The sequence below is a fragment of the Lacihabitans soyangensis genome, from assembly GCF_024343775.1.
GTDB classification, from domain to species: Bacteria; Bacteroidota; Bacteroidia; order Cytophagales; family Spirosomataceae; genus Leadbetterella; species Leadbetterella soyangensis.
Genome location: NZ_RJUF01000194.1, coordinates 173,015 through 230,685, shown reverse-complemented (window position 1 = coordinate 230,685; position 57,671 = coordinate 173,015). Strand labels below are relative to the sequence as shown.

Here is a 57,671-nt window from a genome sequence, read left to right as displayed (position 1 = left end):
TTTTTAGACACCAAAACGATAAATGCGGGTAGGTTTTGGTTTTCGGAACCCAGTCCGTAAGACAACCACGAGCCGATGGACGGTCGGCCAGGCAGTTGGTGGCCCGTTTGGAAAAACGTAATGGCCGGGTCGTGGTTGATTTGCTCGGTATACAGCGACTTGATGATGCAGAGTTCGTCCACCACTTGGGCGGTGTAGGGCAGCAATTCTGACACCCAAGTTTTGTTTTTGCCGTGTTGGTTAAACTTGTAAGCCGAAGGCACCACAGGCAAAACGGCCTGATTGGCACTCATGCCAGTGAGGCGTTGGCCTTTGCGAATGCTGTCAGGCAGGTCTTGGCCAAACATGTTGCTTAGTTTTGGTTTGTAGTCGAAAGTTTCAAACTGCGACGGGCCACCGGCCATGAAAAGGTAAACCACTCGTTTGGCTTTTGGGGCTATGCTGGGCAGTGCGGCAAGGAGGTTTTGCTCGATGCTTTTGGCGTCGGAACTGTGTGCGAGCAAATTGCCCAAAGCAAATGCTCCGAGGCCCGAGGCGGTTTTCAGGAGGAAATTCCGCCTATCGAGTTTTTGCGATATATTTTCTAGGTCTTTCATTTTTGTCGTTTTCTTAATGAACACGGATAACACTAATGGGACACGGATTTTACTGATTTTAATATAATTGTATGTTGTAATAATTTATCCGTGTTCATCAGTTTAATCCGTGCGGCAGCCGATGCTGTCATCTGTGTTCCAAAAAATATTACCGCTTCGTTAAGGCTGCGTCCGAATTTAGGATGGTGGAGGCCACTACTGCGTTGGCGGCTAGGGCTGGGGCTTCTAGGTTGGGATTGGTTTTTGACAATCCGGCTGAAAGCCAGCCTTTGGCTTTTTCGGGTTCGGCCTTGAATTTTTGATATTCTTTATCTCTCAGATCCACCAAAAGCTTTGTTTCTGCTTCTGAGGACTGTTTTCCAGTGAGTTTTTGATATGTTTTTTCTATACTTTGTTTAATATCTGTATCCGAGCACATTTGTTCTCCCAGTTTTTTAGCGGCTTCCAAAAATGTCGGGTCGTTGAGTGTAACCAAAGCTTGCAAAGGCGTATTGGTGCTTTGACGACGTACTATGCAAGAGCTTCTTTGTGAGGCATCAAATGTGCCCAAAGTAGGGTTAGGGACAGTGCGTTTGACCACAATATAAAGGCTTCGGCGGTAGATTTCATCTGATGAATCTGGTTTATAAGTGGCTCCGTTGATATCCCAAAGGCCTTCTGGCTGATAAGGTTTTATACTTTTTCCTCCGATTTTTTCATTTAGCAAGCCACTGACTAGCAAGGCATTGTCTCTTATCATTTCCGCCGTTAAACGTTTGGCTGGGCCACGGGCTAAAAATCTGTTTTCTGGGTCTATTTCTCGTAGGTTTTTGTCTGTACGTGAGTCTTGTCTGTAAGTGGCCGACATCACGATGAATTTATTGATTTGTTTTAAGTCCCAGTTGTTTTCTTGGAAATTAATGGCCAACCAATCTAAAAGCTCGGGATGTGTGGGCATTTCGCCTTGGTTTCCGAAATCTTCAGCGGTTTTTACGAGGCCCGTTCCGAAGAAATTCTGCCATAGTCTATTTACCGCCACCCGAGCTGTGAGGGGATGATTTTCATCAGTAAGCCATTGGGCTAGACCTAGTCGATTTTTTGGGTATTTATTAGAAAAAGCCAAAATGCTTTCTGGAGTATTTGGGAAAACTTCTGCTCCCGGGGCATCGTATTGACCTCTTTGGAGTAAAAAGGTTCGTTTGGGTTTAGGCATTTCCTGCATCACCATGAGTTCAGGAATGTGTTCCATGGAATCTGCAAGGACGGTTCGGGATTTTGTTAGGTATTTTTGAGCTACTAAGCTGTTTGAATCTACCGCCGAAATGTAAAATTGTTTTAGGTTCTCCTTTTCATTGCTGCTTAGATGCTCTATTTCTTTTTGTGAAAAAGTAGACCAAGAGGTTTTTTTGGCTAAGATATTGATTTCGAAAGGCGTAAGTACCCTGTTGTATACGACCACATCATCTACCTTTCCGCCTTTGAATCCTAGCCCACGCCACCAGCCTCCTATTTGGAGGGCTGGCTCGTTTTTGGAGAAAAATACAATGTCTTTATATAGTTGGTCAATAACGGTTTCCATTTCGAGTGGCTTTCCATCTAAATAAACCTGCAAACCTGCAGCGGTAGACGAGCCGTCATAGGTCATGGTGATTTGTTGCCATTTGTCTCTTGGCACATCAGAAACGCTCAGTTTGGTGATGGCATTGGATGGGGCTGTATGAGCCAAAGTGGCTTCGAGTCGATTGTTTTTTAGGTAAAGATGGAAGCCTTTGAAATTGTAAAGTCGCTCAGCATTGCTTTTATGGAAAATTACGCCATCTTTCATGTCTTTGGGTATTTTGAGCCAAAGCCCAACTGTAAACGCCTCTGATTTGCGGAATACACCTACGTCTTTGAGGTCGGCGTACACATCTCCATCGAGGGTGAGATAAGTATTGTTAACGGATTTTTCAAAAGTAGGCTGGTCTTTTGTACCTGCATCACGACGCATAATACCTTTTTGGGTAGGATTTATGCTGTTTTTTAGCGAATCCTCAAAAGTGAAATGGCCTTGCAGATTGGTTTTAGGAATTGAATAATCCGAAAGCTTTTTGTAGGCATTGGTTTTTAGCCAGTTGTCGAAATTTGCCTGTGCTTTTTGTTTCTCTAAAGCAAGTTTTTCTTCATTTTCAGAGACAGTATTCTTTAAAAATGTGATTATTTTTTCCTTCTCTTCATCGGGCAAAAGTAGGGTAGGAGTGGCGGGGTCATCATTCCAAGAAATTTGTCCAGCTTCTCTTACATTATTAAAAAAACTGTACAATTCGTAATAATTTTTCTGAGAAACGGGATCGTATTTGTGGTCGTGGCAGCGGGCACATCCTACCGAAATGCCCAAGAAAGCATCGCCGAAGGTGTTGGTGCGGTCCATCACGTATTCGGTTTGGAATTCTTCCTCCACTATACCGCCTTCGAGATTTTGCTGGTGGTTGCGGTTAAATGCCGTAGCGATGATCATATCTTTGCTTGGATTGGGCATCAAATCGCCGGCGAGTTGTTGCTCGATAAAATTTTTGTATGGCATGTTCTGGTTAAAAGCCTTGATGACCCAATCACGGTAAGGAGACATATCTCTTAGCCGATCTACCGTATAGCCGTGCGAGTCTGCAAAACGTGCTAAATCTAACCAGTCGGTAGCCATTTTTTCGCCATAATGTGGAGAGCTGAGAAGTCTATCCACTTGTTTTTCGTAGGCTTTGGGGCTATTGTCAGCTAAAAAAGACTCGATTTCGGCCAAAGTGGGAGGCAAGCCAGTAAGATCAAGCGAAACCCTACGCAGTATAATTTCTTTATCGGCTTCTTTGTTTTGTTTGAGATTTTGGGTTTTGAGTTTGGCTAAAATGAAATTATCTATGGGATTGAATACCAATTGGCTGGGATCTACCGCAGGTATTGGCTTTTTGGATGGTTTTACAAAAGCCCAATGTGGCTGATAGACAGCTCCGTTTTCTATCCATTTGATGATGGTTGCTTTTTCTATGGCCGATAGCGTTAAATGAGATTTTGGTGAGGGCATCATATAGCTCGGATCTTGAGAAATGATTCGGTGGAATACCTCACTTTTATTTAGGTTTTTGGGCGAAATGGCTACTTTTCCTGGACTTTCAGGGAGTTGAGCATAAGCATTTGCGGCAATATCTAGCCGTAATCCTGCTTTTTGTTTGGCTTTGTCTGGCCCATGACAGGCAAAGCATTTATCTGATAATATGGGTTTTACGTGGATGTTGTAGTCGATTTCTGAGGGTAGGTTATTGAGGGCATCGGTTATTTCTTTGGGCAATTTTGCATTTGTTTGGGCATAGAGATGTCCAAGGGAAAATGTAGTAAAAAGGAGAAAAAGTTTTAATTTCATTTAGAAGTTAATTTCTAATATATTTCGGTTAATCAATAGCGATAATTTCCAATCTTTCGTGCCCTTGCCGGGCGGGCTTACTTTTTTTTTGAAAAAAAAGTAACAAAAAAAACACTTTTTGAACAATGATCCTCTGTGAAATTTTGGATTTAACCTTTTCCCAATTAATAAATTTAGTCAGTCCAAAATTTCACAACGGACTGTTCAAAAAATATAATGAACCAATAGTATTTATTAACTTAACAGTGACATACTTAATGGGAGTTTTTTAAATTATAGGGCATCTCAATACAAGTCGATTTTGTTCTTGATTAATATTAAGTTATAATTTAAAAGTTATTAATTACTTCAAAGAATCGGGTTTTGAGAATTTGAAATTGCCGGATTCTATTTTAGTGTTTGGCAGTTTCTTTTTTAATTGCTCAATGCCTGATTCTGAGATTTTAGTTTTCCATAAATATAATACTTTCAGGTTTTTAATGCTCGAAAGAGCTTCAATACTTTTATCGGATATTTCGGTATCATAAAGGTTGAGTTGTTTTAAGTTTTTCAAATTTACAAGTTCTTTTATGCCATTGTCTGTAATCGTGGTTTGGTCAAGGTTTAGTCTTTCTAGATTTTCGAAGGTTTTAATTTGGCTTAAATCTTTATCAGACAAGGCTTTATTATTAATTTTTAAGGAAAAAATATTTTCTCTAATCGTTTGTAAATCAGTTATTTGATTTGTTTTTATATCTTTGATGTTTACAAAATTTACAGCTAGTTTTTTGCCCTCAAATCCTTCAGAATTTATGACGATTTTTTCATTTTTGAGTTTTTCTAATGTTTGCTGGTCAGGTTTATTGAGATTCGGTTCTAAAATATCCAGTTCAAGGTTTTCTGGTAGAATATTTTGTGATGAAACTTCGTTCAATGGAGTTATCACTTGTGGAATGATAGTTTCCGCTTCTATTTCTCCTGTAAATGATGCTCCCTTTTTTATCCAATAATGTATAACGGAAAGCTCGCCAGAAGTCAACTGAGATTTGCCTTTGGGAGGCATGTGTTTGTCGTCATCCAAAGGTAAAAGTAGGTTGGCGTATAGTGCACTTTTACTAGGATTTCCAGCATGCAAAACTTCTCCATTTTTACCTCCTTTTCGTATAAATGTTTCAGAATCAAGTCGTAAACTCCCTTTTTTTTTTCTGGAAGAATGACAACTGTAGCATTTTTTTTCGAGAATTGGAGCTACTTTCTCGTTGTATAAAAACGTCTGCTTTACAGTTTTCTGTCCAGAGTTTGTGGTGTCGATTTTGGTTTGTTTTTGTAAAGTTTTTGAAGGTTCTGGGATTTCCTCTTCTTTACCAAAAAGATAACCTTCTCCATGGGTAATAGTTCCTCCAAAATGACCTGCGATAGTCAATGTCGCTGCCATTATGGTTGACAGAATCATTCTTTGGTTTTTATAAAAATAGGCGGTAAAACCGAAAACGGTCGAGGCAATCGCAGTCCATTGGTGCTTTTGTACGATTTCGGCCTCATATTCGCCACTTTGAGCCAAAAACCAACCTGTAATACAAGAAAGCAAAGCACCTATCGAGCCCAAAAGTAGAGTGAGAGAAATAGCCTCGGTCAATTCTGCTTTTTGCAATTTTTGATAAATTATCAATAAGAAAGCAAATAGCAAAATACCGATCGGCAAATGCACCAAAAGCGGATGAAACTGACCGACGACTTGCGAATAGTTCATTATTCTTTCAGCTTGCTAATCAACCAATTGGTCACCTTTTCTTGTTGCTCGGGGTAAGTCCAGTGGCCAGTTTCGAGGGCTAAAAAAAGTTCTTTCGGTGCTTTTATTACATTGTAAGAGGCATACATAGAGGTAGGAGGGCAGGTTTCGTCGTTATAACCCCATGAGTATATTCCGGGTTGACTGAGTCTGCGGGCAAAGTTTACAACATCGTAATAACCAACGGTTTCTATTTTCTCTTTTTTGTTATTAAATGCAAAACCATTCTTATCGAAGTAGTGAGGCCAACCACCTGCTCTTCCGTTTAGATAACCTGTAACATCAGAAATGGCGGGATAAAATGCACCTAACCATTTCACTCTAGCGTCTAGTGCGGCGGTTACGATGGATAATGCTCCTCCTTGGCTGCCTCCTGTAACGGCTAAGTTTTTGCCATCAAATTGTGGTAAGCTTACTAAAAAGTCGTTGGCTCTTACACAACCCAAATACACTCTTTTATAGAAAAAACGATTTTTGTCGTCTAGGTTATAATTCGGGTAGCCATTCAAGATTCCCCTTCCAAGGTCGGCGTACACTTGCGGATCTAGGTTTACGGGTATACCATGAATACCGATTTGCAAGGTGATAATTCCTTTTTCGGCGTTAGAAATGTCACCAGAGTACGGCCTTACACCAGCTCCCGGAACTTGTAATAATGCCGGATATTTGCCTTTTTTTTTGGGAACGCAAAGAATACCGTAAAGTCTTGTGCCAATTGCAAAGTTTTGAATATTTACATGATAGACATTTACTTTTTCGGTGCAACGCTCGGGTAGGAGCGTCATTTTAGCGTCAAGCGGAATTTTTGATAATTCGTTTTTTGCCTCGTTCCAAAAGGCATCAAAGTCTGTAGGGTTGTCTACAGTTGGCTGAATGTCAGTAGGATTAAATCCGGCCGTTGCCAGATTTCGGTACTCTTTCCCGTCGATTTCTGCAAGGGCCGTGCAGCGAAGGAAGCCCGCTGTTGACATGGTACCAGCCTCAAAAGTTTGGCTGCCTGTTGCTAAGATCAAGGTTTCTTTTTTAGTAGGCTCCATTTTTTCTGGGCCGATTTCATAACGGACTTTGGCATTTTTGACAAGGTTGCCATTTTGCAAAACCGAAACCGTGAACTTTGCTTTTTCACCCACTTTATAGGTCCAGTCGGTATGGTCAGGAGCAACTATAACTTTTATGATTTTTTCGGTAGGCTGGGCTACTCCGAAAAAGTAGGCATTGAAAATGAAAAAAAAAGAGAGAAAGATTTTCTTATGCATTTTGTTTTTTATGGTTGAATACTACGATTTAGAGATTTTTTTTGAAAATCACAAGTTATTACTGTTTATAAATTTCAGCAAAACTTAATGTTCTGAAGTCTAATATTCTAATATTCAAGACCTAAAAATGAAAAAGTCGCCGAATAATCATAAAATAATTTGGTTTTTGTGAGGTGTTTATTTGTTTTTTTTGTTCTTTTGGGACACTTAAATTAAACAGGAAAATAAACTACCGTATCAAATCAATGATTTGTAAGGCTCTGCCTATGAAATCTTTATGCATTTGGTGCACTATAATCACAGATTTTATGAAATCCATTTTTACCCTTACCATACTTTTTTCATCCTTCATTTTCTCGGCCTGCGAGGAGGCTGACCTTTCGCCCGAAAAGCAGATTTTGGGAGATTGGAAACTAATTTCCTCAGAGGCATTGCTTCACCTCAAAGACAAAGAGCCCGAAGAAACGAAGTCGGAATTGGCCACCAAAAACTTGGTGATGACTTTTGAGAAAGATGGCACTTACGAAATAAAAGTAGATGACCGAAATGCAGACGTAAACATGGTAGATTTGGATGCTTTTTATCTCAACAACAAAGGTACTTATGAGCTAAAAAACGGTATTTTGGAGTTTAAGTCATCAGAATTTGCAGAGGATATCACAGCCATAAAATATAGGGTGGCTTTTAATAATACCGACGCATTTGAAATGGAAGTAGATAGAGAACTTTACTTGGAAATGATCAGAAAACTAGTGGTAGCTCAATGGGCATATTTTCAAACACTTGGTAAAACTCAAGATGAAGTGATGGCGGAATTATCTGTAGACTTGGTAGAGTTTAAAAGTAGATCTAAGTATTTGAGGGTGAAGTAGTCTATGTTTAGTTTATTATACAAGTTGCTTATTTTGAATTAGTTAAATTAAGTTAAATATTTAATCTCTGTTTTTTACTTAAAGAAGGATTTTACAATTTTGGTGAAATTAAACACCTCGAATTTTGAATTCTTTTCTTCTCAAATTGCATATTCTTTTTTATTTCAGCCGAAATATTTGGTTATTTACCTTATTGGTTTCCCTGTTGTTTTGGAGTTTTATTAGTTTTGATACCCATGTGATTTTTAGATTCTATTTCCCCGCTATTTTGTTCTCAAAATTGGCCATAAATGGCTTCATTTTTCTTCTATTCAATCTACAAAAGGGCAAAAACTTCTTCCTTCTTTATAATAATCTGGGTTTGGATAAGTTGACCTTGTGGATTTTCACTATTGCAGTTGATGTGCTTCTTTTTCCTTTCTCTGTAGTTTTTTATAATATTTTCAAATGAAATTAGAAGTAGATAGCGTAAACTTGAGGTTTGGTGAACATATAGTTTTAAGCGACATTTATGCCGCTTTTGAAGTCGGGCAATTGTCTAGCCTTTTAGGTAGAAATGGCTCTGGATAGTCTTGTCTTTTTAAGATTATCATTGGCTCTATTGGCTCACAATATGCCTCTGTTCGAGTGGATAAAAAATATTATCCTTCCTTGTTTAAAAGCAAGCTTTTGAAGTATCTGCCACAAACCTATATCTTCCCTGAAAGCATGAAATTGAAGAAGGCCATTAAGTTCTTTGAGGCTAATTCTACGAATACGATGAGTCACCTTGAAAGTCTTAATATTGGTCTTGAAACTAAGTTTGGGGATCTTTCTGGTGGGCAGAGAAGATTGGCCGAAATTTATATTTATTTGAACTCGCCCAGCCCGTATATTATTTTAGATGAGCCATTTACCTATTTGACACCTATTCAGATTGAGGAATTGAAAAAGTCTTTGGCGGTTTACAAAAGCAAAAAAGGAATTATAATTTCAGACCACCAATATCGACATGTGATTGATGTTTCCGATAAGATTTATCTCTTAAAGTCTGGGAAAACGCACCTATTAAAATCTGAGGATGTAATACAGCAATTGCGTGATTTTATGTATATTTTATAGTGTTAGATGATTATCTCGTCCGTATTTATACCCGCAATTTTCATAGCTATTTGAGATATTTCCACAATAAACTCAATTTCCTCGTTTTCGAAATATTCAGTATCCCAATTGTCATAGTATTTCTGTGTTTCGGCTTGTAAATCAACGCCTTCTTTTTTAACATGAATGATCAGGAAATTTGTGAAATCTTGAATTTCAAGTCTCATTTGCTCCACTACATCATCGCCAGGCCACGACAAATCTCGGTCTTCCCATTCGTCTAGAATAAGCCAATCTTTGGTCTTGAAGTCCTCTAGGTGTGCTATTCTTTCTTCAGTAGTCAGGTTCATCTTTGCTCATATTTACCTACAAAGATAATGCAAATTGAGGTAAAAAAATGGGAACAAAAAAAGCCGAAGTGTTTGGCTTCGGCTTTCTGTGATGTATTCAAATATTATTGAGCAGGAGTCTCTATTTTCGGTGCTTTCTTTACCACTTCTGGTTTAACAGCTTTTACTACTGCGGGCTTGGTAGCAGGCTTGGCGGCCGGTTTTGCTACAGTTTTTGTAGTCGGTTTCGGAGCTACTTTAGCTGGAGTTTTCTTTAGTATTTCCACCTTTGGAGCTACAGTTGCGGTTTTAGCTGCCACTTCTTTTTTAGGAGCTACGGCTTTCTTGTCTGCTTTTTTAGCAGCTTTTTTCGAAGGTTTCTTTTCAGCTTTTTTAGCTGTTTTTTTGGCCTCTTTTTCCGCTTTTTTAGCGTCTTTTTCGGCTTTCTTTTTGGCTTTCTTTCTGTCTTCGATAATCATCTCAGCCAATTTTTCGGCAGACTTTTTAGTAGCTTTCTCTATTTTTTTGTTAGAGTCGCCTTTAACTATTGCATTTATTGCTTCTTCAATTTGTTTTTTGAGAGCTTGTTTTTCTGCTTTCATATTTTTTTCTGTTATGTACTGTTATAATTCGCAATATTATGAAAAACTATTGTTAAGTCAATATTAAGTTTTTTGAGCGGGAAATTTGGGAGATTTCAAATGGCAAGAGATGTTGCTTTTTTATTTGGGAAGAATAAAACTGCCGGCCTCGTATAGCGGCGACTAAGCTGTTGAATTTGACATTTAAGAATAGTTTAGAGTGCACCTTTAGGTAAACTCTGAACTGTCGAAATTATCCCTCTATTTATATTCGAAGCCAATTCGGGCCTAAAAAGCCTGTTTGAGAGCGTATTTAATATTTTAACAACTACCTTTGTTAGGAGGACGTTTATAAATTATTTCATTATTTCTTTCTATATATTCTCCGGCAATTATGGGATATGCATATTTGGGTGCGAAGGAGACAAAACGGCTCTTGATAATTATTTTGTCTTTTACTTTCAGTTTATGCAATTGTTCAAATTCACTGGACTTTTCTGGCCCAAAACTAAGAATATAATCTTCATTATCAATCTTGACCATCATTCCGAAGCCTAATCTAGAACCTGGCGGAAGAGAAAGAGAGCTTATTACGGCCTCCATACCAGTAAAATTCTTGGTCGGCTTGCTTATTTTGGCCACGGCTGCGTATACTTTTTTACCTGCTGGTGAAGCCTCCCACTTTTTAAAAATTATACCACCAGGGGTAGCCTCCCATTTTTTTCTGGCGGCCTTCTTTTCCTCGGCAGATAAAGTAGCACTGCTTGTAGGCTCTGAGATTGACTTTTTTGAAGGCTCAATTCTATTCTCGCGATTTGCAAAAACTAGCCCAGCTACCACTGTAAGTACTAAAATTGGGATGAAAATAAGCTTTTTCATGATTTTTGAATAATTAAATAATAGGCTAGTTTTCTCTTTTTTTAATTTTCTTCTTTAGAATTGCTTCAACGAACTTCATTGCAAGGTCCTTGAGGCATTTTCTTGCTCAAAAGTATTCTATGACTTTGAGAATGTAGTAAATCAAATGTAAAAAAATGTAAATGATAGGTAAGTGTTGGATTTGGATTTGGGGCTTTAACTTGTTTAAAATACCGTGATAAGGTTTTTACATTTCTTGAAGTTGTGAGATTCGGGAAAGTTAGAAAAGAATAAATACTACTCTAGGTCTAGTTAATTTTTTTCGTGAATTACCTCAAGAATAAAAAACGCCTCACTGATGTAGAAGTATTTTTTTTCATTCTTGGTCATGATATTTATTTCTAATTGAGAATAATGATCTTCTTTATTGCCAACAACAATGCTTTTCCCTTTTACGATCTTCCAGTATGCATTATTTGAAATTTCTAGATCTTTCATAAATTTTGAATAACGATTATTAAATCTAAGTGTAAACTGCCCATTTTTTTCTAAGTTAAAAATGGATTCAGCAAAACTAAGTCTCATTTGTTCAAGGTCTTTTTTTTGTTCATTATTGAATTTTGGAAGCACCTCGGGTATTATTTGGCAATCCACTACCCTCCATTTTCCAATAACAGCCTCATTTTTAAGTTCTTGAGAATATAGTTGAGTGGAAAAAACTAGCAGACAAATGAATGTTGAAAATGATTTCATAAAAATATTGATTTGATCGGTTATAATGTGTGATTAGTTTAATCCTGAAAATTAATAATTTGCTATTTCGCTTTAAGTGTTTTTTTTAATGTTATTAGTTTTCTGTGGGTTAAATCAGCCATTAGTCTATTTGAAAGTTATATTCTTTGGATATTAGAAAAAATCAAAAAAATATTTCTAGTAGAAGTAATACAAAGGTTAATCCTAGTATAGTTAAGTGTACCATTAATTCTCCCTTGTTTCTATTCTTATTATAATTTAGAGACATATTTGCTTTGTTAAATACTGACCTAATTATTCCTACAATATATGTAATGATAATGACAAGAAAGCTTACGGGAGGTGCGTGTCCATAGCTCCAGCCAGTTAGTTGATGTACTAAGTATGTCAATACAGCTCCTAAAAGATATATTAAAAATCCTATTAACAAGCCAATCTTAAAATCTGATAACTTATATTCCATTTTTGAAATTAATATATTTTTCCTTGCTCTCAAGGGCTGAGCTATTTTTGCTCGACTTCATTTTAAATTAATTTTATCAAAAATAATGCCTACAAAAAAAGCCCTCAGAAATCTGAAGGCTTTGTGGTCCCAAAGGGAATCGAACCGGGCTGGCGTTCCAGCGGGTTGCCGCACCATTGGATCTATTGTTTTTGAATACAAACTCCACAAAAAAAGCCCTCAGAAATCTGAAGGCTTTGTGGTCCCAAAGGGAATCGAATCGGGATGCCGCACCACCATATCTAATGTTTAGTAAACATATATTCACAAAAAAAGCCCTCAAGATTGAGAGCTTTGTGATCCCGCCAAGAATCGAACTTGGATCTATTGTTTAGGAAACAACTATTCTATCCGTTGAACTACGGGACCGTAATTGGAGTGCAAATTTCGATAAATTTAGGAGAAATAAAAAGCATTCCCCTATAAAAACAAAGAACCCAGCAGAACTGGGGTCTTTGGGGCAAATAATGCAATTGGGTATGAAGTTTACCCTTGTTCAAAGTCTTGGCTTCTACTTTATCCTACGGAAAATGATGAAAAATGAATAAATCTTCATTCAAAGATTTTCATATATTCTATTTCCTCCCAATAATCATGGCTTTAAATTGTCCAGTACCAGTGCAGGTTGAAATTTCCGTACCAATATTTGTTACTCTTATTTGAGCTCCTGTTGTTGTGATCGTCTCAATTGTATAAACAATATGGCCAGGGTTTGTAATATTTATTGATTGACCAAAAGCTATACTAGGCGTTGCAACAAATGTTGAAAAGCCAATTCCTACACAACAAATGGTTTGCCCAGGGTTCAGATTCCAAGTTAAATTAGCAGGTGTGGCAAATTCATCAATTACAAGCTGGTTGGCATCATTGCTTCGTACAATTCCCTTGCCATTATTTGTTGTAATATTCCCATCTACAGCTAAGTTGCCATTGGCATTGAGCGTGCCTGTTACATTTACTGTGCTTGAAAAATTTGCTGTAGAATTTGCCTGAAAAGTTCCATTAATTTCAGTAAAACCATTGGAATACAAGCCATTTGAATATAAATCTCCATTTACTGATAGCTTGTAGGATGGACCAGTGTATCCAATTCCCACATTGCCAGTTGATGTAATTGTTATTCTTTCTAAATTATTAGTCCCTATTCCAATTGATGCATTTTCATAATTCCAAAAGAATGCTTTGGCAGATGCACTATTAATACCTACTAAAAGTCCATCGGTAGGAGTAATACCAGAGAAGTTATTATGAAAATACATGTTAGCATTGGTAGGATGAAAAAAATCAAAAGGAGAAACTGGTGCATTTGTACCTATCCCTACATTGCCGAGCGAATAAGATATGGATGTTCCATTCACATTCCATTGGTTGCCAAAAAGAGCATTTTGCCAGGCGGTACCATCGTAATAACGGAAATTATGGCCAGTTGTGTTATAATAGAGCAATCCTTCAGTAGGAGAGGCTAAGTCTGAACCAACACGAGGCAAAAGTACGCCTTTGGTACTGCTCCGAATATCTAAAATAGAAGTAGAATAAGGTATGTCGGTGCCACTAATATTAGAAATCACGCTACCACTTGGTGAATCGATAACTTTGGCGTTTTGAGCAAAAATAGAACTACTAAACGATAGTATAAAAATGTAAAGGAGAATTTGTTTCATGGCGTTAAAATTAAAGTTTGCCAAAGCTTTAATTTTTTTTTGAAATTATATAAAAACAGAAAGGAATAAAGCGAAAGGTTTTATTTAATGGCTTATTTTTGAGTATGTTGTGTCGAATTGTTGTTTGGTTTTTTATTAAGGGTAAATCAAATAAATGTATAATTTAGGTTGAGATGTACATCTGGAAATTTCTTTTCGTTGAATTATGGATACATAAATCTTGTAAATTAACAGAAAATCAAAAAGGTTTAACTGAAACCAAAATTTCAACTTTTCTGCAAAACAGAAATCCCTCAAAACTCTTTAATGCTTAGTTAGGTCAGCATTCTTTTGCGTTCATTTGAAAAAGAAATCAATATTACTCAGATTAATTCTTGACGAAACCGAGTTAGAGCAATTTGAAGAACTTTATAGTGGTAAGGGACAATGATTGAGGAATATGTAAAAAACATTCCCGAAGTCACAGCCATATAGCTGCTAAATTTGGAAATTTAGAAATGGGCAAAAAATGGACTCAAACGGAAAATACCGAACAAACAATTAGAGAAGAAGTTAAAGTGCAAGAAGGCTGATTTTTGGAAGTTTATTGGTTTAGAGGAAGAATTTCGAAGGTGCAAAGAACTTTGCCTTTTTCGGAAGAATAAATTGAATCCCCCCTATAAAAACAAAGAACCCCAGCAGAACTGGGGTCTTTGCGGCATTTACCAATATGAATCAAGTTTGAAACTTGTATTCAAAGTCTTTATATCTTCTGTGGTAGCGGACACTGAGCGGAGCCGAAGTGTCGTTCTATGTATGCTTTATCGAAGTGTCACTTCGAGACCTTCGGTCGCAATTTCATTCAGATTATATTCTGAATTTCATTGTGTTCAGTGACCAATTGTCAGTAACCAGTATTTAACCAGTAACCAATATCCTAATCTGAATCAATAATCTGCGTTTTGAGGATCGAAGTTTGTCCAACCTGCTGTCCAGTCAGTAGTGCTAAATGCACCTACATAAGTGTTGGCTTCAAATCCTGCTGGAAGTGTTACTCCTGAGTTCAACAAAATTGAAGCTGAAATAGGCAACAAAGCTGGTTTTCCTGTCAATGAGTTGTAACCTGTTGGTAAGCCCAAAGCTGAAGTTTCCAAAGCAAATTGGTTCTTTCTTGCGGCGTCGTTTAATTTAGCTGCATCTCCCAAAATCAAACCTTTAGTACCCATACCAGCAAATATCAAACCTCTAAAGTCGTTTTTGCCATCTACGAAGTTTTTCTGAGTAGCAGCATCGCCAAGCTCAAGTCCGCCTCTTGGAAAAGCACCCGCTACCAGTGAGTTGTAGATAGAGATTGCAGAGTTTCTTCTGATTCTGTAGCCTGAACGAAACTTAGCGTCTGGCGTTCCATCGCCCATTATAACCGATACGTTAGCAAACATAGCGGAAGTTTGAGGTGTTGCGGCTGAGCCAGAAGCGTCGTTGTCAGACTCAAAGCCGTTAGAGTCTGAGCAAGAACATTGGTCAGCAACTTTTGGATCTCTGAAAATCAAACCATATTGAACTTTACCAGCATATCCCCAGTCTGTATCAAAGTCGTCATCCAAGTTTTTGTAAGATATCAAGTGCTTGGCGTTTACGTTTCCTCCAAACCACTCAAAACCGTCGTCTCCGTTCATAGAAACTTGTACGTAGTCAATCACAGTGCCGCTACCAACACCACCAAGGGTAAGTCCGTTGATTTCTTTGTCGGTTTCGAAGGCAATACCACCAAACTCAAGTCTTACATATTTCAATATTCCTGAGTTATCAGCTTCTACATCACCACCGAAAGTTGAGATGTTTTCACCTTCAATAGTGGCTGGAGTTTTGTTAACTTTTCCTTTTCCAAGTATAATTAATCCACCCCAGTCTCCGTAGTTTCTTGATCCTTTCGCCTGATTTGAAGTAAATACAATTGGCTTACTAGCAGTTCCTTCTGCAATGATTTTGCCACCTGGTTTTATGATCAAAGTAGCTTTAGTTGCTTTGTCGCCTTTGATAATTGTACCTGGATCGATGGTCAAAGTAGCACCTGATTCTACATAAACAAAGCCCTCAAGGATGTATTTGTTTTTGGCATTCCAAACAGTGTTGGCAGTCATCGAGCCTTTTACTGTAATGTTTTCTCCAACTGGAATCACGGTTGTGTCGTCGGTGTCGTCAGTTCTTTCGCATGAGCTTATTGCAAGCCCCAATACCATTGCTGAGAGTAATAAAGTTTTAAAATTCACCTTCATGATTTTCTTTGGTTTTGAAAAAATATAAAATAATTAAAGTTTATAATTTAAAGTCAAGAAGTAATTAGAACCTCTTTTGTACTGTTGGAAAATGCCGTCTGTTTCTGTTATTTTATTATCTCTATTGGTATCTTGAATAAGTCTAAACGCTTGGTTCAAAAGGTCTTGTACGCCTGCTTTGATTTCTATGTTTTTGAAAGATTTCGAAAGGTTCAGGTCGATAACGTTTCTAGGCATTTCGAATACATTAGAACTCAACACATTGTCGCCGATAACATAGATTCTTTGTCCAATCACGTTATACATTATGTTGGCTTGTACGCCACTTTTAGGCTCGCTATAGAATAATCCGGCGTTGATCAAATATGGAGACTGTCCTTGTAAGTATCTATTTACGTCAGATAGTCCACCAACTGTTACGTTTGAATAAATCAATGAGGTATTGAATACTCCCATCAAGTTTTTGGTGATGTTTTTGCGTACTTCTAATTCAACACCTTGAGAATAAGCAGATTCTGAGTTTGCTACTGTAAAGGCCACTGTACTACCATTATAGAATACTGCTGCTTCAATTGGGTTTTTGAATTTTTTGTAAAATGCACCAATCGTAATCAGCTCACCTGAGCTTGGATAGAATTCATAACGAATATCGAAGTTTTGGATAGTAGCAATTTTGATATCTTTGTTTCCTCTACGAGCCACGTCAAACACGAAGTCATAGTAAGTAAATGGTGCCAATTCTCTAAATTCAGGACGGTTTACAGTGGTTCCATATCCAAATCTCAAGACGTTTTTATCATTAAAATTATAAGTAGCATTTACCGAAGGTAAGAAACTGAAAATCGGGTTGTTTACATCTACTTTTGCACCACCGCCACGCTCACGGCTTTGTAGCATTTGTTTGTTGTACTCTTCTCTGATGCCAAATGTTGCGTTAAACTTCTTGTTAAAAGGTAGATAAATACTTGCAAAACCAGCAGTTAATAAGTTTTGAGCAGTATACCTGTCGTCAAAATTAGTTCCTTCTGAGTAATATACTCTTGATGATCTCAGGTTCTCATTACTAAAGAAGTTGTTTGGTTCTAGCGAAAGAAGCTCATTGGTTACACGGTTAGGGTTCACCACGCCAAACCATCTGGCTTTGAAATATCTGTCTTTGTATTCGCTATAAATTCCAGTTTTAAGCATTTTATTCATAGCCTCGTTGTCGCTTTTCTTGCCCAAAACCACATCGTAATTTACTGAACCAGTGATAACATACTCATCCATGTTTGAGTAAAAACGAGCGGCTTGTTGTAAGGTAGGAGATTCAAACTGTTGAAGGTCCATTTTGTATCCACCTGTAGAGCCAATTTCTCTTGACGACGTAAATCTTCTGAAATCTGGCTCTTTTCTAATGGTATAACCCAAGGCACCTATCCATTTCAATTTAGCCTTTTCTGAAAGTTCGTGCGTTCCATTCAATTGACTAGAGAAAATACTTTTTTGCTCATATCTGAACGACTGATTGAAGATTTCTAGATTATTCTCTAAAAGATTTCCATTACGGGTAACGGTCTCTTTAGAAGCCATTTGGTTGAATAGATTCCTGAATTCTATCTTATTTTTTGGATTAAGAATCAATGCCCAGTTGGTCATAGCACCTAACCTTACGTTGTTGGCATACGATTGGTCAAAGAACTCACTCGCTTTAGATTCGTCAAACAAAAATCTGTTCTGAACTACACTTTGGTTGGTGTTTGTGTTCGAATAGTTGATGTACGAAATGTTAGTCAATTCTTTGTTTCCAAAGAAAAATCTTCTACTGAAATTGATATTTGCTCTGAAGTCAGGATTGATGGTTTTTGTAGTGGCACTATAATATGGATTCAAGTCTCTAAAGTTTTGAATCATTTGCTCATTCGACGCAAAGTTTATAACGTTTTTGGTGCTTGGAAATCCGCTAGGGAGACTTCTGTAAGCTGCACCGAATCCAAGGGCGTCAAGATTGCTTCCTGTATAATCTGTAGTGGTTTGTCCAGTTGCATTTGAGCGATATCCTACTGTGAAACCAGCAGAAATGTTGTTGCCGTCTGGAACAGTTTTGGTGTAAATTTTTATAGCTCCACCCGCAATATCTCCTGGCAATTCTGCCGATGGAGATTTATAAACCATCATTCTGTCGATAGCAGCACTTGGAATTAAGTCAAATGAGAAAGATTTTACATCAACCTCCGTAGATGGCGTGATGATGTCGTTCAAAAGAACTGTATTGTATCTTTCGTTCAATCCTCTGATTACTATGAATCTATCGTCAAAAATAGAAACACCAGGTACACGTCTTACCACTTGTGAAGCGTCTCTGTCTTGTGTTTTAACGATTTGCTGAGAAGAAACACCCACCGCAATGTTTTGAATTTGCTTGATTTCTGATATTACTGAAACCTCTGTCCCTGTCATTCTTTGGGCTTTTATCACAACGCCTTCCAGCATTTTGCTGTCGTCTTCCAAAACCGCATTTATCAATGTCGTTTTGTCTGATTCAATTCTTACGTTGTCAATTTCTCTAGGTGCAAAACCGATGCTGGTGATGACGATTTTGTAGTTTCCTGCGGCCAATTTCGAGAAAATGAAGTTTCCTTCAATGTCTGTCATGGCTGCGAAGGTGGTGTTGGCGATTTTTACAGTAGCTCCTATAGCTCCTTCGTTGGTAGTTTTCTCTTTTACATTTCCTTTAAGTATGCCTGATTGTGCAAAAAGTGTGGCAGAAACAAATAGTAATAATGTAGTAATTTTAAACTTGCTCATTGGTATTTTAAATTTCTAATTGCTTGGTAATATTGATTACGGCACAAAAGTAGAATCCCAATGTTAAGAGAATATTACGCCAATATTAAGTTTGGATTTTGTTGGTTTTTTCTCACCGCTAGGTCGCAAAGACGATATGAATTTGGATTGTTATTTGGGTTTTTGAAATAAATTGGATATTCTAACCAGGTATTTTTTACTTCAAAATCATTCCCTACTCAACCAATTCTCCTTTGCGACTTCCGGCCTTATTGGTTGATAATTATCAAGAAATACTCCTACACGTCTTGCGGTTTTGGCGGTTGAATATGTTTTTTCAAGAAAATAATGTATTTTTCGCTACCCTCTAAACCTTAAAAACCATGACGAAGAATTTATTATTACTTTTCTTCATTTTATCAGCTCTAAATTCTCAGGCTCAAAAGCACTTTCAAACCATTTATGGGCAAGTTTTAGATAAGCAAACCAAAACTCCGTTACCTGGTGCTACAATAATAGTCGAAAACTCAAAACCTCAACTAGTGGCTTCCTCCGACGAAAACGGAAATTTTGTTTTAAACCAAGTGCCTATTGGCCGTCAAATATTGGTAGTGACTTATATTGGATATTTACCCCAAAAGTCTGACGCTATAATACTTACTTCAGCTAAAAGTATGAATGTTAAGATAGAATTGACCTCAGGAAGTATCAACGCAGAGGAGGTGGTAATCAGTGCCAATAAAAATGCATTCGAACCGCTTAACGAGCTTTCTGTGGTGAGTACTCGGTCATTCACGGCAGAAGAAACTGAGCGTATGCCAGCTGGTGTAAATGACCCTGGGCGAGTGGCACTTTCGTATCCAGGTGTGCAGCGTGGGCCAGATGATACTGAAAACCAGATAGTTGTTCGTGGAAATTCACCAATTGGTATTTTGTGGAGGTTGGAAGGTGTAGATATGCCCAATCCCAACCATTTTGCAGTGGTAGGCTCGTCGGGTGGGGGAGTTTCTATTTTTTCGGCTCAGCTTTTGGCCAAGTCTGATTTTTCGACGGGTGGATTTGCAGCAGAATATGGTAATGCCCTTTCTGGTGCTTTTGATGTGCAGTTTCGGCATGGAAATATGCAAAAACGGGAACATAGAGCCAAAATCGGTATTCTAGGCTTAGATTTCGCCACTGAGGGACCAATTAGAAACGGCAGTTCTTCTTATTTGGTAAATTACCGTTATTCTACTTTGGGACTTTTGGGCAAAATGGGTTTTTATTTGGTCGGAGAGCGTGTGACCAACGATTTTCAGGATTTATCATTTAATCTGGTTTTTAAGAAGAAAAAATCTGTTTCAACCATTTTCGGAATTGGCGGCTTGAGTGAAGAGAATTACTTTCCCGTGGAAAATGCTCAAGATAGGAACCCAAATCGTGCGAGCGAATGGGAAGACAGAGTGAAACCGTCCAACATGGGGGCTTTGGGTTATACTTATACCTATATGCCTGATAGCAAGACTTATGTGAAAGCCGTGGTGGCCTTAGTTGGTAGCGACCAAATCCGCAACAGCGATACGCTAGATCTTCAAAATGTGCGATTTAGATATAATTCAGAACGATATCTTGATAAACGTTTGGTCGCCTCGGTGGCTTATTCGAAGAGAATTTCGGAGAAGTTTTGGGTAAAAACGGGCGTAATTGCCAATCAGATTTTTTATGATTTTTTCAAAGAAACCAAAGCTCGACTCAACCAGCAAGACATCAATCAAAGACAAGTAAATGTGTCTGTAAAAGGTGATGGAAGCAGTCAAATGCTGCAACAATATGTACAGACTACCTACAAGATTTCTCCGAAACTATCGCTGAATGCAGGTATGCATTTTCTTGAATTTCTGACTAACAAAACTGGTTCAGTGGAGCCAAGGATTTCGATGTTGTATGCACCGAATTCATCTAGTAAACTTAGTTTTGCTTATGGTCGTCATGGTCGAATATTACCAATGATGACCTATTTTTTCACCGATTCTACCGGTAAAAATATCAACTTGAACTTAAAACCTATCAAATCCGATCATTTCATTGCGGCATTTCACCATTACACCCAAAACCGCATGCGGTTGAGTATGGAGGCGTATTACCAAAGTATGTTTAATGTGCCTATAAGTGCAGATGTTACTTCCAACTATTGGTTGCTCAATTACAGTGCTGATTTTCCGGAATTTCAGGTGAAAAGCCAAGGTCTCGGAAGAAATAAAGGCATAGATTTGGCCATAGAAAAGCAGTTTTCTAACTCTTACTTTTTCCTGGCTACTTTTTCGGTTTTGGACTCAAAATTCAAGGCCAATGATGGACTTTGGCACAACAGTCGATTCAATACCCGCTTTTCGTCAAGCTATACTTTCGGGAAAGAATTTCCTTTCAAAAACGGTAATATCCTACAAATTGGCGGCCGGTATTTGTTTAGTGGAGGTTTCAGATACACGCCTTTTGATCCCGTAAAGTCTAAAGAAAAGGGTTTTTACGTGGCAGACCAAGCGAGAGAAAACGAAGGCCAAGTGGCACCTTTTCAAAGACTCGACACCAGAATTGCTTACAGGTTTAATGGCAAAAAAACGTCTGGAAACATCAGTTTGGATTTTCAAAACGCCACCAACAGACTGAACGCCACCAATGTGGCCTATGATTCAGTCAAAAATACGACCTACTTGGAGTACCGTGGAAGTGGATTTATACCAGTGCTGACTTTTCAGTTTGATTTTTAATCTTTTTGGTTTGGAACACGGATTGGATGGATTTGACACGGATTATATTAGTTTAAAGTAATTTTTAAAAAATCCGTCCGTGTCGCCGGTGATGTCTAATTTGTTAAATCTGTGTTCTATAATACGGGGAGCAAAACGTCAAAATTAAAAAATCCGTGTCAAATTCGTGAAATCCGTGTTCCATTAAGTAAATTTCGATATTCAATCACCTTAAAAAATGAATATATTAGAAACAATTGTCTCCGAATTGAGGGGATTCCTTGGTATCAATGAGGCCTTAAAAATCATCCAATCAGGCGACTACAGTGCTTTTCTTACATTTGATGGCATCAAGTCGGCCATTTATCCGCTTATTCCTTTTCTACTAATCTTTGAGTTTATTGCTGGTTTGATTTATAAAAATCCGCATACCAAGGTTTACAAAGTCAACTTTTTGCTTTATATCCTCAACAGGTTCATTTCTAGATTTATATCTATTGGAGTTATTGGCTTTGTGTTGGCTAATTTTCAGAAGTACGCCTTGTTTCAGACAACATTCACTTGGTATTGGCTCATTTATGGCTATGTTGTTTGGGAATTTTCACACTTTATTTACCATTATTTAGGGCATAAAGTCAGGTTGTTTTGGTGTTTACATTCCACCCATCACGCACCCGAAAATATGAATCTTTCTGTTACTTATGCTCATTTTTTCTTAGAAGGGCCGTATGCCGATGCCATTAGAGGTACGATCTGTATTTTGGCGGGGATTCATCCCGAGCTCTTGTTTTTCATTATGTTTATAGATGGTACTTGGGGTGCGTTTATTCATGTGGGAGAAAATTTTGTAAAAGACGGAAGATTGGGTTTGCATAAAATTCCTTTTTTTGGCAAATATATACTTTCACCTACGGATCATAGGGTACATCATGCACGAAATCCACTTTACATGGACACCAACTATTGCAATCTGCTCAATATTTGGGACAGGGTTTTCGGGACCTACCAACCTATTCATGATGAGGTGAAAATAGAATATGGAATAACCCGTAAGATGGATTCAGGAAACTTATTGGACGTATATTTTGGCGAAATTTGGGCTTTATTGAAGGACATTTCCAAGGCACCAAACCTAAAAACTGTTTTCTTGTACCTCATTATGCCTCCTGGTTGGTCACCTACTGGTGAGCATCAGACGGCTGAAGTTGTTAAAAGGCAGTACTTTGAATCGAAATCTGATTTTGCTAAAAATCTAAAATCTGAGACCGCCGCCCATTCGAATCAATCGTAAGCTGAACGCCGTAAAGTATCAGTTATTAATCGAGTCAATCTAAAATCGAATTAATCGTAAATCACTTCAATCGTAAATCAACTTACCATCTCACCTGTCCTTCACCTCTGCAAATCCATTTCTCGGTCACGAGTTTTTCTAGAGCAAATGGTCCGCGGGCGTGTAGTTTTTGGGTAGAAATACCGATTTCAGCTCCTAAACCAAACTCCCCACCATCCGTAAATCTGGTAGAGGCATTGTGGTATACAGAAGCAGCATCTACTTCTTGTAGGAATGTTTCGGCCAATACAGCATCTTCAGTAATTATGGCTTCCGAATGTTTGGATGAAAACTGGTTGATATGGTCTAGAGCCTCGTCAAAACTATTTACAGTTTTTATAGAAATTTTAAAATCTAGCCATTCCTTGCCAAAGTCTTCTTCCTGGGCATGTTGAAGATTTTTGAAGCCGTTTTTTTCAAAAATAGAATATGATTTTTCATCAGCAAAGACCTCGATATTGTATTTCTCAAAGCCTGATTTAAGCATAGGAATCAATTCTTCTAATACATTTTCATCCAAAATAGCACAATCTAGCGAGTTACAGACAGAGGGACGCGAGGCTCGAGCATTGATGATAATATCTGCGGCCATATCGAGATTTGCCGTTTTTTCAACATAGGTATGGCAAACCCCCGCACCGGTTTCGATGGTCGGAATCTTGGAATTGCTCCTCACAAAATCAATGAGCGACTGAGAACCGCGTGGGATGATTAAATCCACATATTTATCAGCTTCCAGCATCTGGGTCAAAAACTTTCTATCGGTAGGCAAAAGCATAACTACATCGGTAGAAATGTTATTTTCTGACAAAGCCTGATGAATCAGACTCACCAAAAATTGATTGGAAAAATTCGCTTCTTTGCCACCTTTCAATACACAAGCATTGCCAGACATGATACACAAAGATGCCACGTCGATGGTCACATTTGGACGAGATTCAAAAATAGCACCTACCACACCCATCGGCACAGCTATCTTTTGCATTTTAATGCCATTATCCAAAGTTCGCTCCAGCAGAATTTGACCACTGGGGTCATTCAAACTAGCCACTTGTCTTAAGGCATCACTCAGGCCTTTTATACGATTTTCATTGAGCAAAAGTCTGTCATACTTGGCATCTTTGGGGTCCATTAGGTCCAAATCCTTTTTGTTTTCGGCAATAATTTGTGCCGAATTTTCCAAAAGAATCTCAGCCAAATCTGTCAAGATTTTAGCTTTCTGGCTTTTATTCAGTCGTCTTACTTGCGAAGCTGCCTTGTGTGTATTTTTTAAAAGATGCTCAATGCTTTCCATTTCAAACGTATATTTTCAAAGGCAAAGTTCGGTATTTTTTTTGGAAAAGTAATCAGCTAAGGTATTAGGAAAGCCTAACCTAAGAATTAATACAGCACTAATTGCTTGCAGTTATCCTTCAAGTTAGATAGAAATGTTAGAAAGTTATACCTAGCAAAAATAGTGTGTCAATAGATTTTGCTAGAACTTTTGATTCTATAAATGTCCTATTTCTAAAACTTAAATAACTGGAAAGTAATAAGTTATCTTGCCCTCACCCATTTTTCAACAAACTGACCCCACTCGGTCTTAGGGTGTTCCTTGCCTTCAGGGTCAACAATTCGTGTGTGGCCAATCATATGGAGGGTATCTCCTTTAAGTGTCCATTCTTGATCTGCCGTCCAGCCGAACCACTCAGGCTTTGATCCATATTTATAGGTCTCCGTATACACTTGGCCGTTTATACTGAATGGCCCAGCATAGGCACTGTTAAATGTTCCATCATTTTTCAGAATAATGACAGAGAAATACCCTTGATGGTACGATTTGAATTGATGGTTTTGAAAGTTTAGTTTTCGGCCATTTTTTTCTACCAAAAGCCAGTTGCCGTCTAATGGAGACTTCTTTTGTGTGTAGGTCAGATTCAAGCCAGCAATTGAAAATAGGATAGTTAAAATAATTTTCATTTAAGTAATAGTTTTTTTAGTTGCAACCGCCTATTTCGGCTTTGAATACTACACCGGCCTCTGCCTTAAACCCTGGATTACCAAGAGAACCAGGGTCGAGTGTAACACTTTTGTTTGAGCGGTAAACCACATTGGCATTACCTGTTATTTTATTATTTGCCAATATAGTTTCATTGGTTTTTTTGAGGGTTGTTCCAGAGCTGTAGTCATCTATTGGGCTTTGAAGAACCACAGGGGTTCCACAGTCATTTATTACAACCAAAACGGGTTTAATATCAGCACATCCAGTAGTTGTCAGTGCTTTTATATAATAGGTACCAGATATATTAATGGCACTAGGCGGTGGGTTAGTAAGTGTTACATTTCCAGCGGCATCGCTGTGATAGCTTAGTGTTGCACCATTTAGCGTACTTCCAGCCGTTAAGGTAGATAATGTAATGTCGACCGTATTCGGTGGTGAAACTGCAGCTGGATTTGTTATAATCAAGTTGGGTTTCGGATTTACCGTAATACTGATACTATTCGAATTTCCACTTGTTAGACCATTATTACAAGTTGCAGTCAGAGTTAAGCTAGCATTGAAAATTACATTGTTTCGCGTGGCACCTATGCCCCCATCGCTCCAGTTGACTGTGTTTGAGCAACCCGTGGCGGTGAGGTTTACGCTTGTTCCAGCACAAACTGCGGTAGCACTCGAGGAAATAACTGGGGGATCGGGAGGATTTATTGAATTACAGTCTCCAGTTAAACTTGATCCTGAAGACCACCCAGTACAAGGTGGCGACATTCCAATATCCGCAGTATTGGTGAAATATGTTCCAGAAGCAAATGGACAAAAATTACATAAACTCTGGCTGGCATTGAATCTGAATTGCCAACGTAAGTTCGTTGCGTTCCATTCAATATACATAATGCCACTACAATTACAACCATTTGCATTGTACCCAATGCTTCTGGAATATGAATTTTTCCCATTTACGACGCTACCTTTTGTGTAAAGTCCATTAGGATTTAAAAAAGTTGGTGGTGGGTTTTCAAATCCCGAGGCAGTTATACTTTGCCCCCAGCCAATTTTGGCCAATACAATCCCAAAAAAAAGCAGTAACTTTTTCATAATTTACTTATTTACAATACTTTATATTTTTTTACTTCACCCCCTGCTCACCCACATAAACAATTTTCCATTCGCCACCTATACGCTCCAAAATGCGGGTTTCGCGGATGGTTTGGGCTACCGTGCCGTTGGCGATGGCTTTTTGGGTGTAGGTAGCCCAGGCCATGTCTTTGTTGATTCTGATTTCGAAGTCCTCACGCTCTATTTTGATGTCTTTTTTTTTTACTAGGTTCTTGGCGGCTTCATTGAGTTTGTTTAATGTTTCAGCTTTGGCATAAGGCTGGCCAATCCAAGCTACAATCTGCTGGCTCTGGAATTCATCAGATGGTTTTCTTGACCAATAATCTGTTATTTTTTCTGGGTGCCCATCTAGGTAAGATTGAGTTTCGGCTTCTATCACTTTTTTGATGGCTACTTCGTCATCCGTTTTTATTGTTGGCATAGGTGTAACTACCGAGCCTACCAACTTCCATTCCGTATTGATTTTTTCGAGATAGCGGTGGCAGTTTTGTTTGGTGGTGTTGCCTTTTTCGTTGGTAAATGCTTCCTCATGCTTTACAAAAGCGGTATTGCCTTTGATGGTTATTGATTTGTAGCTGGCCTCAATTTTTGATTTATCTGGCGTTGGATTGGCTTTCATAAAATAGGTGTAGGTGTTTTTGATTTGCTCAAATCCCGTAAGGTTGGCGTTCAGTGATGTCAACACATAACTGGCATTAGGCACATTTGCCCAATATGAAAGCGATTTTTCAAGGTCACGGTCGTAAGAAGCTTGAGTTTGGCCTTCAATTACTTTTTTAATGGCAGCTTCTTCGCTATTTATATCTACAGGTGCCATAGAATGAACGGCAGATTGCAAAAGCCATTTGCCATTTTGATTCACCAACGTGGCTGTAAGAACCTCATCATCAATTCTTTTTTGGCCTGTTGGTTTTATTATCACGGTATGTTTCATTTGACTTGTAACTACTGCACCTGCACCATTTTGCTGGACCTTAATATTGCTATAATCTCTTGAAATCTCCTCCAAAACATCGTAGATTTTGAGACTTGCTACTTTGTCGCGTACTATTCCGTCAGTGCCCGTATACACAAAATTTGGCGTAGTTTCATTTTGCATAAAGGCAACAGGGTTTTTCAAATAGCGAGCATTCATTGCCTTGAAATCGGCTTCAGTAAAAGATTTCTGGGCTAGGATGATATGCGGTAACATTACCACAAAAAGGGTTATTGTTTTTTTCATTTTCATTAATGTTATTTTATTAATTCACTAAATCATTTCGCCTCAGTACTATGCATAGAGGCTATTTTCCATTCACCATTCGTTTTTTCTAAATAAGATGCCCTATGAACGGTTACTTTCTTGTTGTTTGAAGTGACTTCCGAAATCCAAGTTGCCCATGCCGCATTGCCATTTACCCGAATTATGTAATCGTGAAAATCGGTTGCAGAGTTATCAATTTCTGGATGATCTTTGAGGAAATTTTTATAAGTAGTTATAAGTTTCTCGCCTCTTACGTAGCCCAGACCTGCGGCTGTGTAATAATGAGATATATATGGTGCATTTAACCAATAAGCGAGTGCTTTGCTTTCGTTACTCTGTTTAAATGCAGCGGTTTCGCCTAAGAGGACACTTTTTATGGCAGTTTCGTCTTCCGTTTTGGGAGCAATAAAATTGGTATGTTGTGCTGCTGCCATCATCCAATTGTTATTTTGATAAACAAAGGTATAAGTGAACACACCCAAGTAGTCATTCACTAATTTTCTGTCAGCTTTCTGAAGAAACCTTTGATGGATTTTACCAGTTATGATAGCAGTATTGCCTATTTGCTGTATTTTTTCTTCAGAGGTTTCGTGTTTGTCTTGGATCATATAATTGTAGACAGAGAGCAATTCGGTTTTATTATAAGACTTTCCGTTTCCATTAGTAAAAACAAAACCTTCGGTGGCGTATTTCTGGAATGTTTCAGCTGGTTTTTTCTCTATGTCACCATTGAGCTGATGAACTTGTTCTAATGTTAGTTTGGGAGCTGTTTTTTGGGCGTATAGACCAATAAAAGCCACAAAAAAGAGGAGAGTAATGATTAATTTTTTCATGAGTTTTTTTATTTTAAGAGAATGTTAAACCGTTTTTTCGAAATTTTAAAATAGACCAACAACGTCACTAAACCTACCACAAGCCTAAAAATGGCATCTGCCCAAAAGAAGTTATTACCAGGTACGTCTTGGATGAATATGTCATAACAGCCTTTAAATGTGCTAGCTATGTTTACCAAAGCAGAAACCAATAATACATTCTTGATATTTTTGGTTTGGGTGTCGTTTCTGAATAAAAAGGTTAGCAGTGCCAAACAGAAATTAGAAATGCCGAGGTATTGAAAAATGGCAACATGAAATTGATCGACCGGCACGACGCCGTACATTTTCAAAGTTTCTGAGGAATTAAAAAGCATCAGTATACCAGTAATTCCCCCATAAATTGCCAAAAAGAGTAAATAGTTAGAGGTTTTCATATAAGTTTTGTTTTAAGGTTTCATTTTTGAGTTACTAGCAGCGACCGCATCTGCATTCTTCTTCTGCGACTCACTTTCAGGAAAGAAGCATCTTGAAGTTTGACCTCATCGTAATTGGGTCTGATGAAATAGTGCGAAACGGCCGAACGGTTGACCACCGTACGACGATTAATTCTTACAAAGTCCTCCTTAGGCAACCGGCTTTCAATGGTGCCCATGGTGGTAGAAACCACCGCTTTTGTGCCATCCTGAAAGAAAATGGTCGTATAGTTGATGTCTGCTTCGAGGAGTTTAATTTTTTCTGGCCGAACGTGCATTCTGCCACCGATGTGTATTTGTAGATTTTCCATCTTTCAATTAGTTTTTTGGGTATTAGTCGTGTGGCGATTAGAAACACCAACACGATTCAACGATTTTTTTTTAAGAAAATTCGATAGCCAAAATTCCTTCTTAATTGAATGGTAGTAAACCCCTAATCTTAGGGGAAAATTGCGAGAGCAATTTGCGACAGCAATATTGTATGGGAGAGCAATTTGCGACAGCAATATTGTATGCGATAGCATTTTACTAGAGCAATTTTGGAATTCGAAAATGCTAAAGGAACACAGATGACACAGATGTGACACGGATGAGACGGCTCCGGCGGTCCAGACGGATTTAAATATCTTATTCCGCTAATCAATAAGAGCACAGATAATAGCATCGGCTGCCGCACTGATAAGACGTGATTTTTACTGATTTCTATTAAATAAAAATCAATACTTTCCATTAGAGGAAATAAATATGGAAATCTTGAGGAAATATAAAGTACTGATTAACAACAGATTATTTTATCCGTGTCTCATCCATCAAATCCGTGTTCCAATATATTCACAACAGCTTATTTTTCAAGGCCTTAGATACGGCTTCGGGGGCGGAGTTCACATGTAATTTGGTGTAGATATTTTTGATGTGGTCGTTTACGGTATGAAAGGTTACGGACAACTTATCGGCTATCATTTTGTAGCTGAGTCCGTCTACGAGACACCGGAGTACCTCTTTTTCTTTGGGAGTCAGCGATATGTATTCTTCTTTGTTGGTTTTGAACTGATTCTGAAAAATAAACAAGACTTTACGAGCAATATTCGGTGACATCGGCGAGCCACCTCGGGTCATTTCTCTGATGGCCTCCAGCATTTTTTCGGGTGAAGTACCTTTGAGCATATAGCCCGACGCACCACCACAAATGGCCGCAAAAACCTTGTCGTCGTCTTCAAAGATGGTCTGCATCATCACCAAAATCTCCGGAAACTCCCTCTTGATTTCGGTCACGGCCTCTATGCCGTTTACATCCGGCATATTGATGTCCATCAACACTACGTCGGGCTTGGTTTTTCTTATTTTGTTCAGCACTCCTCGAGCATCACGAAAAGCTCCGGCCATCAGCATGTCGGCCTGACTTTCTACCATCAATCTGATACCTTCGTTGATGAGGGCATTGTCTTCAAAAATTGCGACTCTTATCATTCCAAAATAATTTGCATAAAATTCCAAAAGTCTGGCTGCCAGAAAAACCCCTAATTTTAGGGGAGAAAAATCGAAACTTCGAGAGTGGTGCCGACATTCACTTCACTTTTTATTTCAAAAGCTCCATTCAGATTCTCTATACGTTTTCTCAAACTTCCCAGTCCGTGGCCCTCAAAGTTTTCATTTAGGTCAAAGCCTACGCCATCGTCTGATATTTTCATCCAAAACTTCCTGTTTTCCATTTTTATGTTGACGGTAGCCGTTTTGGCTTTGGCATGTTTCAGAACATTGTTGATGGCTTCTTTGAAAAACAAAAAAAGGTTACGCTGAACCTCTATACCCAACTCTTGTTGCTCAATACCTTCAATCTCAAAGTTTAGTGCAACGCTCTTAGTGGCAAGCATTTCGTTGGCGTAGTATTTGAGCCTTTCAAAAAAATCTTTTGCAAAATCATTATTGGGATTAATGGTCCACACCACACCACGCATGGTTTCCACGCTTTCTTTCGACGAGTCTATCACTTTGCTGAGCAGGGGCAAAATATCTGCTGGTTCGGCTCTGTTAATGATTTTCTGCCGAATCAACTCCCCAAAAAAACCGATACTGGTCAGTGTAGCACCCACGTCGTCGTGGAGGTCGGCGGCTATATTGTTGCGTACTTTTTGGAGTTTGGCTTGTTGCCGAAATTTATAAAGAAGAAAGAAGTAGATAATCATACCCAAAATCATGGCACCGAAGAATAGCATGGAAAAAAGGAAGAACCATGTTAGATAAAAAGGCTTTTCAATTTCCAATGAACATGTCCTAATTATTTTATTGGTGTAATTGTTTCTGATTAAAAGTTTATATTCTTTACCCACTAGTTGATTGTAGTTGCAATAATTATTCGAGTCTAGTTTAATCCATGAAGTTTCTTGAGGATATAGTTGATATGAAAAATCACCTCTTGTCTTAATGAAAAAGTGTAGAGATTTTTCTTTGGCAGTTAAGATAATTGTGGTATCCGAATTTACTCTTTTATTGTTGACGACAAGTTCCAAATCCTGACCGTGCAAGTCAGAAGAAATTAATATGAAAAAAATAAATATATACTTCACTTATTTCTGTTTTAGATTTGTGTAGCTAACAGCAAAAAACAAATAGAAAAAACTGTAAATAATTGGGAGGTAAAAATTTGCCAAATATCTGAACAAATCAACTGAATAATTAAAAAAAGAATTCGCAAAAGAATAAAAAATAAAATTGACAACACCTAAACCTAAAATTCCGTTTGCTGCCCAAAACATCGGTTCATTTCGCAATGAATCTCCCGAATAATACCGATATAAGTTAATCATGTAAGTAAAACTTAACCAAATAGAATACCCGGCTTCAATAATTCTAAGTATACTAAATGAAATAAAATCATTTCCGTTAAAAATTATTAGAATGGGTAAAATCAATGGTGATAAGTACAAAAATCCTCTTGAATAATTAGCGTTTTTTTTTGTAGAAATTTTTTCAAAAATTTTATATTTTAGGTAAAAACTAAAATAAACTAAGAAATAAGTTAGGAAGTAATTATTATTTAATCCGAACCAGCTTTTAACTGGTAAATATGCTTCTAAAAATCCAATGAGGAAACTTCCAATTAATAAAAATAACAAATGGTTAAGTTCTTCCAAAAGTACATTTTTCTTAAAGTATGCAATACAAATCGGAATTAATAGGATATAATTATAGATCGTTGGTAGCAAGGTTTCAAGATTCATAAATTTGGGTTAGATATCTAACCCAAATTTATAAGATTATTTCAATTATCGTTATTCACAAGGTCTGTAAATCGGACAGGTACTACAGCAAGACGAAAATAAATCGTTCATTTTCTTGTAAGGATTATCAAGGATACTTTCAGATTCTTTTTCTTTTTTAGGTTTGATTTGAACTACTTTTTGATTCTTTTTTTGAGCCGCAGCCACTTTTTGACCCTTTTTACCAGTCCGAGCAGCTTCACCATTTGAATTTTTAATTTTGCCGTTGTAATTTCCAAATGCTACACCACTCAATAAAATAATTGATAAAACTAATGTTTTCATTGTTTTGAAAAATTTAAAATGATTAGAAAAAATATTTATGTGAACGCATTCAGAAGATTTAGTGCTTGGCTAAATATGCATTCATGGTTTTTGTATCCTAAAAGGGAAGAAAAAACGCACAGAATTATCTGGAAAATTACTCTGTGCGTTGATTAGATTAGAAGAATCTAACTATTTCATTAGAATTAGAAGAATCACCTTGAGGGTTAAATGGTTCAAGACAAACATTTGCATAAACCTCATCTTGGAAACTAATCTTTACTCCAAAAAAACCAAAGTCATCATCTTCATCTAATTTTTCTCTATGAACATTTTTAGAAAAACTTCGATTAAGTACTCCTGGCTGTGCTTTAACAAAAAGGGACTTTAGTCTAAATAAATGTTGATCAGGACCTACGTCATTGCCTCGAATAGTAACAGATTCCTTAAAAACAGACCCTGCTAGCTCTTCAGCACTATTGAAGCGGATTTGATAACTTACGGTAACTTTTTTTTGCTTGGGTTGACCAGGAACTTGGGATATGTCAAGCTTAACATTACTAATATTTGCCATTATTTTAAATTTATTTGATTTACTGACTACTCTATTTATGGCTTTTCGTCATTCGCCTTTTTTTATTTGAATGCATTCAGTAGGTTTAGTCGTAGCTTGAGAAAAAACACCAACAGAAAATTTGTTTTTTTTCAAAAGTTTTTTTAAAATTGTATAACCCAAACCTGTAAATCGCTGAAAATGAATTTCTTCCAACGCAAATTTTCGGAGCAAGATATTGTAGAGGGAATCCGTTTGGGCGGCACAAAACGGCAGGGATTTGAGAACAAACTGTATGAAAACTACAGGTATCTGATAAAAGATGCCACCTACAAACACAAACTGAGCGAGGAAGATGCATCGATGGCTTACTCAGATACCATCTTGACGGTCATCGAGCACATCGGTTCTGGGAGGTTTGAGCAGCGTTCCAGTCTAAAAACTTACGTTTATCTGATTTTTTACAACAAATGTGTTGATGCTCTAAGAAAAATTTCGACTAATAACAAGATGAGCCAGTCCTTAGACACGGTGCTGGAACCCCTCCGAGACCCGCAACGGTCAGTAATACTGGAGATCATCAGAAAACAAGACCATGAAAAACTAAGCCGACTATTAAAGACCTTGGGAGATCGCTGTCAGGAATTGCTCAGCCGTTGGGCGGAGGGATTTACGGATAAGGAGTCGGCCATTGAATACGGATACAGCTCGGCTGCGGTGGCACAAACCACACGGCTGCGTTGTCTCGACAAACTAAAGGAGATGTATGGAAAATGACACAAAACTGATAGACGATTATCTGGGCGGAATGCTCTCGGCCGAGGAAATGGCGGTGGTGGAGCAGCGAATAATGGCAGATACCGCCTTTGCGGAGTCTGTGGCATTTCACGCCCAAGCTAAGTCTATTTTGAGAGACGAAATATTGCTAGACAAACACAAACAGTGGACCTCTCAGCCAAAAGCCAAGGTGCCTATGTTTACCATTTTGTCTGCGGGCATAGCGGCTGTGTTGCTATTGGTGGCAGGTTGGTGGTTTTTTGCCAAAAACTCAGAGCCAAACCTAGAAACACTGGCCCAAAACTACATCGACCAAAACCTGAGCACATTGCCGGTAAAGATGGACGCCAAAGAAGACAGCTTGGAGCTGGGTAAGCAGTATTACAACGAAGGCGAATACACCAAAGCCTTGGAAGTTTTCGAAAAGCTAAATGACCCCAAAGCACTAGAGTTTGCAGGCCTATCGGCCCTAAAAGGCAAAAAATACCCCGAAGCCATCCAGTTTTTCGAGAAATTATCCCAAAATACGGAGCTTCTAGAAAACAAAGGCAAGTTCTATTTAGCCCTAACATATTTGCAGCAAGGCCAAAAACAAAAGGCAGAAGTTTTGCTAGAAGAAATCAAAAAAGAGGGTCTTTTTGGGGCTGATTTGCTGGATTTTGAAAAATAGAGGTACCGTTTAATGGAAAATGGTTGGAGGGGGTGGCAAGTATTGTTTAGTTGTCACTAAAATAATTTTACAAAAAGTGAAAGTAAGCCAATGAATTTATTTGTATTGTGTTCTCCTATGATTAGTTCATATTCCCCAGTTCCAGAATATTCGTTAATCGGATTAATAGTTCTATTCATTTTAATTTATGCAGTATATTTTTTCTTAAATAATGAGAGGATAATTTATCTAATTGTCGCGGTAATTTTAGTGTTTTTACTTGGGGCATTATTCTATTGGAATAGTTTATGTGAAAATCAAATTGAAGGTCAACGAAACATGGTAATTGTATATGAAGAAAACTTGGAAAACTTGCCCGCTATAGAAAGTAGCTTGAGACGAAATGGGTATGAAAAAATAGATTCTTGTAAATCAAACCCGGGATTACAACTATGGAGTGCAGGTCGGGGGGTGTTTCAGGATATACAATCTGGAGATGGATTAGCAGATGGCTCGAATCCAAGAGCCCGAGGGGCAAATGGTGACGAGTTGGGGGTAGATATAGCTTTAAATTTAGAAATTAAAATTCCTGAAAATAATTTGGAAAGTAATTCGGAACTGATATCCGAACTTAAAAATTTCCCTAAAGGTTTTTCTCTAAATACTCGTCAAATTGGATCTCATAGTGATGATGTCAATGATAATGAATATATTATTGCTGTAACTGACACCCAAATAGATACTTCTTTTAATTATGTAAACTTATGGGAAAATAACTCTGAAAATTTTGAGAATTTTGGGAAAAATGGTTGGAATTTTGTTAAAGAAAACGATTCTATTTTTTCAAAATTACCTCTGCACGCCACTTTTGTTACATATTTATTAGAAAGAGAATTGAAAACCACTTCTCATAAATTTTTGCCGTTAATAACACTTGATGAAAATAAACGAGGTTTCTTGTTTGATGCACTTTGTGCTTTTGAAGAGGTTTTAGCTTATAATCAAATGCAAAATTCTAAAAAAATTCGAGTAATTAATGCAAGTTGGGGTTACTATGGAAAGAGAAATTGGGCATTAGAAAAAGGATTAACAAGATTAAAAAATGGTAAAGTATTATTGGTAGCAGCAGCTGGAAATTCTGATTCAGAATGTGATAGATGCGAAAAATTAGATGCGAAAAATTTAAGAAACGTTTCAATGCGTGAGAAAATGTTTTACCCTGCGGCCTATAGCCCGATTTTCGAAAACGTAATTTCTGTAACGACATTTAATATTAACGGCGATATTTTTCAAGCAGCAAATCAAAATTATTCTGATGAATTTATAGATATTGGAGTTCAAAGTGATAATTATCGAACAGGGGATTATTTGTTTCACTTTCCATTTATTCTGACTAATACTAATGAAAACACCTCAAAGATATTTGAAAGAAAAATTGCGAGCTGGGGTTCATCATTTTCAACGCCAATAGTTACTGCTCACATTTTTTCAAAAAACTTAGCTCAAACTCCTGTAGTGGAAAGTCTCGATTATCAATTGGATGGAAAAGATAAACTACTTGATAATGGATACGGGACCTATCGGGAAGATTTGAATTACAAGATTGAATCAACTTGGCGTGCAACAAACCTTTCAAAAAATGGGAAAGTTTTGTTGAAAAAGTATTAAATATACATTTCCAAGAAAATAGAGCAAAATAGTTTGTATCCTGATGAATAAATTTCTCTTGTCTTTTAGCCTATTTTTTTTCTCACAAAAATTATTTTCTCAAAGTCTTAAATTTGAACAAGTTACTAATGAAATAGAGAAGTCCTCTAATTTAGCTGATAAAGAATCTATTGAGTTTCTTGAGAAAATAAAACAAGATTGGAACAAGTGTAAGTATCCAAAAGATTCTAACCTTGCTAAAATAAACCATTTTATTGGAAGGAGGTATAGGTTTCTCGGATTAGATAATAAAAATGATAAATTTTTAGTTAAAGCAATCGCATATACATTGGAGGCCGTAGCAATTAATTCACAGAATAAAAAATATATAAGTGAACAAAATCTCGCTAATAGTTATTTGAATCTTGGGCTTTTGTTTTACGAATCTGAAAACCAAAATTTAAAGGAAAGTAAAAAATACTTGGAAAAAGCTTTAGCATTAAGTAAAAAATTTATTTCTAAAATAGACATTAGTTTTCAAGCTTCGGATTTACTTTCGAGAATTTCAATTTCTGAAGGTGATTATAGCAGATCAATCAAATATTCTCAAATTTCAAAAAAAATAGCTGAGGATCTTAAAAATACTGAATATTTACTTGCTTCGATAACTAAATTATCTGAGAGTTACCAAAAATTAGGGGACTTAAAGAATGCAAAAGGCGTTTTGTGGTCTGCTTTATCATTATCGAGTTCCCCGAAAACAAAGAATGAGAATCATTTTTACGGAGAAGTATATTCAAATTTAGCTATTTTAGAAAGTTCGGAACAGGATTTTTTAGAAATGTCAAAATATTTTAAAAAATCATACTTCTTTTTTTACAAAGCTGAATCAAATTATGGGATGGCAATGGTTAAAAATAATTGGGCTTATATTCTATGGCAAAATGGTTTTGATTCTCAAGCATTACATCTTTATAAAGAAAGCTTAGAAATTGTAGAAAATATAAATTTAAAAGTTAGAATACATGATAATATTAGTGTTCTGTATTCAAAAATTGGCAATTATTCAAATGCGATTTATCATTTAACGGAAGCATTTAAATTATATAATATCAATTATAATAATCAAATTGTAAGTAAGTATACACCAGTTTTTTTAAAAGTTGAAAATAAAGGCTATTTGCTTGATTTATTTGTTAATTTTTCTAAAATTTTAAAACAAGATTTTAAAAAGAACAATGAAACTAGGTTTCTTCAAAATGGAATTAACTCTTTATTTAATGCAGATCATTTAGTAGACTTCATGCGTCAAGAACACACAGGTACACTCTCCAAATACTTCTGGAGAAACAAAACCCGCTCACTTTACGAAAATGCCATCGAAACCTGCTATCTCCTAAGAGACTACGAAAAAGCCTATTATTTCATGGAGAAAAGTCGGGCGGTTATGCTTAATGATAAGCTAAATGAATTGGGTGCCAAACAAAAACTCAATGAGACCGATCAAGAGAAAGAACGAGATTTTCAAAGGAAAATAATAGAACTCAATACCAAAATAGAAGCCGAAACGAAGGCCACAGAGAAAGAGAAACTAAACAGCCAATTGTTTGATTTACAAGAGCAACAAGAACGTTTTGTGAAATCTTTGGAAACAAAATATCCAGCGTATTATCAGCTCAAGTACAATACCCAAATCGGCACTTTGAAACAAATGCAGGCATATCTGAAAACTAATTTCAAAGACAAAAATGCAAACATGGTTTCCTACTTTTTTGGAGATTCGGCCAGTTATGCCATGGTCATATCCCCAACCAAGGCGGAGGTCAAACAGTTTAAATATGATGTTGCTCAAAATCAAGAGTTTGTAAATTTCTTGGCCACCAATCAAGGCACCAAGGCGGATTTTGCCAGAATTTTATCAATGGGTTCTGTTATCTATCAAAAACTAATTAAACCGCTGAATATTCCGAAAGGCCACCTGATTATCTCTCAAGACGGTGTTTTTATGCCTTTCGAAGCTTTGAGTTCTTCGGCCGCCAGTGCACAATATTTGCTAAAAGATTATGCCATTTCTTATACTTATTCGGGTCAGTTTTTGCTTAAAAAAGCTGTAGAAACTAAATTTTGGCCAAATCAGTCATTTGTCGGTTTTGCTCCTGTCGAATTTAATAATCAGCTCAATTCCCTCAAAACTTCTGACCTAACCTTGGGAAATGTGGCCAAAAACTATTGGTTTTCAAATACTTTTACCGGAAAGGTAGCCACAAAGGCCAAATTTCTGCAGCAAGCTAAAGACCACAAAATAGTTCAGATTTTTACTCATGCATTCGCAGATAGCCTAGACACCGAGCCCAAGATTTATTTTGCTGACGATGCCCTGAAAATTTCTGAACTCAATGCCGAAGATCAGTTTAATACCCAACTATTGGTACTCTCGGCTTGTAAAACGGGCGTCGGCAAACTGGCCAAAGGCGAAGGTGTATTGAGCCTTGCACGAGGTTTTTCAATGTTAGGAATTCCTGCCACCATCACCTCCCTCTGGAGTGTGGAAGACAAAAACACCTATCAACTTACTGAGCTTTTCTACATATATCTAAACCAAGGTCTATCCAAAGACGAAGCATTACAAAAGGCCAAATTGGAGTTTTTGGAGCTTCACCCTAACGCTGGACCAACTGATTGGGCATGTATGGTTTTGGTGGGGCAGACTTTACAATTAAATAATAATACTCCCGTTCTTCTGGTTTTAAGTGTCATTTTTGTGATTTCCATAATTGCTGGAGGTTTATATTTTGATAGAAACAGAAGAGCCGCCTAGCGACCTTTTGGAACAAAAAAATACCGGAAAACCTCTCGGCCTCCGGCATTCTTTGTGTATGTTATAAATAATCCTAGTTATTCATGAGCCCTTGTGCAAACCAGTTAGCTATGGCTTGTCTGTTGTCTGCCAAAAGCAGACGTTTTCTGTCAAATTCGTTGGTGATGTTACCCAATTCTATAAAAACTATAGGCGGCTTTGATTCCTTTATCATCCAAAGATCACGTGCTTTTACTTCTCCAGTGTAGCCACGACCTTTTTGTTTGGCGTTGTATTTCTTTTTAATTGTATCATACATTCCTTCGGCCAATTGCTTGCTTTCGGGCTTGCGATCGTTGTAGTAAAAGAAAATATCAACTTTATTGTCGGTGTATCGCGAATCCACATGTGTTTCTATAACTCTCTGAATTTCATAACCTTTGCGTGCGTTTTCGGCATAAAGCTCGTTAATAATTTGGGTTCTTTGTCTAAGTCTGGCAGCTTGATTCAAGGGTATTTTTTCGCCGCCCCAAACTACTTCGTCGGTGTCTGTTTCAAGGTATTCATGGTCTCGAATGCCGTCATTTTCGTCTCGCACAATCATGTACACTTTGGCACCGTGCATGAGTAGATTTTTGGCCAGTCTTAAGCTTACATCATAGGCATATTCGTCTTCGGCCACAAGTTTGCCGTTTACTTTGGCATTGGCTCCAGGATCTGGGCCACCATGTCCGCTAACAATATAATACACGTGGTCGTAAAGTTCGTTATCAAGGATTGGAGTAGAGGAATGGTTATCTCCAAATATTTCATAGTTGGCCATTTTAGGCGAGCCTTTAGAACTTGGATTTTTGTCTTTAAAAGAACTTAAAGCTATCAGCGAAACAGCCGCGGCCAGATAGAATAAATGATTTTTCATACAAGAAATTTAGAAAAGCAAAAACTTATTATTGGGATACGATTGTAGGGAATCAATATTTGTGCCAAAAAAATATTCTTATGTTCATTTCATACTTTTAGTACTTAAAAAGAACAATATATGTAATTTAAAGTATTGGTAATAAGATATATAAAAAATCATCATATTTGTAAAAAAAATATTTAAAATGCTCAAAATGACCTTTTAAAATGAAATTATATAATATCCTTATGACTTTAAAATACTGTCATCCGTGAAAAATAAAATAAAAAAAATGAAATCTTTATATCGCCCCCTGCACTGTTTGAACACAGTCAAAATTCTCTAAAGGGAATATTTTTATAACTACTGGGATATGAGAATTTTGACTGTGTGAGTTTGCAGGGTGCAGTTTTTTTTGCTTCGTTTTTTTTCGAAAAAAAATGAAGGCCCCGCCGGCGAGGCGACGCCAGTCAGTAAGGGGGTAGTTTTTAATGTGAAAATAAAATCAAGGTTAAATGACTACTTAGGGTAGATTTTTTAAGTAAATTCATTTTAGTCAGATGACAGTAATACTAAAATAGCAAATAGTTTTAAATATTCTTTAATCTCGAAACCAAATTGTGCTACTTATCTATAAGTTTGTAGAACCTAAAAATCTCCTTACCGAATAATGAAAAAAGTTGTCTTTTTATTTTTAATACTTCCCAATGTTTTTGCCCAGAAAACCAAATTTGATTCTCTCGCAAATCATTTCGGCACTAAACATTTTCCGCTGTTCTTAGAATATCTGTCCATACCCTGTGATGCCAATTACAAGGAAGACATCATGAGAAATGTCGTTTGGGTGGAGAATCAGTTTGTTAAAAGGGGATTTGAATCAAGGCGACTAGAGACCAGTACAATTCCTGTGCTGTTGTTGGAGAAGAAATCGCAAAATCCGAAATCCAAAACTATTCTTTACTATTACCACTCCGATGGACAGCCTGTTGTCCCGTCAGAATGGTTTCAAGAAGACCCCTTTAAGCCTGTCTTGAAACAAAAAAATGCGGTAAATGGCAACTGGAAAATCATACCGATAGAAAATCTACAAAAGAAAATAGATCCTGAGTGGCGAATATTTGGCAGAGCATCCTCGGACGACAAAGGTCCTGGGGTGATGTTATTGGCTGCTTTGGATGCATTAGAATCACAAAATATTAAAACACCGTATAACCTAAAGATTTTGGTGGATTTTGAGGAAGAAAAGGGGTCGGTTAATCTTCCAGGAATAATTGATAGTCATAAGTCTGCCTTGTCTTCAGATTTGCTTCTGATTTTTGATGGACCCGGACATGTATCTAACTTACCTACCATAACTTTTGGAGCCAGAGGTATAGCCACGCTGACCCTTACCACTTATGGTGCCTACACGCCTCAGCACAGTGGACATTATGGCAATTACCTTCCTAATCCGGCCCTAAGGATGGCTCAATTATTGGCAACTATGAAATCCGAGGATGGTAAAGTACTCATTCCTGGATTTTATGATGGTGTGAAATTAGACGCCAAGGCCAAACAGAAACTAAAAGAAATCCCAGATGATTTGTCTCTGATAAACTCTAAATTAGGAATCAAAACGCCCGATAAAGTAGGAGAAAGCTACCAGGAGGCATTAGTTTATCCCTCTTTGAACATTAGAGGCTTTAAGGCAGGAGAAGTTGGAGCCTTGGCGGCCACCATTATTCCTGACAAAGCCGTTGCCGAAATTGACATCCGAACTGTAGCTGCTACTAAGCCCGAGAAATTGCTTCAAAATGTGAAGGATTTTATTGCTTCTAACGGATATTTTATAACTGAACAAGATCCTACACCTGAGGAAAGGACTAAATATGAGAAAATAATTAAAGTCGGTTCAAGGCCGGCATACGGGGCATTTAATACTGATCCAAACGGAGCTATTGGCATTTGGCTGGAAAAGGCACTTGCAAAAACCACCGATAAAAAGATAATCAAATTGCCAACCATGGGCGGTTCAGTCCCGATTTCTCCATTCGTGACTAAACTTGGAGTCACGGCCGTAATTGTACCGACAGTAAACGCAGATAACAACCAACACAGTGCTAACGAAAACTTGCGACTGGGTAATTATTTTGAAGGTATAAAAACCATGATGGGGCTTTTAAGTAGTGATTTTTAAGAAATGTCAATTGTGCGGTGGAAATATTGTCTAATTTTGCGGCAAGATTAAAAAGCAAATGAACAGAATCACTGCCTTATTTCAGAATAGAAAACAAGAAGTACTCAACGTATATTTTACAGCTGGATTTCCGAATTTAAGTGATACTACCACTGTTTTGGAGGCATTGCAAGAAGGTGGGGTGGATATTGTGGAGATAGGAATGCCCTATTCGGACCCTGTGGCCGATGGTGAGACCATTCAAGAATCCAATCAGAAAGCTTTGGAGAATGGTATGTCTTTGAAAGTTCTTTTTGAGCAATTGGAAGGAATTAGAGGCAAAGGCATTACGGTACCGATTGTTCTAATGGGATATCTTAATCCGGTGTATCAATTTGGTATTGAGGCGTTTGCTAAAAAGTGTCAGGAAATAGGAATCGATGGCCTCATCCTTCCCGATTTGCCAGTTGATGAATATTTTAGAGAATATAAAAAGATTTTTGACCAATATGGCTTGCTTAATATTTTCTTAATTACCCCACAAACTTCAGAAGAAAGAATACGGAAGATTGATGAAATTTCCGATGGGTTTATTTACATGGTTTCCTCAGCTAGTGTTACAGGAGCCACATCAGGAATCACACCGGAAATGGAGGCGTATTTTAACCGTGTAAATGCCATGAATCTTCGTAATCCTCGCTTAATTGGCTTTGGTATAAAAGATAAAGAAACCTTCCAAACTGCCTCAAAATATGCATCGGGTGCAATTATCGGTAGTCAATTTGTGAGAATAATCGGAGCTGCCAAGGATTTGAAGGGAGAGGTTATTTCATATTTGAAGTCTTTGAGGTAGTTTTTGTTACTTTTTTTAACGCAAGGCCGTAAAGTTTTTCTCAAAGAATCGCAAAGGTTTGTTATCATTTTTGGTAGAGAATCCTAGTCTGAGTTATTTTTTTCCACACAAAATTCGCAAAGGGTTTTCGCAAAGCTCGCAAAGTTAAATTTTAAGATTTCGGTAGGCTTCTTTTAGAATAATATTCTTTAAGGAAACAATCCTTTTCGTTTTTTGGCATGTAGTTTTCTAGGTGAACTTTATTTGGAATGACACTTATTTTGGAGAAATTTTCCAAGGAACTGAACCAAAGGTAAACCACAAAAAAAGACCCCCAATTGGAGGTCTTTTTCTAATAAACCAAAGAAAATTATGAAGTTTGGCCAAGGCCATTTTCCAATAATTTTTGGTTAGTTATCTATTGAAAAGTTCATCATAAGATATCGACACATAGTACATGCTTCCGACCATAGCACTACCAAAAGCTTGGAAATAAGGCTTAGACCCAATATTTGTTCCTCCAACTTTTATTATAGACTTCATAGCCGGTACTTTTAAGCTTACCTGTGCATCCAAATTCGTAATTTTAGGAACAGTAGTGTTAGTAAAGTTATTATTTGTTGTGGTTGTAGGAATCACAAAAGACGATTCCCAAACAAATGAATCTTGGTGACGGAGCGATAGGTTAAATCCTACTTTATCTCCACTGCCCAAACGTTTCCCAAAATTAACATTATAACGATATCTAGGTGTATTAAAGCCAGCATATTGTTGCTCAGGTGTTACAGTAAAACCTGTTAGTTCGTTAAAGGCGATATTTCCACCAATGTTAAATCCTTTTGGTAGGGCGTAATTAATATTTCCAGCCCAACCTTTTACTCTAATTTCTGATCCAGTATTCGAAGGTCTTGAGTATGCCAAACGGGTAGAGGCACTAGCTACACCCGATTCGATAGGTAAGCCCGGGCCTGCTGGTGCAGTAGGAACAACAATTGAAGTGCCACCGATAAAGTTAGTATATATACTCCAATAATGGTACGCGTCAATAAACACCTTTTTGCCAATTAAGCCTTTGTATCCAATTTCATAAGATTGAATTCTTTCAGGCTGTAGGGCTTTAACTTGATACTTAGGTATTTTGGCCAGAGCAAACGCAGGTAATACCTGTGCTACAACACCAGGAACGTTAGCAGTTAATGCTTTTTGTAGTTCCGCGTTGAAAGCAGGTTGGAAATTTGCTGCTAATGCACCTGGAAGAGCTTTTGCAACTTCAGTATTCAAATTTGCGGCCAAGGCTCCAGGTAATGCTTTGGCAACCTCAGCCTGTAGATTAGCCGTTAGGGCAGCTGTAACTTGTGCAGGCAAGGCGGCAGCAACCTGAGCTTGTATAGCGGCGGCAGCAGCGGCTTGAGTTAATGTTCCAGCGGCAACTGCAGCATTTACGGCAGCCGTAACTTGAGCGGTTACGGCAGCTGTAACTTGTTGTGTAATGGCTGCTGTAACTCCAGCTGTTACTTGTTGAGTAATTGCAGCAGTAACTCCTTGTTTAACTTGAGCCTCTATAGCTGCATTCACTCCAGCCGTAATTGCAGGTGTAGCTTGAGCAGTAACAGCGGCAGTTGCATACTGCGTAGCTTGGGCTTGAACAGCTGGATCTGCGGCATATTTAGCAACATTTGCTGGAGCTAAACTTTGTACAGGAATACCTGTGGCTAATTTATATCTCGCATCAAATTCTGGTAATCCACCAATTAAAGTTCCCGCTCCTGCAAACAAATCGATATACTGGTTTTGAGTAGTAGGAATTCTAAAACCTGATTGATATGACAATCTAATGTTATGTTGGCCAAATGTAAATACACCAGAAATTCTTGGAGTAAACTGACCTTCAAAGTTTTCGTTTTTATCATATCTCATTGATCCTGTCAACTTAAAATGGTCTTTAAACATGCTCTTTGATGCCTGTAAAAATCCCCCAAATTCGTCTATGTTAATTACACCAGATCTACCTTCTTTCAAATCAGCGAACAAAGTACCATTAGAAGCCAATTGGTATCTTCTTACGTTGGCACCTACCATTAAATCAATGAATTTCACTTCATTTTTAAAATTATAAAATCCTTCGGCGTGAAATAATTTAGATTTGTCGTCAAATGCACCGCCACCTTGTGAAATAGAAATATTGTGATATTTTTCCGCCAAGTTGTTTAGAGCATCAGTTTGAGTAGCTGGTAGTCCGGCATCAGCAACCCCTCTTGCGGTAAGGTGAGCAGCCGCCTCGGCTTGTCCAGCACCTCTGGCTTGTGCGAAAGCACCTACGTACTGCCCAAACCATGTTGCATGTGGTTTGATCTCGTTCAGCATACCTAGTGCCGACAAGCCCGAAGCATACGATTGACCTGAATTTTCAAGTGTTGTATAAGCTCTCAAGTTAAAATTATCTCCTTTTAACTCAGCTTTGTATTGGCCTATTCTAAAATTTGATAATGAGTATCTAGCGGCTCCTGTATATACGGTAGTTCCCAATCCAAAATTGGCTTGAGCTATAAATTCAACTTTCTCGCTAAATCTATGGTGTAAAGCCACATTAGTTTTAAATGATTTCGTATTGTAGTCTACTAAATCTCTTTCCAAAAATCCAGTTCTACTTACAGGAGCATTTGGAATTAGAGCAGTAGCTGCGGCTGGCAAAAGTTTAGCGGCTACTAGTCCGTTGGCTACTGTGAGCATGTTAGCTTGTACTTCATCGCCATAAATATTCTGACCATCATAATCAGGATCTACACCTGCACCTCTAGTGCCATTTTCTACACCGCCAACATTTAAGTTGGTATAATTGTTGGCCTCCCAGTCGTCTGCACCGATATACGCTAAATTTAATTTAAATGCAGTTTTGTTATTAAAAGCCTTTGCATATCTGATAGAAAAGTCATAGAAAGGAGTTGTAGCTCTTGTTCTACTACTTTCATTCATTACGCCAGTTTTCAATGTACTGCTAAGGCCTTGGTACAAAAACGGGCTTTTCGAATTCATCAAAACTAAACCGTTAATGGCATTTGGTCCATACAAGGCAGAAGCAGCACCAGGCAAAATTTCAACTGATTCCACATCCAATTCTGGCATACCCACGATATTATCCACTGGGAAATTTAATCCAGGGGCCGAGTTATCCATACCATCTATCATTTGCACGGTTCTAGGGTTACCTGTGGCACCAAACCCTCTCATGTTTATAGATTTGAACAATAAGCCCTGAGTTGTCATATCCACACCCTTCATGTTAGCGATAGCGTCATAAAAACTTGGAGCAGCTGTTTCGCGGATAGCTCTAAGGTCCAACTTTTCCACAGTGACGGCAGATTTCATTACACTTTCCTCTACACGAGAAGCAGATACTACAATTTCCTGACCCATAATGTCTTGGTCTTCAAGACTGATGTTGATGGCTGCATTTTCGGAGTTTACAGTATACTCTTGTGCTTTGTAGCCAACTGATGAAATTACCAATTGAAGTGGTAATGGAGTTGATGTAGTAAATTCAAACTTTCCTTTTACGTCAGTGATAGTTCCAATTACTTTTCCTTTGATTTGCACACTCACACCCACCAAAGGCTCTTTGGTTTTGGAGTCAGAAATCATTCCTGAAATCACTGTTTGTCCGAATGTAAAACTTACATTAATAAGACAAATAGCTACAAAGAGGAATAATTTTTTTAGGTTTGGGTAAATTTTACTCATAATTAAGGCAGCATTATTTGGTTAATGAATGAAAATAAAGGTCAAAAATAAGCATTAAAATTATTTCAATACAATAAAATCAAAAAATAATCATAAAATGATTAGAATAATTTTTACTCAAATATTCGTACTATTCATGGTTGTGGGGTCACTAGAGGCTAATTCTCAGAATAAAATTCTCATTATCAATGACTTCAATGTTGGGCCATTGCCTAAAGTGCCCAATTACTCGGAGAACCAGAGTTGGGCCGCTTTGCCTACGATAAGCGATATGGCTGACCTTCTTCCAAAATCCAAGAATGTTATGGGCGATAATCAAGCCAAGGCCCCAGCTGATGTGTTTTATATTTATCCGACTATTTACACCCAATTGCCGGAGAATGAGTATACGTGGAATGCCTCTACAGAAGACCAAAAGCTGAACGCCAAAATAGATAACTCAGCCATTAAAAACCAGGCAACGGTATTTAACGGAAGCTGTAAAGTATATGCTCCACGATACAGACAGGCTCATTATTCTGTTTTCCTGACAAAGGATTCGGTCTCTGCTAAAAAGGCTTTGGATTTGGCCTACTCCGATGTGAAAATGGCTTTTGAGTACTATCTCAGCCACTTCAATCAGAACAGACCCATCCTGATAGCTGCTCATAGTCAAGGTACTTTGCATGCTATCAGACTATTACAAGATTTTTTTGATGAAAAACCACTTAAAGAAAAACTTGTGACGGCGTATTTGGTGGGCATGCCTGTAAATGACAGCATGTTTAAGAATATAAAACTGAGTACAAAACCTGAGGAAATTGGCGGGTATGTGAGTTGGAACACGTTTTCAAATGGTTATTTTCCAGATTATTATAAAAATGGATTACATAAGTCACAACTCGTGAATCCCATAATTTGGACTAATGAAGATATTTTTACGGATTATTCCCTTCATAAAGGAACAGTTGGTCTGAAATTCAAAGTATCACCCCAAATAGTATCTTCTAAAGCCTCTGAGGGGTTATTATGGATCAAAAAACCAAAGGTTTTTGGCAAGGCGTTTATAAAAACTAAAATCTGGCATTTTGCCGATTATAATCTTTTTTGGATGAATGTCAGAGAAAACGTAGCTTTGCGTGTGAAAAACTATATTGAATAAACATGACATCGAATAATTTCTTGATTATAATGGCAGGAGGGGTAGGGACCAGGTTCTGGCCTTTCAGTCGTCAAACGTTTCCTAAGCAATTCCACGACATACTGGGAACGGGCCGTACCCTTATTCAACAAACCGCCGACAGATTTGTAGGTATTTGTCCAAACGAAAACATATATGTTGTAACTTCTCCAGAATATTTTGAAATTACAAAGACTCAGTTACCTTTTCTGACGGATGATCAAATTCTATTAGAGCCAAGTCGTAGAAATACGGCACCTTGTATAGCTTATGCATCGTACAAAATAGCTAAGCAAAATGCCAATGCACAAATAGTTGTTGCTCCAGCGGATCACATTATTTTGAAAGAGGAAGAGTTTAGGAACAGAATAAATCTGGCTTTAGATTTTTCATCAAAATACGATGTTTTGGTCACATTGGGTATAAAACCAACTAGGCCAGACACGGGCTACGGCTACATACAGTTTGACGACACCGACGTAAATGAAGTAAAAAAAGTAAGGACATTTACAGAAAAGCCCAACCTAGAACTGGCCGAAATGTTTCTCGCTAGTGGCGACTACGTCTGGAACGGTGGCATATTCGTTTGGAGTTTGCAATCAATCACAAAGGCCTTTGATTCACACCTACCAGAAGTAGCTGATGCCTTCAGAATAGCCCAGAAACATTTCTATACCGACAAAGAAAAAGAAGCTCTTGACACTGCTTATCCAAGATGCCGCTCAATTTCTATTGACAACGGCGTGATGGAAAAAGCAGAAAACGTGTATGTTGTGCTCTCTGACATCGGTTGGTCGGATCTCGGAACTTGGAAATCTGTTTATGAAAATTCTGAAAAAGATGAAGTCAACAACGTGATAGATGGTAAGGCGATGTTATTCAACGTGGAGGATTGTATCATAAAAACCCCGAAAGATAAATTAGTGGTCATCAATGATTTGAAAGGTTACATAGTGGCAGAATTTGACGGTGTTTTGATGATTTGTAAAAAAGACGACGAGCAGAAAGTAAAAGAATTTGTATCAAAAGCCGAAGCTTACGGGAAGCAGTTTGTGTGATTTTGACAAGTAAGGTCTCCCAAATATACTTTCAGCTCCAATCCTGAAAATTGTTAAATTCGATTTGTTTTTTTAACTATTGAGGGTGGAAGTAATCTATTGCCAATTTTCTCTAGCCCAATTAGGTTAATGGTTGGTTATAAAGGTTTTGTTTGGACCCACATTTCGTTGCCTGAAGAATCAAGGCCTTTTAATTCCAATTGGCTGGCGGGGTTTCTTAGTTTTATAAATTTCAAATCATATCCTTCGTGGTTTTTATAATCCCAGTTGTCAGAAAGGTGGACTACATCGTACTCAAATGTCTGGTCAGGGTTTGTTCTTCTAAAATATAAACTTAAACTGGCCAACTTGAAACCTTCGTTTTTAATCAAAATATAACTGGTGGAATCACTTGGGTCTCTCAAGATATCTATTTGCTTAGTTTCCTTATTTTTATCCCAGTGTTTTTGGAAACGCAAGAGACGAGCGTCATTTGAATGTGAAAACTCGGCTATCGAATAAAAAATGAGATCTTCAAATTTTTCTTTTTTCACTATTGGGAAATTGCTCTCAATGTATGCTTTGAGGGCGGGAATATCTGCTGCGATTTTATCGAAACTTTGAATATTTGTTTCATTGAAATTACTAAAATCATATTTGCGATTTGACAAATACGAATAAAACAAATAGTGAGGTTTGTAAAGATCAAAGTCTACGTATTTGAATTCTTCTGATAAAGGTTTGTTAAGTTTTTGAGCTTTTCGAAGTTTATAAGCCAATGAATACTGCTGTATGTTGGTTTCCCTAGGTTTTAGTCGGTCGTTAATAACTGACTTAATATTTGGGTAGGAAAGTAGAAACACAACCGCTAGAAAGTAAATTACTTCGGGTAGCTTAATTTTAACCAAGTCCTTGGTTATTTCGAATAGCAAGAAAATACCCATACTTGCCAGAATACTAATGAGCGGTGTTACAGGAGCGATGTACCAAAAAAGTTTTGTTTTTGAGGTGGAAACAATGAGAAAAAATGTTAGGGTGAGTAATGTTAAATACGTAACAAAAGACAAATATTTTTTATTTAGGAACGACAATGGAATCGAAATAGCAGCAAGTGACAGTACCTTAAGTCCGAAACTGTTTCGCAAAAGCTGAAAATAGTAATCGAATTGTTTTACATTGCCATGGTTCTCTACTTGTGTATATCTCCCTGCAATTTCGTTAATCCAAATTTGATGAATATAACCAGGCGTTAGAATTTCTCTAAGTAAATAATACCCAACCCCAAAAACCAACGGTATGATGATAGCCTTCCAAAAATTCAAAGAAAGCAAAATTTCTTTCAGTTTTTTGTTGAGAATCAGGAACAAAAAGATCCCTGGTAAGAAAAAAAAAGCTGCAATACCTTTGGTAAGTATCGCCAATGTGAGGAAAATGCACGAAATCACCAAGGGTTTGATATGCCTAGATTGTGAATAATTATAAAAACAAAAAACAAAACTCAACGAAAAAAGTGTAAAAGTGGCATCGTAATCACCTGTTCTCAAAACGTGAACCCCCGTGAATAACCAATTGGAGAATAATAAACACCAACTGGTTAGAACCACCCAAGTTGATCCAATCGATTTTTTAACAAACCAAAGAATCATAAAAGCGATACCAATCCCGGCCAGAGCACTAGGTAAACGAATGGCCCATTCTCCAGGCCCAAAAATATTCATAAAGAGTACTTGAAGCCATATGAGCAAAGGTGGCTTGGTGTTCCATGTGTCTATTTGATTGTCAAATGTAGTGTATAAAAATGATGTAGGATTGAGATACATCTCGAAAGCATTTACTGCATTTCTGCCTTCGTCGTACGCTCTTACAGCCAAAAAATTAAGATTGTAGAAGCATACAAAAACTACAAATGTGAATGTTGCAATTAATAGCGTTTTTTCAACGAGTGTCTTCATTAATAAACCTAAAAGAGGTTAGGTTTATGGATAATTCTAACCATAAACAAATAGAGGGAAATCAATTTATTCTGATTTTAAACCGAAATTATAATGCTATTTTTTTATGGAAAAGCGTGATTAGAATTTCTAAGTAAATTCTAATTAGCTTCTAATTTGGATTAGAATAAATGCCATTAAATCAACTAAAAATTAAGAAAAATTCAGCTATGAAAATTAGATGATTCAGACGAACAGTATTTCTGGAAAGGTTGTTAACGAATTCTTTTGTTTGTTTGGAAACAAGAAAGGAGTTACAAGCTAAAAGGGTCCTTCCTTCACTTCCTAGTCCATTAACTAGCACCAAAAAAGTAATAATACAGAAATAAAATAGAGCAGTAAATAAAGTTTCGCGTCTTTTACGAAATACATATAAGTACTGAAGATGTCAATGGCCAGCCACATCCACCACGCTTCTACTTTCTTTTTCATGAGTAAAAACGTGGCTATAATACTCATGACGGTAGTGAAACTGTTCTTAAACTGAAATGCACTTGGAAGACTGAATAATTTCGGGAATATATCTTGTAAGTTTTTTTGAAAAAGCCTCCATCAAATATGTAGCTATCAATCTGCCAGCCAAAAAAAATTCAGAGGATTTAGGTTATAGTTGCTTGATTTTTAATCCATTTTTTTGTTGGCATTTTCTTCTTTCGGGAATTTCGACCACCAAAAACCAATATTGCTGGTGACGAAGAAAAAACCTTGTAGAAAAAGTCGGGTTAGAGCTGAATTTTATTTTAAATCAATGGTCTATATTTTATTTCTGAGACGAACTGTTCGATAGAGTAATTTTTGCTAGTATTCAAGCAATATGTTTAATATCGAGGTATTGCCCTTAGAAGCCTAATTCTCATCACAACCAGCTATTTTGGCCTCAAAAACTGAACCTAATTGTGTTTTAAAACCGGGTAAAAGTTCTATTGCATTTCCGGCAAAATATTTCCAGTTGTCGATGAGGTGCTGATTTGAAATTATAAAAGTTTTCGACTTTATGGGATTATCAATATTCGTTGTAGAAGTTGTTAAATTGATTTCGTCAAAACAAGTTGTTATTTTCTTTTCAGTAAATCCGAAATTTAGTTCGTCTGTTCCTGCAACATAGACTATTAAGGTAATTTCTTTGCCAAGAGTATCAACAAAAAGCGAGTCTCCTATTATATGAGCTGGCCCACTAATTACTAGAAATCTGACACTATCTGTTGTATTGGTAGTTCCATTTAATTTCAACCTAGAAGCGGGTTTATTTGCACTTGGTATTAAATTAAAGCTTAATGATTGATTTACTCTTGGTTTCCTTACAATCAAACTTTGCTCTTTGTATGGTGCTATGTTATGGACATTTTCCTGACCGTGTTGGGTTGCTCTAATGGTAATAATACCGGGTTTCGACATAAACTGGAGAGAATCATTGTAGATGGAACCTGGACCAGAAGTAGTAAAAAAAGTAATCGGAAGTAATGATGTAGCCGAAGCCGTAAGTTTAATTCTGTTTACGTTGTAGGTAGTATCCAACGGTTTAGCAAAAGTTAGTGTTTGATTTGTTCCCCAACAATTTTTACTAAATAATAAATCTTTGGTATCTGATAATCCTTTTTCAGAAGTAATGGTACACCTAACCAAGGCCCAATAGCTGGCACCTGACTCACAAGTAATATTAGGTAAAGAAAAATTCGGTTGTGCGTCTGTGCTCACATTTACCAAGTGCCTATGGCCGTTATGGCTGTCATAAACTTCCCACTTATAATTTAGAGGTTCAGATGTAGGATTTATAACAGCGGCAGTAAACTGAGCACTATTGCTAGCGTTTTGATCAACATACTCATTCAAATTGGGATCAGCGAGTATATTATCAACTGTAGGCTTTTGCGTATTAAAATGAATTTTTATAGAATCCTGCGAAAAAGCACCTGTTGAATCCGTAACTTTTAATTTTAACCATATAAAATTATAGTTTAAATTATTAGCGTCTCCAACTTTAAAAAAAGGTTTTAGGCCAGTGCTCGTCTGTCCATCTGATAGTTCCCAATGATAGGAAAGACTATCATTAGGATTTGGGTCATAAGATAAGCTAGCATCAGGTGAAATAATATAACTTGACGTACCATAATTAACAGGCAAAAATATCTTTGAAATTGGGTTTGAGTTAGAATTTGTGGCTTTAATTCTAATTATTTGTCCAAAGGTAGCGTTTGATAAGTCTATTACACAAACGTACAAATCTCCATTAACAGGGGAAGTCCTAATGGCTGCGATTTGGTCATTTAAAGTACCAAATTTATATATAAATTCTGGATTATAATTGGCATCAAATTTTGTGCGGTAAATATTTTTACTCACAAAATCTCCAAAGAATAAGTTGTCATGATAGATTTCCGGATAAGAAGCAAAATCATGATAAAAATCACCAATAACTATGGAGGCGTTTCCACTTAGGTTATCGCCAGGCAAAGAAATTGTTCCTACTTCAGTTTTGTTTCCATGTATATTTCCAAAAATAGCGTCTCTCATCGCTAAAGCAGGCTTTTTCCAAACAGCTGGTGGCGAGGGGGGTCTATTAATATCTTCAAAATCAATACCCTCAAAGTAAGGCCAACCAAAATTTTCTCCGGGATTTTCAAGAATGTTAATCTCCTCTGCTACGTTTGTTCCTACGTCTCCAATTAAAAATTTACCAGGCTGCGAAATAGAACCTGTATGAGGTATTTTGAGTAATTTCCAAGGATTTCTCAAACCTCTAGCATAGGTTTTTGAAGCAAATGATCCCGGGTTATTCCCATCATAATAAGGGTTGTCTGGTAATCCTAGCCCAGTATTTTTATCTATTCTTAATATTTTTCCGCTCAAAGAATTTAGTTCTTGAGCTCTAAGTGAACCTATGTTTTGATCCCAAGTAATTATTCCTATATCAAGGGATTTCTGGAAATACGAAGTTGTGTCCGAGCCGTTATCATCACCAAAGGATGCTCCATCGCCTGCAGAGAATAGAAGTGAACCATCTGTACCAGAAGCCAATGCTCCTCCTACATGTCCAATATAAGTAATGGGCCATCCATTTGAAAAGTTCGAGCCAATAAGGATAAATTCCGAATTCATATCCACTATTGGGTTGGTAGAGGCAGGATTAATAACCGTAAATCTGCTAATTCTTCCAACAGAAGGAGCGGGAGCAAGCTGGTTGCCAGGTATGGAATCTTCTTTTATAACATATGCTAAATATATATAGCCATTTTGCAAGTATTGGGGATCTAAAGCAAATCCTTGTAGACCGCTTTCACAACATTCGGCTGTTTTAAAACTTATATCTAAAAAAGGGGTAGAAGAAATGGTGTCATTTTTAATAAACCATAATTTCCCTGATTTTTCATAGGCATAGGCTCTGCCTAAAGAATCAAACTCAATTCCAATTAAACCAGCGTTATGGTTAACAATAGTTTCAGAAACAAAGCCTACAGGTAAATCTTGGGCATTTGAAGTATTAAAATTTACAATACCTATGAAAAAAAATATAAGTAGTTTTGAATTAAATAGTTTAATAATGTATCTCCTTTAAAGTTTCTATATACTAATACGATAATTTGGACTCAAAATTTTATGGGTAGTTTAATTTAACGTACAATCTTAAAAAAATTTAAGGTTGTACATTTAATAGTTAGTGGAATTCAACAGTAATCGTCTATCAGGAATCGGTTGTTGAGATTTTGGGTCAGTTTGAATAATTTATTTACTACTTGGCTACCTACAATGTCTAATTCTTTCGTACTATTTCAATAAGTTTAGGTATCCTGGTAGATTTTGCCAGCTAAGTAGGTCGAAAGTACTCAAAGCTAAAAAGACTTACAATCAATTGGAAATAAAAAACTGAACCCGATTTTTAACTCTTAAAATTATGCTTTTTTTTAAAAAAATCAATTAGACATCCCGATTTCCCAAATCTTAACTTCCTTGTTTCCACTTCCTAGTCCATTCCACTGCACCAAAAACAGCAATAATACAGAAAACGAAATATAGAAGTGAGTAAAGTTTTACGTCTTTTACGAAATACATGTAGGTGCTGATAATATCTATGGCGAGCCACATCCACCATGCTTCTACTTTCTTTTTCATGAGCATAAACGTGGCCACAATGCTCATCACGGTAGTAAAACTATCCATGTAAGGAAAAGCACTCGGAAGACTGAAAAGTTTCGGGAATATATCGTGGAGGTTTTTAGAGAAAGTACCCATCAAATAAGTGGCTATCAATCCTCCAACAATTAGAAATGCAGAAGTTTTAGGCTCCAATTTTGTGATTTTCAGTTCGTTTTTCAGGTTAGCATTTTCTACTTTAGGGAATTTCCACAACCAAAAACCGATGATGTTCGTCACAAAGAAAAAACCTTGCAGAAACATATCAGGATAGAGCTGAATTTGGTAAAACATAATTGATGCAAGAACCACATTCACAAGACCCAAAATCCAAGACCAAACATTCTCTTTCACAGAAAGCCAAACTGCCAAGCCACCCGAAACCGTAGCCCAGAATTCCAAATGGCTCATTTCATAGCCCCAAATGGTGAAGAAGATGTTTCTGATATCGAAAAGATTAGGCAACTACTTTGGATTTAAAAAGTGGCACTGTACTACAAGGCTCGCCAAACATTAAACTTTTTACAATGGGCTTGAGCCTTCGGGTTAGTTCTACATAAACATAGGTCGGAATCTGAGCATTGCTGCAGCCTTTCACTACTACTCTTTGGTCTTTAAATTGGGCTAAATCCAGGTCATTAAGAGCTTGTTCATAGAGTTTTTTCTCCAAGTCTTCCAAGCTTCCAAAAACCACCATATTGGCATAAGGCTCTAGCTGAATGGCCAAGAGCATGTAAGCCCAAGTAGGTACTATAGCGTCTTCAGAGCAGATGATCGCTACATTTTTTCCACTATATTCCGACCAATCTTTTGATTTCAGGAACTCTCTAAAATCTTTTTCTTTCAGAATCAATCCCATAAAAAGATTTTCCTTGATATCGTAAACCACACGCTCGCCTTGGTGGAAATAATCCTCCAAATCAAATGATATCAGGCCACTATTGGCCACTTTATTTACTATTTCTGCCTCCATTTTTTTAGTTTTCTTCTGCAGTTTCAGCTACCACAATTACTTTTTCTAACTCTATAGGTCTTGTTTCAAAATAGTTTTTGGCAGCTATTTGAGTACTTATTTTTAGAAATGTTCGGCCAAAAACAAAAACTTGTTGCACTAAAAACATCAAAAAAATAGTCAGCCCAGAGTGCATTCCTATCAAACTATCTATGCTCAAATAAACCACAGAGAGTATAATACCTAAAACAATAATCAACCAAAAAAGTGCTATTGTGGTTGGCCTTTTGAAAATATAGCTGAAAGCCTTCCAAAAAGCACTGTAAGGTGAAAGTGTTGTTGATTTGAACAACATCACTCTGCCATAATCGCCCATTATCACCACAAAACCAATAAAATACACAAGAATAAGCACAGGAGGAATCATCCACAAAATGTAGTCTTTCTCTGAGCCACCCTCCGCAATAGCTGCAAAAATGAAGAAAAACATGCCAGCCAAAGAGACCAAAACCATTAAAAAGATAAAAAGAAAGACCAAAAGCATGGCAAATCGGCCAAAATGCTGTGCCGAGGCTTCAAAAAAACGTGGAAACTTGAATTTGTCTTGTTCCGTGGCATCTAAAGTACCTCCTGCAAAGAAGGTATTGAGCAACAGATAGACCAAACCCAGCACAAAAACCAGAGGTACAAATGGTCTGAAAGCTTTCTGGCTTTGGTGAAAAAAGTCTGTAAAAATCATAAAGTCAAAGTCGGCTATCAACTTATCCAAAGCCACAGACGTATTGGCCTCGTTCAGAAATGTTACATAAAACGGCCTGGCCACCAACATAGCCAATATGAAACCTACTGCATAGAGAAGTAGAACCAATTTTGGCTTTTGGTATATTTGATGGAAGGATTTTATTAATATTTTTAGCATTTTCTATATTTCTAATTTTCTACAAGGATAATGGGTACAACTGAATTGTGAATGCAGTGCGTTCACAATTGAAAACCTCTCATTTATTAATCTTTACTTATTTCCATAAAATTCGTCTCAGTTTACTCACCCCAGCTTCGGGTTATTCTTGTGTCTGTCAAAATCTCGCATGGTCTTTTTCTCCAAATTCTTCACAAAAGCTTCGCTCAAATCTATGCCCGTTTGATTCGCTAAACATATCAACACAAACAGCACATCGGCCATCTCATCTCCCAAATCCTTGTTTTTGTCTGACTCCTTCTCTGACTGCTCACCGTATCGCCGAGCCATTATTCTGGCCACTTCACCCACCTCTTCCATCAATATGGCCGTATTCGTGAGTTCGTTGAAATACCTAACACCAACAGTTTTAATCCATTCATCTACAATGCTTTGTGCATCTTTTATGTCCATTGTTTATTTCTTTGTAGGTGGCGAAATCATGATATGTGCCCTGTGCGTGCCCGGGTCCATAATCCACGGAGCTCCTGGTACCACTTCCTTTAGCGGCAAACCTGTAGAAGCCGCCGTTGCCCAAGGAATATACACCACATAGCGATAATTGGCTTTTTCCAAACTCTCTCCACTCAAAATATGCAAAGTCGATGGATTCTTCGGCATTTTCAATTTGCCCTTTTTGGCCTCTGCCTCACGTATGTCAAAAACCTCCTTAAACGACTTATTCTCCTTTTGCAAAGCACGACCACGAGCCATAAAAGGCTCCAAATCTTGGTGATAACACGACACACTGAAACCCTTTTTGTTGGGATCATCCGCCAAACAAATATATCCACTACCTCCTTTTTGCAAAACCACCATTTCACCATCCGCATCGTAGCCCCATATTTTCGCATTGGGCCTGTCCGCTTCTGGCAAAGCCATCGTCGCCTCTTTTATTTGCTGTTCGTTCGGTAAAACCTGAGCAAAAACACCAGCGGTAAACAGAAAACCGCAACAAAACAATAATTTTTTCATACCATCGGTAGTTTAAATTGACAATAAATCTGGGCGAATCCCTTGGTCCGATTGCATCAGGCCCAAGGGTCGGGCTTTCGCCTTTACTCCTCGTCGCCTCCTAGCGTCGGCTCCTGTGGGGTACCGGCTCTATCCCTTTCGCAGCACAACAGACCGCAAAGAACAAAGATAACAAGTAAAGCGATTTTTCAAATCGCTAAAAACCAATTTTACCCAATTCATTCCCTCCACTTTTCATTTTGAAAAACCAAAACACAAAACAACCGTAAAGCGATTTTTCAAAACCATGAAATGAACATTAGCCATCTTTCATTTCATTGATTTTCGATTTGAAAAATCGAAATACGTAAGTCGTATCATATTTTTCGTAATTTTGATACTTCAATCAAAACTAAAAAACAACATTCCATGAAGCGAATAGGCTTAATATCGGTGGCAACTCTTTTCGTAGTATTTCTAAGTTCGTGGGGTATGTGGGGGCATTATGCCATCAATCAATCGGCCATATTTTCATTACCGCAACCCATAGCACAGTTTTTCTACCGTCACATAGATTTCATCTCAGAGGGCGGT

47 protein-coding genes, 1 tRNA gene and 1 pseudogene (2 of these 49 running past the window's edge) are annotated in these 57,671 nt (G+C 37.4%); 15 read left to right on the top strand and 34 right to left on the bottom strand.

The window, feature by feature from the left end; genetic code table 11:
* The 4 genes from EGI31_RS24195 to EGI31_RS24180 form a co-directional block, all read right to left on the bottom strand.
* Positions 1-596, bottom strand: partial view of a DUF1501 domain-containing protein gene (locus EGI31_RS24195; RefSeq protein WP_255039775.1) — the beginning only. Its footprint begins 850 nt before the window's first position; only the first 596 of its 1,446 coding nucleotides appear in the window; the start codon lies at positions 594-596; the stop codon falls past the left edge of the window.
* A gap of 148 nt (positions 597-744) precedes the next feature.
* A complete protein-coding gene (locus tag EGI31_RS24190) occupies positions 745-3,966 on the bottom strand; it encodes a DUF1553 domain-containing protein (RefSeq protein ID WP_255039774.1) in 3,222 nt (1,073 codons plus the stop codon).
* Between the two features lie 343 nt (positions 3,967-4,309).
* Complete coding sequence (locus tag EGI31_RS24185; RefSeq protein ID WP_255039773.1) at positions 4,310-5,695, bottom strand: c-type cytochrome domain-containing protein; 1,386 nt, start codon at positions 5,693-5,695, stop codon at positions 4,310-4,312.
* Complete coding sequence (locus EGI31_RS24180) at positions 5,695-6,990, bottom strand: acetylxylan esterase (protein WP_255039772.1); 1,296 nt, start codon at positions 6,988-6,990, stop codon at positions 5,695-5,697. Before EGI31_RS24180 ends, EGI31_RS24185 begins: the two co-directional genes overlap by 1 nt.
* 308 nt (positions 6,991-7,298) lie before the next feature.
* Between EGI31_RS24180 and EGI31_RS24175 the strand changes: the two genes are divergently transcribed.
* From EGI31_RS24175 to EGI31_RS24165, 3 genes and pseudogenes are all read left to right on the top strand, one after another.
* On the top strand, positions 7,299-7,862 hold the full coding sequence (locus EGI31_RS24175) for a DUF5004 domain-containing protein (RefSeq protein ID WP_255039771.1): 564 nt from the start codon (positions 7,299-7,301) through the stop codon (positions 7,860-7,862).
* Positions 7,863-8,309: 447 nt separating this feature from the next.
* Positions 8,310-8,432: a hypothetical protein gene (locus tag EGI31_RS24170; RefSeq protein WP_255039770.1), complete on the top strand. Its 123-nt coding sequence runs from the start codon at positions 8,310-8,312 to the stop codon at positions 8,430-8,432.
* Positions 8,433-8,444: 12 nt separating this feature from the next.
* Positions 8,445-8,963 (top strand): annotated as a pseudogene (locus EGI31_RS24165) (ATP-binding cassette domain-containing protein); the annotation flags it as partial.
* Between the two features lie 2 nt (positions 8,964-8,965).
* On the opposite strand, the gene EGI31_RS24160 reads toward EGI31_RS24165, so the two are convergent.
* The 4 genes from EGI31_RS24160 to EGI31_RS24145 all read right to left on the bottom strand — a co-directional run bounded on the left by EGI31_RS24160 (position 8,966) and on the right by EGI31_RS24145 (position 11,463).
* Positions 8,966-9,292 (bottom strand): hypothetical protein, encoded by a 327-nt coding sequence (locus tag EGI31_RS24160; protein ID WP_255039768.1) that lies wholly within the window; start codon positions 9,290-9,292, stop codon positions 8,966-8,968.
* A 104-nt stretch (positions 9,293-9,396) separates the two neighbouring features.
* Positions 9,397-9,873, bottom strand: coding sequence for a hypothetical protein (locus EGI31_RS24155; protein WP_255039767.1), 477 nt, complete (start codon positions 9,871-9,873; stop codon positions 9,397-9,399).
* Between the two features lie 300 nt (positions 9,874-10,173).
* A complete protein-coding gene (locus tag EGI31_RS24150) occupies positions 10,174-10,731 on the bottom strand; it encodes a hypothetical protein (protein ID WP_255039766.1) in 558 nt (185 codons plus the stop codon).
* A gap of 291 nt (positions 10,732-11,022) precedes the next feature.
* Positions 11,023-11,463 (bottom strand): hypothetical protein, encoded by a 441-nt coding sequence (locus tag EGI31_RS24145; RefSeq protein WP_255039765.1) that lies wholly within the window; start codon positions 11,461-11,463, stop codon positions 11,023-11,025.
* A gap of 548 nt (positions 11,464-12,011) precedes the next feature.
* Between EGI31_RS24145 and EGI31_RS24140 the strand changes: the two genes are divergently transcribed.
* Positions 12,012-12,218, top strand: a complete 207-nt coding sequence (locus EGI31_RS24140; protein ID WP_255039764.1) for a hypothetical protein — start codon at positions 12,012-12,014, stop codon at positions 12,216-12,218.
* A 44-nt stretch (positions 12,219-12,262) separates the two neighbouring features.
* Here the strand turns inward: EGI31_RS24140 and EGI31_RS24135 are convergent.
* The 4 genes from EGI31_RS24135 to EGI31_RS24120 form a co-directional block, all read right to left on the bottom strand.
* A tRNA-Arg gene (locus EGI31_RS24135) sits at positions 12,263-12,334 on the bottom strand.
* Positions 12,335-12,540: 206 nt separating this feature from the next.
* The gene (locus EGI31_RS24130; RefSeq protein ID WP_255039763.1) at positions 12,541-13,626 is read right to left on the bottom strand and encodes a phage tail-like protein; all 1,086 of its coding nucleotides are present in this window, start codon (positions 13,624-13,626) and stop codon (positions 12,541-12,543) included.
* Between the two features lie 926 nt (positions 13,627-14,552).
* Positions 14,553-15,881: a beta-helix domain-containing protein gene (locus EGI31_RS24125; RefSeq protein WP_255039762.1), complete on the bottom strand. Its 1,329-nt coding sequence runs from the start codon at positions 15,879-15,881 to the stop codon at positions 14,553-14,555.
* 33 nt (positions 15,882-15,914) lie between these two features.
* A complete protein-coding gene (locus EGI31_RS24120; RefSeq protein WP_255039761.1) occupies positions 15,915-18,668 on the bottom strand; it encodes a TonB-dependent receptor in 2,754 nt (917 codons plus the stop codon).
* 362 nt (positions 18,669-19,030) lie between these two features.
* Between EGI31_RS24120 and EGI31_RS24115 the strand changes: the two genes are divergently transcribed.
* Both EGI31_RS24115 and EGI31_RS24110 read left to right on the top strand, forming a co-directional pair.
* Complete coding sequence (locus EGI31_RS24115) at positions 19,031-21,394, top strand: TonB-dependent receptor (protein ID WP_255039760.1); 2,364 nt, start codon at positions 19,031-19,033, stop codon at positions 21,392-21,394.
* Positions 21,395-21,611: 217 nt separating this feature from the next.
* Positions 21,612-22,664 carry a sterol desaturase family protein gene (locus tag EGI31_RS24110; RefSeq protein WP_255039759.1) on the top strand — a complete coding sequence of 351 codons (1,053 nt, stop codon included), beginning with the start codon at positions 21,612-21,614 and terminating at the stop codon, positions 22,662-22,664.
* A gap of 82 nt (positions 22,665-22,746) precedes the next feature.
* Here EGI31_RS24110 and EGI31_RS24105 read toward each other — a convergent pair whose 3' ends face one another.
* The 12 genes from EGI31_RS24105 to EGI31_RS24050 form a co-directional block, all read right to left on the bottom strand.
* The gene (locus tag EGI31_RS24105) at positions 22,747-23,997 is read right to left on the bottom strand and encodes a glutamate-5-semialdehyde dehydrogenase (protein WP_255039758.1); all 1,251 of its coding nucleotides are present in this window, start codon (positions 23,995-23,997) and stop codon (positions 22,747-22,749) included.
* A gap of 242 nt (positions 23,998-24,239) precedes the next feature.
* The gene (locus tag EGI31_RS24100; RefSeq protein ID WP_255039757.1) at positions 24,240-24,662 is read right to left on the bottom strand and encodes a hypothetical protein; all 423 of its coding nucleotides are present in this window, start codon (positions 24,660-24,662) and stop codon (positions 24,240-24,242) included.
* Positions 24,663-24,678: 16 nt separating this feature from the next.
* Positions 24,679-25,776, bottom strand: coding sequence for a 3-coathanger stack domain-containing protein (locus EGI31_RS24095; protein ID WP_255039756.1), 1,098 nt, complete (start codon positions 25,774-25,776; stop codon positions 24,679-24,681).
* A gap of 31 nt (positions 25,777-25,807) precedes the next feature.
* A complete protein-coding gene (locus tag EGI31_RS24090) occupies positions 25,808-27,019 on the bottom strand; it encodes a nuclear transport factor 2 family protein (RefSeq protein WP_255039755.1) in 1,212 nt (403 codons plus the stop codon).
* Between the two features lie 32 nt (positions 27,020-27,051).
* Positions 27,052-27,873, bottom strand: coding sequence for a nuclear transport factor 2 family protein (locus EGI31_RS24085; RefSeq protein ID WP_255039754.1), 822 nt, complete (start codon positions 27,871-27,873; stop codon positions 27,052-27,054).
* A gap of 8 nt (positions 27,874-27,881) precedes the next feature.
* Positions 27,882-28,289, bottom strand: coding sequence for a hypothetical protein (locus EGI31_RS24080; RefSeq protein WP_255039753.1), 408 nt, complete (start codon positions 28,287-28,289; stop codon positions 27,882-27,884).
* A gap of 20 nt (positions 28,290-28,309) precedes the next feature.
* Positions 28,310-28,639 carry a LytTR family DNA-binding domain-containing protein gene (locus tag EGI31_RS24075; protein ID WP_255039752.1) on the bottom strand — a complete coding sequence of 110 codons (330 nt, stop codon included), beginning with the start codon at positions 28,637-28,639 and terminating at the stop codon, positions 28,310-28,312.
* A gap of 520 nt (positions 28,640-29,159) precedes the next feature.
* Positions 29,160-29,795 (bottom strand): response regulator transcription factor, encoded by a 636-nt coding sequence (locus EGI31_RS24070; RefSeq protein ID WP_255039751.1) that lies wholly within the window; start codon positions 29,793-29,795, stop codon positions 29,160-29,162.
* Between the two features lie 56 nt (positions 29,796-29,851).
* Entirely contained in the window at positions 29,852-30,892 is a 1,041-nt protein-coding gene (locus EGI31_RS25375; RefSeq protein ID WP_255039750.1) for a sensor histidine kinase, read from the bottom strand.
* Positions 30,893-31,459: a hypothetical protein gene (locus EGI31_RS24060; protein ID WP_255039749.1), complete on the bottom strand. Its 567-nt coding sequence runs from the start codon at positions 31,457-31,459 to the stop codon at positions 30,893-30,895. It lies immediately after the preceding gene.
* Between the two features lie 138 nt (positions 31,460-31,597).
* Entirely contained in the window at positions 31,598-31,870 is a 273-nt protein-coding gene (locus EGI31_RS24055) for a hypothetical protein (RefSeq protein WP_255039748.1), read from the bottom strand.
* 157 nt (positions 31,871-32,027) lie between these two features.
* Positions 32,028-32,423: a hypothetical protein gene (locus tag EGI31_RS24050; protein ID WP_255039747.1), complete on the bottom strand. Its 396-nt coding sequence runs from the start codon at positions 32,421-32,423 to the stop codon at positions 32,028-32,030.
* Positions 32,424-32,603: 180 nt separating this feature from the next.
* Between EGI31_RS24050 and EGI31_RS24045 the strand changes: the two genes are divergently transcribed.
* The 4 genes from EGI31_RS24045 (at position 32,604) to EGI31_RS24030 (ending at position 38,293) form a co-directional block, all read left to right on the top strand.
* Entirely contained in the window at positions 32,604-33,179 is a 576-nt protein-coding gene (locus EGI31_RS24045; RefSeq protein ID WP_255039746.1) for an RNA polymerase sigma factor, read from the top strand.
* Complete coding sequence (locus EGI31_RS24040; protein WP_255039745.1) at positions 33,169-33,849, top strand: CDC27 family protein; 681 nt, start codon at positions 33,169-33,171, stop codon at positions 33,847-33,849. The genes EGI31_RS24045 and EGI31_RS24040 overlap by 11 nt, the downstream gene beginning before the upstream one ends.
* Before the next feature lie 90 nt (positions 33,850-33,939).
* Positions 33,940-35,496, top strand: a complete 1,557-nt coding sequence (locus EGI31_RS24035; protein ID WP_255039744.1) for a S8 family serine peptidase — start codon at positions 33,940-33,942, stop codon at positions 35,494-35,496.
* A 1,282-nt stretch (positions 35,497-36,778) separates the two neighbouring features.
* Positions 36,779-38,293 (top strand): CHAT domain-containing protein, encoded by a 1,515-nt coding sequence (locus tag EGI31_RS24030; protein ID WP_255039743.1) that lies wholly within the window; start codon positions 36,779-36,781, stop codon positions 38,291-38,293.
* A 73-nt stretch (positions 38,294-38,366) separates the two neighbouring features.
* On the opposite strand, the gene EGI31_RS24025 is transcribed toward EGI31_RS24030, so the two are convergent.
* Entirely contained in the window at positions 38,367-39,191 is an 825-nt protein-coding gene (locus EGI31_RS24025) for an N-acetylmuramoyl-L-alanine amidase (protein WP_255039742.1), read from the bottom strand.
* A 652-nt stretch (positions 39,192-39,843) separates the two neighbouring features.
* On the opposite strand from EGI31_RS24025, the gene EGI31_RS24020 reads away from it, so the two are divergent.
* Together EGI31_RS24020 and trpA are read left to right on the top strand one after the other, a co-directional pair.
* Positions 39,844-41,349 carry a M20/M25/M40 family metallo-hydrolase gene (locus EGI31_RS24020; RefSeq protein ID WP_255039741.1) on the top strand — a complete coding sequence of 502 codons (1,506 nt, stop codon included), beginning with the start codon at positions 39,844-39,846 and terminating at the stop codon, positions 41,347-41,349.
* Between the two features lie 58 nt (positions 41,350-41,407).
* Positions 41,408-42,181 (top strand): tryptophan synthase subunit alpha, encoded by a 774-nt coding sequence (gene trpA, locus EGI31_RS24015; RefSeq protein ID WP_255039740.1) that lies wholly within the window; start codon positions 41,408-41,410, stop codon positions 42,179-42,181.
* A 393-nt stretch (positions 42,182-42,574) separates the two neighbouring features.
* Here the strand turns inward: trpA and EGI31_RS24010 are convergent, their stop codons facing one another.
* Complete coding sequence (locus tag EGI31_RS24010) at positions 42,575-45,898, bottom strand: carboxypeptidase-like regulatory domain-containing protein (protein ID WP_255039739.1); 3,324 nt, start codon at positions 45,896-45,898, stop codon at positions 42,575-42,577.
* Between the two features lie 97 nt (positions 45,899-45,995).
* Between EGI31_RS24010 and EGI31_RS24005 the strand changes: the two genes are divergently transcribed.
* Together EGI31_RS24005 and EGI31_RS24000 are read left to right on the top strand one after the other, a co-directional pair.
* On the top strand, positions 45,996-47,039 hold the full coding sequence (locus EGI31_RS24005) for a DUF3089 domain-containing protein (protein ID WP_255039738.1): 1,044 nt from the start codon (positions 45,996-45,998) through the stop codon (positions 47,037-47,039).
* Between the two features lie 2 nt (positions 47,040-47,041).
* On the top strand, positions 47,042-48,115 hold the full coding sequence (locus tag EGI31_RS24000; RefSeq protein ID WP_255039737.1) for a mannose-1-phosphate guanylyltransferase: 1,074 nt from the start codon (positions 47,042-47,044) through the stop codon (positions 48,113-48,115).
* A 137-nt stretch (positions 48,116-48,252) separates the two neighbouring features.
* Here EGI31_RS24000 and EGI31_RS23995 read toward each other — a convergent pair whose 3' ends face one another.
* From EGI31_RS23995 to EGI31_RS23965, 8 genes are all read right to left on the bottom strand, one after another.
* Complete coding sequence (locus EGI31_RS23995; RefSeq protein ID WP_255039736.1) at positions 48,253-50,046, bottom strand: ArnT family glycosyltransferase; 1,794 nt, start codon at positions 50,044-50,046, stop codon at positions 48,253-48,255.
* Positions 50,047-50,382: 336 nt separating this feature from the next.
* Positions 50,383-50,607, bottom strand: a complete 225-nt coding sequence (locus tag EGI31_RS25515; RefSeq protein ID WP_374760711.1) for a nicotinamide mononucleotide transporter — start codon at positions 50,605-50,607, stop codon at positions 50,383-50,385.
* Between the two features lie 324 nt (positions 50,608-50,931).
* Positions 50,932-53,487, bottom strand: a complete 2,556-nt coding sequence (locus tag EGI31_RS23990; RefSeq protein ID WP_255039780.1) for a PQQ-dependent sugar dehydrogenase — start codon at positions 53,485-53,487, stop codon at positions 50,932-50,934.
* A gap of 534 nt (positions 53,488-54,021) precedes the next feature.
* Positions 54,022-54,678 carry a nicotinamide riboside transporter PnuC gene (gene pnuC, locus EGI31_RS23985; protein WP_255039735.1) on the bottom strand — a complete coding sequence of 219 codons (657 nt, stop codon included), beginning with the start codon at positions 54,676-54,678 and terminating at the stop codon, positions 54,022-54,024.
* The gene (locus EGI31_RS23980; protein WP_255039734.1) at positions 54,671-55,186 is read right to left on the bottom strand and encodes a DUF2480 family protein; all 516 of its coding nucleotides are present in this window, start codon (positions 55,184-55,186) and stop codon (positions 54,671-54,673) included. The genes pnuC and EGI31_RS23980 overlap by 8 nt, the downstream gene beginning before the upstream one ends.
* Positions 55,187-55,190: 4 nt before the next feature.
* Positions 55,191-56,084, bottom strand: coding sequence for a hypothetical protein (locus EGI31_RS23975; RefSeq protein ID WP_255039733.1), 894 nt, complete (start codon positions 56,082-56,084; stop codon positions 55,191-55,193).
* Positions 56,085-56,210: 126 nt separating this feature from the next.
* On the bottom strand, positions 56,211-56,537 hold the full coding sequence (locus tag EGI31_RS23970; protein ID WP_255039732.1) for a nucleotide pyrophosphohydrolase: 327 nt from the start codon (positions 56,535-56,537) through the stop codon (positions 56,211-56,213).
* A 3-nt stretch (positions 56,538-56,540) separates the two neighbouring features.
* On the bottom strand, positions 56,541-57,098 hold the full coding sequence (locus EGI31_RS23965) for a hypothetical protein (protein WP_255039731.1): 558 nt from the start codon (positions 57,096-57,098) through the stop codon (positions 56,541-56,543).
* Positions 57,099-57,506: 408 nt separating this feature from the next.
* Here EGI31_RS23965 and EGI31_RS23960 point away from each other — a divergent pair, with 408 nt between their 5' ends.
* Positions 57,507-57,671: the beginning of a zinc dependent phospholipase C family protein gene (locus tag EGI31_RS23960; protein ID WP_255039730.1), read on the top strand. 813 nt of this gene lie beyond the right edge of the window; only the first 165 of its 978 coding nucleotides appear in the window; the start codon lies at positions 57,507-57,509; its stop codon lies beyond the right edge, outside the window.

Bases quoted from the DNA above. Each gene is read 5' to 3' on its own strand.
- EGI31_RS24000 (WP_255039737.1), top strand. From the start codon at position 47,042: ATGACATCGAATAATTTCTTGATTATAATGGCAGGAGGGGTAGGGACC.
- EGI31_RS24025 (WP_255039742.1), bottom strand. From the start codon at position 39,191: ATGAAAAATCATTTATTCTATCTGGCCGCGGCTGTTTCGCTGATAGCT.
- EGI31_RS24150 (WP_255039766.1), bottom strand. From the start codon at position 10,731: ATGAAAAAGCTTATTTTCATCCCAATTTTAGTACTTACAGTGGTAGCT.
- EGI31_RS24155 (WP_255039767.1), bottom strand. From the start codon at position 9,873: ATGAAAGCAGAAAAACAAGCTCTCAAAAAACAAATTGAAGAAGCAATA.
- EGI31_RS23965 (WP_255039731.1), bottom strand. From the start codon at position 57,098: ATGAAAAAATTATTGTTTTGTTGCGGTTTTCTGTTTACCGCTGGTGTT.
- EGI31_RS24085 (WP_255039754.1), bottom strand. From the start codon at position 27,873: ATGAAAAAATTAATCATTACTCTCCTCTTTTTTGTGGCTTTTATTGGT.
- EGI31_RS24125 (WP_255039762.1), bottom strand. From the start codon at position 15,881: ATGAAGGTGAATTTTAAAACTTTATTACTCTCAGCAATGGTATTGGGG.
- EGI31_RS24130 (WP_255039763.1), bottom strand. From the start codon at position 13,626: ATGAAACAAATTCTCCTTTACATTTTTATACTATCGTTTAGTAGTTCT.
- EGI31_RS24095 (WP_255039756.1), bottom strand. From the start codon at position 25,776: ATGAAAAAGTTACTGCTTTTTTTTGGGATTGTATTGGCCAAAATTGGC.
- EGI31_RS23995 (WP_255039736.1), bottom strand. From the start codon at position 50,046: ATGAAGACACTCGTTGAAAAAACGCTATTAATTGCAACATTCACATTT.
- EGI31_RS24140 (WP_255039764.1), top strand. From the start codon at position 12,012: ATGCCTACAAAAAAAGCCCTCAGAAATCTGAAGGCTTTGTGGTCCCAA.
- EGI31_RS24010 (WP_255039739.1), bottom strand. From the start codon at position 45,898: ATGAGTAAAATTTACCCAAACCTAAAAAAATTATTCCTCTTTGTAGCT.
- EGI31_RS24020 (WP_255039741.1), top strand. From the start codon at position 39,844: ATGAAAAAAGTTGTCTTTTTATTTTTAATACTTCCCAATGTTTTTGCC.
- EGI31_RS23975 (WP_255039733.1), bottom strand. From the start codon at position 56,084: ATGCTAAAAATATTAATAAAATCCTTCCATCAAATATACCAAAAGCCA.
- EGI31_RS24100 (WP_255039757.1), bottom strand. From the start codon at position 24,662: ATGAAAATTATTTTAACTATCCTATTTTCAATTGCTGGCTTGAATCTG.
- EGI31_RS24040 (WP_255039745.1), top strand. From the start codon at position 33,169: ATGGAAAATGACACAAAACTGATAGACGATTATCTGGGCGGAATGCTC.
- EGI31_RS24160 (WP_255039768.1), bottom strand. From the start codon at position 9,292: ATGAACCTGACTACTGAAGAAAGAATAGCACACCTAGAGGACTTCAAG.
- EGI31_RS24115 (WP_255039760.1), top strand. From the start codon at position 19,031: ATGACGAAGAATTTATTATTACTTTTCTTCATTTTATCAGCTCTAAAT.
- EGI31_RS24045 (WP_255039746.1), top strand. From the start codon at position 32,604: ATGAATTTCTTCCAACGCAAATTTTCGGAGCAAGATATTGTAGAGGGA.
- EGI31_RS24005 (WP_255039738.1), top strand. From the start codon at position 45,996: ATGATTAGAATAATTTTTACTCAAATATTCGTACTATTCATGGTTGTG.
- trpA (WP_255039740.1), top strand. From the start codon at position 41,408: ATGAACAGAATCACTGCCTTATTTCAGAATAGAAAACAAGAAGTACTC.
- EGI31_RS23970 (WP_255039732.1), bottom strand. From the start codon at position 56,537: ATGGACATAAAAGATGCACAAAGCATTGTAGATGAATGGATTAAAACT.
- EGI31_RS24090 (WP_255039755.1), bottom strand. From the start codon at position 27,019: ATGAAAAAAACAATAACCCTTTTTGTGGTAATGTTACCGCATATCATC.
- EGI31_RS24185 (WP_255039773.1), bottom strand. From the start codon at position 5,695: ATGAACTATTCGCAAGTCGTCGGTCAGTTTCATCCGCTTTTGGTGCAT.
- EGI31_RS24080 (WP_255039753.1), bottom strand. From the start codon at position 28,289: ATGAAAACCTCTAACTATTTACTCTTTTTGGCAATTTATGGGGGAATT.
- EGI31_RS24175 (WP_255039771.1), top strand. From the start codon at position 7,299: ATGAAATCCATTTTTACCCTTACCATACTTTTTTCATCCTTCATTTTC.
- EGI31_RS23980 (WP_255039734.1), bottom strand. From the start codon at position 55,186: ATGGAGGCAGAAATAGTAAATAAAGTGGCCAATAGTGGCCTGATATCA.
- EGI31_RS24170 (WP_255039770.1), top strand. From the start codon at position 8,310: ATGAAATTAGAAGTAGATAGCGTAAACTTGAGGTTTGGTGAACATATA.
- EGI31_RS24075 (WP_255039752.1), bottom strand. From the start codon at position 28,639: ATGGAAAATCTACAAATACACATCGGTGGCAGAATGCACGTTCGGCCA.
- EGI31_RS24120 (WP_255039761.1), bottom strand. From the start codon at position 18,668: ATGAGCAAGTTTAAAATTACTACATTATTACTATTTGTTTCTGCCACA.
- EGI31_RS24190 (WP_255039774.1), bottom strand. From the start codon at position 3,966: ATGAAATTAAAACTTTTTCTCCTTTTTACTACATTTTCCCTTGGACAT.
- EGI31_RS24145 (WP_255039765.1), bottom strand. From the start codon at position 11,463: ATGAAATCATTTTCAACATTCATTTGTCTGCTAGTTTTTTCCACTCAA.
- EGI31_RS24035 (WP_255039744.1), top strand. From the start codon at position 33,940: ATGAATTTATTTGTATTGTGTTCTCCTATGATTAGTTCATATTCCCCA.
- EGI31_RS24180 (WP_255039772.1), bottom strand. From the start codon at position 6,990: ATGCATAAGAAAATCTTTCTCTCTTTTTTTTTCATTTTCAATGCCTAC.
- EGI31_RS24105 (WP_255039758.1), bottom strand. From the start codon at position 23,997: ATGGAAAGCATTGAGCATCTTTTAAAAAATACACACAAGGCAGCTTCG.
- EGI31_RS24070 (WP_255039751.1), bottom strand. From the start codon at position 29,795: ATGATAAGAGTCGCAATTTTTGAAGACAATGCCCTCATCAACGAAGGT.
- EGI31_RS24110 (WP_255039759.1), top strand. From the start codon at position 21,612: ATGAATATATTAGAAACAATTGTCTCCGAATTGAGGGGATTCCTTGGT.
- EGI31_RS24055 (WP_255039748.1), bottom strand. From the start codon at position 31,870: ATGAAAACATTAGTTTTATCAATTATTTTATTGAGTGGTGTAGCATTT.
- EGI31_RS24030 (WP_255039743.1), top strand. From the start codon at position 36,779: ATGCGTCAAGAACACACAGGTACACTCTCCAAATACTTCTGGAGAAAC.
- EGI31_RS24050 (WP_255039747.1), bottom strand. From the start codon at position 32,423: ATGGCAAATATTAGTAATGTTAAGCTTGACATATCCCAAGTTCCTGGT.